Raw genomic sequence first — 57,671 nt, 5'->3', positions numbered from 1 at the left:
TTTTGAGTTGTTCGCTGAGATGGCCGCCGACGGCAGCTCGCCCGTTTACGGTAACTTCTTCGCCGAAGCAAATGAGGCATTCGCGGGCGGCAAGCTCGGCATGATGATCACCTCGGCCTCCGGGTACCCAGCCCTCGCTGCTCAGGGCAACACCAGCATTCGCATGGCTCCTGTGCCCGCAATGCCGGGTGGCGAGCAGATTGCTGCCTCTTCCACAAACGGATTCGTGATCACCACCAAAGATGCAGACCGTCAGGCAGCAGTCTGCGACGCCCTGCTCAGCGTGCTGACCCCAGAGGCCGTCACCGAAACTGTTTCAGCCACAGCGACCATCCCACTGCGCGAGAGCGTTGTTGAAGACGACGCCTTCCTTGCGCCGGTCTACGAGAAGAACCCTGACTGGATCAAGGTACGCGAGCAGCAGACTTTCCCGTGGGCTTCGCTGCCGGGTGGCGCAAACGCTGAATACACCGGCGCCTTCCTCGACGCGCAGACTCTGGTGCTGCGTGGCGAAGGCAAGCCTGCAGAGGTGACCGCCGAACTGCAGAAGACCACCACCGCACTTCTGAACGCGAACTGAGGCAAGTGATGAGTACCGCAGTGGAGACTCGAGAAATAGTAAAAACCTTCCGCGAGCGTGGCAGCGCAGACGTGAACGTCTTGCGGGGCGTATCTATGCACGCCAAGGCAGGCAGCATCACTTCGATACTTGGTGAATCTGGGTGCGGTAAAACGACTCTGCTTCGTATTATTGCTGGCCTAGAGACAGCAACCTCTGGTGCGGTTTTTGCGGGGGATCGGGACATCACTGCGGTACACCCATCGCGACGCCAGCTTGCCATGGTCTTTCAAAACTATGGCCTGTACCCGGCAAAGACTGTTGCCGGAAACATTGAGTTCCCGCTCAAAATGTCTGGCGTGCCTCGCGCTGAGCGCCGTGCGAGAGCGCTCGCCGCAGCCGAGGTGCTGCATATCGAGCATCTGCTGGATCGCCTGCCCGCACAGCTCTCTGGTGGTCAAAGGCAGCGGGTCGGTATATGCCGTGCAATCGCCAGGGAGCCTGAGATTATTTTGATGGACGAGCCGCTTTCGAGTCTCGACGCCCAGTTGCGAATTGAGATGCGCAGCGAACTTGTTGCGCTGCAGCGACGTATTGGCTCGACCATGATTACCGTGACACACGATCAGACTGAGGCGATGACTATGTCTGACTCGATTGTGGTGATGCGCGGTGGCCAGGTCGAGCAGGTGGGTTCCCCGTCTGAGGTGTTTGAGCGCCCGCAGACGGCCTATGTTGCTTCGTTCTTGGGCAATATGAACTTGGCCGCAGACGCAGCGAATTCTGGTGTCGAGGCTGCTTCGATGTTCTCGCATCACGCGCACACGACTCTCGGTGTGCGCCCAGAGCAATTCATGCTTGCCGAATATGCCGCTCCCGAAGCGGGTGACCTGCGGGTGTCGGGGCGCGTTGTGCGAGACGAACTGCTTGGCACTGACCGCGTGTTGCATGTCGAAGCGGGAGCGGCGGTTTGGCGGGCTCGGATTCCGGCCGCAGCTTCATTCGGTGAGCGCTGCACACTTGTGGCTCGTCGTGCTCATGTGCACGAGTTTGCAAGCGAAGGAGGCGTTCGCATTGATCGCTAAGCAACTTCGTGCAGCACACGATGTGCGACAGCTCGGATCTTTTCACTACCTTGCTACGGACCTTGACGGCACGCTACTTGACCCGAGTGGAGCGGTGACTGCGGCCACTGTGGCTGCGCTTGGTCGGGCAAAAGGGGCCGGCATGCGAACTGCCATTGCAACAGCGAGACCCTTGCGTTTGGTAACGCCTCTTTTGAGTGACGAGCTGCGTGAGGTGCTTGACGCTCTTATTGTGACAAATGGAGCTGCAATCTACGACGCTGCCGGCGGTGAGCTGCTTCATGAGGATGCGTTGTCGGTAGCTCACGCGGCCACGGTCATGGCGAGTGTGCGTGAACTTTGGCCCGAAGCGGTTTTTGGTTGGGAGACTGGCCGGGATTTCTGGAGTGAGGCTGCGTTTCTTGACCGGGTTCGGGCTGGCGGCATTTTGCGTGATCCAGACCCGCAACGGTTGGCTGTGCTGCCGGGGGCCCCGGTGCATCAACTGGTTTTTGTTGTCCCAGGCATCGAACCAGCCAGCTGTGTTGAAAGAGCTGCCGAGGCGCTTGGCGCGGTCGTCTCTGTCACCGAGTCGCACGGCGGTGTTGTTGAGCTTTCGGCGCCACGGATTACCAAGGGTGACGCAGTGAGTAACTGGATCTTGGCTCGAAACAGCGCGCACTCTATTTCTGATGCGATCACGTTTGGTGACGGCCACAATGACCTCAGCATGCTGCTTTCGGCGGGTGCAGGGGTCGCGATGGGAAACGCGGCGAGCGATATTCAAGAGCGTGCCCGTTTTGTCACGAGTAGCAATCGAGACGACGGCGTTGCCGCGTTTGTTGAGTCATACCTGGAATTCATTGCAGCGGAGGGAGTTCGGTGAGCACCGTAATCTTGCACGTAACGGACACTCATCTCGGTGCTTCCGGGGGGCCGGACCGTGAGGTCCAGGGCGAGCGCGCCTGGCAGATGTTTTTGGATCATGTCGCCGCCACCGATCCCGACCTGGTTGTGGTCACCGGCGACATTGTTGTTGACGACCCTGATGACACGGCTGATCAGAAGCGCGCGTTCGAGTTGCTTGCTGGCCTGCCGGTGCCCTTTCGCGTGGTGCCGGGCAACCATGACGTAGGGGATCATGCTGTGCGGGCAGGGCTGCCAGCGGACTGGCACGGAAAAGTTGTGACTTCGGAGCGGGTGCGCGATTGGAACCGGCGCTGGGGAGCAGACTACTGGCTGTTTGATCTTGGCTATGTCACTTGTATCGGGTTGAACTCACAGCTCATCGGCTCTGGCCTGCCAGAGGAGCAGTCACAGTTGCTTTGGTTGGAAAGCGTCATGAGCGCCCAACCTGAACGGCTGCGGCCGCTGCTGGTGTTCACGCATGAAGCACTCATTCCGGGGGAGGGGGTGGACCCTGATTCTTGGATAGCCGCACCGACTCTGGCAGCCGAGCGAGTGCGTGCGATCCTCGCAAAAGCAGGCAACTTCACCGTGTTTTCTGGGCATACCCACCGTTTTCTCGATGTTGCTGACCAGCAGTTTCGCCAGGTCACGGCGCCAAGTCTCTCTGGCCCCATTCCGCTGCGTGGCGACATGACTCAGGCTCGCGGTGATCGGCGGCCCGGCTGGGTCGAGATTGCGATTGACCTGAGAGAGGTGTCGGTGCAGCAAAAACTATTGAGCACGCAGGATCTTGCAGGCGTCAGCGCCAACTCAACTACTACCGCAGGAGGAACTCGATGACTTCGATCGTGCTGGACGAACATGTGCACCCTGATATTCGCTGGGCAGCAGCTCATATGCCTCTGCTTCGGGCGGCTTTCGCGGAACCCGAGGTGCGGGCAGCGTTTCGTGGACTCAGGGTGAGTGTTTGTCTGCACATTGAACCAAAAACCGGTGTGCTTTGCGCTCTGCTTGCCGAAGCTGGCGCGCTTGTCACCCTCACCGGCAGTCCCGGCACCACTCGTGTCGATATTTCTGAGGCGCTCCGTGATCTTGGCGTTCGGGTGTTCGCTGAGCAAAGCGATGTGGTGCCGCAGGTTGATGAGGTGTTGGCGAATCGACCGCATCTCACGCTCGATAACGGCGCTGACCTCACGACGGCGATCCTCGCTGAGCTTTCTGAGCACCCGGAGTATCTGGGCGGCACTGAAGAAACCACGACTGGGGGCATTCTGTTGCGACAGCAGGGCGGTGCTGAGAAGCATCCGATTATCGTGATCAACGATTCGCCCCTAAAGTTGCTGGTCGAGAATCGTTTCGGCGTGGGTCAATCGATCGTTCAGGGCGTGATGAATGCTACTAATCTGATGATTCCTGGAGCGCCAGCGGTGGTGCTTGGTTATGGACCGTGTGGGCGCGGGGTTGCGAATACTCTTCGTGAGCTTGGTGCGCGTGTAACGGTTGTTGACCTTGACCCGTATCGCAGGCTCGAAGCCGTTATGGAGGGGCATCAAGTCGCCGAACTTGATGACGCGTTGCTCGGTTCCCGAATGCTGTTTCTTGCTACCGGTCAGCCTGATGTGGTGCACGCAGCCCAGCTTGAGCAGATGGCAGATCAGGCTGTTGTCGCTGGTGTTGGTCATTTCTCGTGGGAGCTCAATATGGGTGACTATGGTGAATTATTGCCGGGCGCGGGTGGCCAGCAGACTCGTTTTCACGATCGGTACCGTTTGCCTTCGGGCAAGATTGTGGTTGTTTTGGCGGGTTCTCGAATGATCAATCTTGTTGCTGCTGGCGGTAATCCGATCGAGGCGATGGATCTTGGCCTTACTCTGCAGGCGCGGTCGCTTGCGTCGATTGCGCGTGGTGCAGTGACCGAGCCGGGGGTGCAGCCGGTGCCGCAGGAACTCGATCGTAGAATTGCTGGCGACTTTGCCGATGCGATTTCAGGAAAACTAGGAGTATGACAGTGAGCGATACGCTTTGGCAGTCAACGCTGTGCGAGGTCCAGGGTCTGCTGCCGTTGAATGAGCGTGATGCGCAGTCGAGGTCTGATGCAGTGCGTGCCATTGAAACTGACGCCGAATCTTCGTTGCGCAAAGATGCGACGTCAACACATTTCACCGCGAGCGCGTTTGTTTTCGATCAGAAGCTTGAGTGGGTGGCTCTGTGTTATCACCGCAAGGGTCAGTTCTGGGTGCAGCCGGGCGGTCATCTTGAGCCTGGTGACGATTCGATCGAAGGGGCTGCGATGCGAGAGTTGCGCGAAGAGACCGGTGTGCTGGTGGGGGACGTGCGGATCGTGGGCACGCTGGATCTTGATAGTCACGCTCTCGGCGATGGTTTTGACAGGTGTGCCAGGCACCTTGATTTTGGGGTTGCCGCACTTTTGCGGGCAGTTGATTTGCCTGAGCTTTCGTTGAGTGATGAGTCTGAGGAATTGATTTGGGCACAGGTCGCTGAGCTGCCCGAGAATTGCGCCCCGGGGCTGGCTGAGCGTATTTGGATTATGTGTGAGCGTGTGTCGGCGGCCTAGTTTGCTGCTGCGTTGAGGTCGTTGGCGGCTGTTGCTTTGGTGTCGACAGTCGGCAACGGTTATCCATTAGATATATCTAAATTCCCAAGCTTGAAACTCCCATAGGCTAAGCGTGACTCTCGTCAATGACGACAGAAAGGCGCTAAAACATGGGGCAGAATCCCGTCGCAATCGTTACCGGAGCGACCGGCGGCATTGGCTACGCAATTGCGTCGCTGCTGCATCGGCAAGGGTACGACCTGGTGCTGCACGGTTATGGGTCGTTGGATCGCGGTGCCGAACTCGAAAAAGAGTTTGCGGGCAGCCTGTACATTGACGGCGACCTTTCTGCGCCGCAGCTCGCAGCCGCACTCGTCGCCGAGACTGAAAGCCGGTTTGGCCGTATCGACTTGCTGGTGAACAACGCGGGCATTGGCATTCCTCACCCGCACGCCGATATCGCCGGCGTCACCCCGGACTTCTTCCACAGCATGCTCAATACCAACCTGGTTGCCCCGTGGTTACTCATCCAGGCGGCTGCACCGCAACTGAAAGCCGCCAGCGGCTCGATTATCAACATGAGTTCAATGGCTGCCTCGACGGTGAGTGGGAGTTCAATTCCCTACGCGGTGAGCAAGGCAGGTCTCGAGCACCTGACCAAGCTGCTCGCAGTCGCGATGGGCCCCGAAGTTCGAGTGAACGCAATCGCCCCCGGGCTAGTTGACACACCGCGTACATCAGAGTGGACCGAGATTCGGGCCGCTGTTGAACAGAGTGCACCGCTGCGCCGTTCGGCCACACCTGAAGACATCGCGTTGGCCTGCGCGGCACTGATTGCGACGCCATATGTCACGGGTGCAGTGCTGCCCGTTGACGGTGGCCAGCGCCTAGTCTGAGCGATCCAACGCAGAGAAATCGTAGACACCTAGAGACGAGACTTTTATGACGAGTACACCCACCGGCACGCAGCGAATAGGCTTCATTGGCCTGGGAGCGATGGGTGCCCCAATGGCCAGGCGGCTTATCGCTTCAGGCTACGAAGTAACCGTCTGGAATCGCAGCCCGCAACCCGCAGCGGAACTCGCCGCGGCGGGGGCAAATGTCGCGGCAACTCCGGCAGAGCTGGCCCGTGAGTGCGAGATTATCTGCAGTTGCCTCTACGACTTTGCCGCCATTGAAGAGGTCTACTTTGGCGATCGGGGTGTGTTTGACGGCATCAAGCCCGACTCGGTGCTGATTGAGCACGCAACTTTTGACCCCGAAGCGGCGAAACAGCTCGCCGCCCGTGCCACTGAACACGGGGTGACCTTGCTCGATGCGCCTGTGAGCGGCGGTGCTGAGGCTGCCACGCTTGGCACGCTTGTCGTGATGATCGGCGGTAACCGGGCGGTGGAATCGCGAGTGCTGCCGGTGCTGCAAAGCGTCGCTACGGCGATTGAGTGGGTTGGGCCCAGCGGCGCGGGTCTGACGCTCAAACTGCTGAACCAGATGATGGTGACGATTCACTCTGCCGCTGCTGGCGAACTCGCCGCGCTGCTGGGCACCCTCGGCTATGACCCCCTCGCCGCTGCCCGCGCGCTCGGTCACGGATGGGCGGGCAGCGCGATGCTTGCTCGCAATCTGCCGATCTCGTTCGAAGCGGATCTGAGTGAGCCTTCTCAAGCACCAATTGGTGGGCTTGGTGAGGCGCAGCGTCTGCTGAACGGCATGTTGTTTGAGGCGAGCATTGATGCGCCAGTCTTTCGTGCGGCGGTCGCGCAATTCGAAGCTGCGACCGCTTCAGGTATGGGGCGCAGCGACCTCGCCGCTCTGACGCTATTGAACCGTCAGGGTCAGAGCGACTGATCGAAGTTCGTATTGCGCGGGATCAGTACCCGGCCGCTGCGTCGACCTGGCCCGTTAGCGCGAGGCCGGAGCCGAAGCGGCTGAGATTCTCGGCGACCCGGGCCGCGAAGAGCGGCTGAATCATCTCTAGGGTGTCTGCTGCGTGCGGGGTGATGAGGGCGCGCGGTTCCGTCCAGAGGGGATGCCCGTCGGGCAGTGGCTCGGGTTCGGTGACGTCGAGGGCAGCGCCAGCGATCTTGTTTGCGGCCAAGTGTTCGGTGAGCGCAGTGGTATCAATGAGCCCGCCGCGTGCGATGTTCACGATGATTGCATGTTCGCCGAGCAGGGCGAGTTCGGTGGCTGAAATCATATTGCGGGTTGCTGGCGTGAGGGCGGCTGCCAGCACGAGCACGTCAGTCTTTGGCAGTGCCTCGTGAAGCTGCGCGGTGCTGATGGTGCGATCGGCGCCTGCGGCGTCAGCCTCGGTGCGCCGCACTACGGTGACGTCTGTGCGGAAGCACTTCATCAATCGCACGATCTCAAGGGCGACGCCGCCCGAACCGACCACGGTGATGCGCAATCCGTGTAGCGAGGTGCCGCTGGCGGGCGCCCAGGAGCGTGCGACAACTCGTTTTGGCAGTTCGCGCAGCAGCGCGAGGGTGAGTGCTAGGGCGTGCTCGGCCACTGGTTCGCCGTAGGCTCCCTTTGCGCTGGTCCACTGTAGGTCTGGGCGGGCCTTAAGCGCATCGTTGAACGCTTCGATTCCGGCGCTTGGTAGTTGTACCCAGCGCAATGTTGAAGAGTTTGTGGCGAGTTCGGTGAGTTCGGCCGAGGTGCCGCCGAAGGTGACAATCGCTGCCTCTGCGCTCAGGTGATCCTCGACAATGTCTACTTCTGCCGCGGCCAGCGCTGCAGTCAATTGCGGGTAGGGGGTACCGACAATGGCGACTTGTAGACGGTTCACACTGCACTCCTCATTAAGCGATTAGGTCTCAGATAACTATATGAACAATCTTGGTATCGGTAAGATATATCAACAACATGAACGCAGAGATTGTGTCAGGATTGCCGAAGAGCGTAACGGGGCGCTCGTTTTTGTTTTGAAAGGCAATCCATGTCGCAGAGGGGCATCGCAGGGAGCGGTGGAGACCTATTTCATGACTCCGGTCAAGACGGGTTGATGCACCGCGCATTTCTGCGAGGCGCAGGGTTCTCAGCAGAAGACGTGCGCAATCGGCCAGTGATTGGCATCGCGAACAGTGCGTCGGAGCTCAACCCATGCAACCTCGGCCTGAACCGGCTCGCCGCAGAGGTGAAGAGGGGCATTCGCGAAGCTGGGGGGCTTCCGATTGAGTTCCCAACCATCTCGATTTCTGAGCCATTCACTCGGCCGACCAGCATGTTTTTGCGCAACCTCATGTCGATGGATGTCGAAGAAATGATCACGGCCGCCCCGATCGATGGGGTGGTCTTGCTTGGTGGCTGCGACAAGACCATTCCCGCTCAGCTGATGGGCGCATTGAGCGCCAACAAGCCGGCGACGCTTCTCGCTGCCGGGCCGCGACCAACTTCGTGCCATCGAGGTATCTCGCCGCTCACAGTCGATGACGCGTGGCCGTTCTGCGACCGCCGCAGGGTCGGTGAGGTTGACGATGCTGAGTGGCAGGAATTTGAAGGCAACCTCAACACCGATGTTGGCACCTGCAATGTGATGGGCACCGCAAGCTCAATGGCGGCTATTGCTGCTGTACTCGGTTTCGCATTGCCAGATCACGTGTTTGCTGATTCCGTAAGTCTCGCCCGGCGAGACCTCGGATTCCGAACCGGCCTTGCGGCAGTCGCAGCAGTACAGCGAGACCAAAAGCCAAAAGACCTGGTGAATCTCGCCTCGCTCGAAAACGCCTTCCGCGCCATCACCGCCCTTGGCGGCTCAACCAACGCCATCATTCACCTTGAAGCCATCGCAGGTCGCGCCGGCGTTGAAATCGGCATGGAGCGTTTCGAACAGTGGTCGCGCAGCACGCCGTACCTCACGAACGTGCGCCCTGGCGGAGAAATGACGCTGAACGACCTCGAAGACGCTGGCAGTCTGCCAGCTTTGCTCACACAGATCAGCGACCTCTTGCACGCGGATCAGCGCACAGTGCACGGTGAACGCTGGGCAGATCTGCTCGCAGCCACCGAAGCGCCAGCGCACAACGCTATTCGGCTTCGTGAAACCCCGATTAGTGCGCAGGGCCCGCTCGTCGTACTGCGCGGAAATCTCGCACCCAATGGCGCGATCTTGAAAACCGCAGGCATTGAAAGCGATGGGCCACTGCAACACCGCGGTCGCGCTGTTGTGTTTGACGGGCTCGAGGATCTGAACAACCGCATCGACGACCCCAACTTGGTGGTCGATGCGAGCAGCGTACTGGTGCTGCGTGGCCTCGGGCCCATTGGTGCCCCGGGTATGCCAGAGGTCGGCCATATTCCGATCCCAGCAAAGCTTATGCAGCAGGGCGTCACCGAAATGGTGCGAATCTCTGACGCACGCATGAGTGGAACTTCAACCGGCGCGGTCGTGCTGCACGTCTCACCAGAAGCCGCAGCGGGAGGGCCGCTCGCCTATCTGCGCGACGGCGACGAAGTGCTGCTAGACACCGTCACTGGTCGCCTCGACCACCTCGTTGATGAAGCCGAATACCTTGCGCGTGAGCCGTTTGCGGGGCCCGAGCGCCCGAACCGTGGCTTCGCCCAACTGCACTTCGACCACGTGCTGCAGGCCGACGAGGGGTGTGACTTCGACTTCCTCCGAAAGATCGCCAGCAGCAACAGCACAAACAACCGTTTCACCACCGAAGAACAAGGGGGTTCTCACGATGACCGCAACTAACACCGAGATCGCGCTCTCAGCCCGAACTATCAAGAAGAGTTATGGCGACAAAGAGATTTTGCACGGCATCAGTATTGACGTCGCAAAGGGTGAACACATTGCCATCATCGGGCCAAGTGGTTCGGGCAAGAGCACGTTTATTCGTTGCCTGAACTTACTTGAGGTGCCAAACCACGGTGAAATCGAGCTCGCTGGCGAGCGAGTTTTTGACTCTGCAAGCAAAACCCCGGTCGCTTCCGTTCGTGCACTGCGCAAGCGGGTCGGCATGGTGTTTCAGTCGTTCAACCTTTTTGCAACACATACTGCCCTCGAAAATGTCAGCCTTGCTCCGCGTCGCGTGCTCGGTCTCTCGAAAGAAGAAGCTGAGGCTCGGGCAGAGAAGCTGCTTGATCGTGTCGGCCTCAAAGCTCACATGCACAAGCATCCAAGCCAACTTTCAGGCGGCCAGCAGCAGCGAGTCGCGATCGCTCGTGCGCTCGCACTCGACCCAGACGTCATGCTCTTTGACGAGCCAACAAGCGCGATCGACCCTGAGATGCGTGTTGAGGTGCTCAAAGTGATGAAAGAGCTTGCCGAAGGTGGCATGACCATGCTCACCGTGACGCACGAGATTCAGTTTGCGCGCGAAGCGGCAGATCGCCTGATGTTCATTGCCGATGGCGAGCTTGTGGCCATGGGTGAGCCTGCGCAGTTGTTGGATGATCCAGCGCATGAACGTATTCGTCGATTCGTAAGCGCGATCAACGGAGAAATCTGATGCTCGAAATTCGCTACCTACTCGAAGGGTTATCCATCACCCTTCAGATCTGGGCCGGAGCGCTCGTGCTCTCGGTCTTGCTGGCAATTCCTGTGGCAATGCTGCGTCGTTCGACAAACGGTTTCGCGCGTTTTGTTGGCGCGGTTTGGGCTTGGATCGCCCGCGGTATTCCGCCGATTGCCTGGTTGATCATCATTTACTTTGGTCTCTCGCTCGGAATCATTTCTGAGGTGCCAGTGCTTGCCGCGATTGTCGGCCTTGGCTTTGTGAATTCTGCCTACATTGGTGACAGTATTCGCTCGGGTCTCGATGCTGTGCCGAAGGGTCAGTGGGAGGGCGCCGCTGCGGTGGGCCTCAGCAAGCTCGACACGCTTCGTTTTGTGGTGCTGCCGCAGGCGATCCCGGTAACCCTCGCCTCTACGGCTGCGTACTCGATCACGCTGCTGAAGAACACCGCAATCGCTTCGATTATTGGCGCAAACGAAATGATGTTCTACGCCTACAACGCGGTGCAGGTTGGCGCCGAGCCGATTCCTGCGTTCCTCACTATTGGCTTGGTGTATCTGCTGATTTCAGTGCCGATCGGGTTCCTCGCCCGATGGCTTGACGCGAGAGCTACCGCGCATCGCAGGGTTGGAGTGGCGTGATGAGTGAATTTATGAGTCTTGCTGTTCAACTGCTGCCCGGGCTGTGGCTGAGCATTCAAATGGCATTCATCAGCTTGCTGGTGGGCATTCCGCTTGGATTCTTTGCCGGTCTTGCGCTGAATGGCCGATCAAAGGTGGTGCGTGGAATTGTTGTCGCACTCGTTGAAATCTTCCGCGGCTTCCCGGCGCTGCTCACCCTGTATTTGGTGTACTTCGGTATGACCAATGTGGTCACACTCGATCGTTTCACGTCGATTGTGATTGCCTTTGGTCTCACCACCGCTGCCTACACCGCAGAGATCTTCCGCGCAGCAATCGCAAATGTGCCTCGTGGTCAGTTGGAAGCCGCCGAAGCCCTGGCATTCAGCAAGAGCGACATTACGCTGCGGATCGTGCTCCCGCATGTGCTGAACATTGTGGTGCCGCCCGTGATCGGTATCGCGATCATTACATTCCAGGGCACAGCTCTCGCTTACGCAATTGGCGGCAAAGAACTGCTCGGAATGGCGTACTCGATCGGCATGACCAACTTCAAAGTGCTGCAACCACTCCTCGTCGCCGCTCTGCTCTACCTGCTGTTTACCTCACTGCTGGCATGGATGGAAGTGCTCGCAGATCGCCGAGCTGCCCGCATCACCGGCCGCGCACCGCAGGCGAAAAAGCGTCAACGAAATCTGCGCAAGGGCGACGACAGCAAAGACGCAGCTCCAAGCACCCGTGTCATCAACACGGCTCTACGTTCCGAACACACCAAATAACTCTTCGAAGGAGAAGACCATGATGAAAAACACTAAACGCGGCATTGGTGCCGCAATGCTCGCTGGCGGCTGTGTCGCCCTGCTCACCCTCACTGCCTGCTCAAGCACCCAAGCGGGCGAAGCGCAGGGTTCAACCGTGGCTGAAGATTGTGTTCCGGTGCACGAGTTTCCGACGCTGAAGGAGGGGGTGCTGAATGTGGCAGCGATGAACGCTGCTCCAAAGTTCCATGCACTCTCAGATAACGGCCCTTTCGAGGGTATTGATGCGGCACTGCTCAGTGAATTCGCGGCAGAGAACTGCCTTGAGGTGAAGTTCAAGCCAATGACCGGCGCGGCCGCACAGCTCGATCTGAGTGAGGGCAAGTCAGACATTTTTGGCGGCCTAATCTTGAAGACTCCGGCCCGTGCCGAGATTTTTGGCCAGGCTGAAGGCTACATTCTGTACGAAACTCTGGGACTCACATCGGCCAAGGGTGACGCTTACGCGACAATCGACTCGCTGCAGGGCAAGAAGATCGGCACGCTCTCGGGGTCCTACTATGTTGAGCCGTTGAAGGCTGCCTACGGTGCTGACGCTATCGAGGAGTACCAGAGTGACGCGAATGCTTTCGAAGATCTGAAGGCTGGCCGAATCGATGCGGTTGCCTGGCAGAGCATTCAGGGATTTAACTTCACTGACCGTGATGACGATTACGTGACCGTTATCGTTGGCGACGAAAAGAAGTACCCTGAGCTGACCGTGCTGCTTGAGAACAACTGGCCACACACAAAGGGCGTGCCAGAGCTGACAGCTGCTATCGACGACTACTACAAGCGAGCGAAGGCAGACGGTACGGTAGAACGTGTGCTGAAGGAGAACAACATTAACCCTGAAGCGGCGGATCTCTATATCAACGGCAGATGAGCGGAGCGCAACAGTGACGATGCCCCAGGGTGAGCACAGCGACGGCAGCGCAAGCGGTTTGTCTGTGACTCAAAAAGTTCTCGCAGAGCTTCGCCATGACATCGTCACTGCGCGTCTTGCTCCCGGTCAGATCATTCGTGAAGCAGAGATTGCCGAGCGCATGTTCGTTTCGAAAACTCCGGTTCGAGAGGCACTGCAGTTTTTGCTGGCCGAGGGATTTGTTCAGGTGTTCCCTCGCCGGGGCTACATGGTTACTCCGGTGAGTCTCACCGACATTCGCAACATCATGAACTTGCGTTTGTATATTGAGCCACCTTTAACAGCTGTCGCGGCAAAGCGCCCCAGTGAGCAACTTCTAGAGCGCTTGCGCGAGTGCCTGGCGATTCAGCTTGATGAATCGCTCAGCGACGATCTTCGGCTTGATGCGGCAAGCGATTTTCACCGCAGCATTATGAGTGTCGCCCGCAACGAACGGGCAGAGAAGCTGCTTCGCACGTACTATGACGAGACCACGCGCATCCACTACCTCTTTGAGGAAGCATCGGCCCACGTCACCTCTCAAGAAGAGCTGATTGCGCACCGTCAGATCCTTGATGCGATCGAGCGCGGTGACGCCGAAGCTGCTGAGAATGGCATGCGAGAGCACCTGATTGAGTCGAATACGGCGCTACTGAAATCGTTCCAGTAATTGCGGGGGATCACCCAGCAAATTTTGCTCTGATCTGGAGTGTTTATCCGATCCCTGAGGCGATCCTCCACCTCCTGATCTGGGATTTAGCCAAGCCTAAGCTTGCTTGAATTCTCAGATCAGAAGCGTATCGTTGGTCACAGACGGGGCGAACCACCCAGTCATTATGGCTTGAATCGCTTGCCATGACGCTTCGTCGAAAGGGGAGAAAATAGTGACTACACAAGAGTTCCAGATTCCCGCAGCGAAAGATGGTCTCGACCGCGCAGGCGGCGTTGAGCAGCACCTCAGCCCGGTGCTTCACAACCTGATCGCACTCTCGGTGAACGCGAAGCAGGCGCACTGGCATGTGCGTGGCGCAAACTTTATCGGCGTTCACGAGTTTCTTGACCAGGTCGTAACGAACGCGCAAGATGCAGCCGACACCGTTGCAGAGCGCGTGGTTGCCCTCGGTCTTCCAGTTGATGGCCGTATCGGCACGGTTGCGCGTCGCACCGGCACACCTGAGATGAGCCCCGGTTTCCAGCAGTCGGCGAAGACGGTTGCTGAGGTTGTCGCACAGATCGACGCCACGGTTGCGTCGGTGAACGCTGCGGTTGAGGCGCTTGACGACATCGATCCAGTGAGCCAGGACATCGCAATCGCGATTGCCCAGCAGCTTGATAAGGACCGCTGGTTCCTTTACTCGCACTACGCCGAGTAAAAGTTTGCCGCGTTTAAGCGGTTAGCGCACCAGATGAAGGGGCGGTGGATCACCGGGCGGGGTGATCCACCGCCCCTTTTGTGTCTCTCGCTGTGGTGACCAGCGCTCGGTACGCTTGGCGTTATGAGCAATGCCGCCCCCATAATCGTGATCGCACCTGACTCTTTGAAGGGCAGTTGCTCTTCTCCTGAGGCAGCGGCTGCGATTGCGCGCGGTGTGCGCCAAGTGTTTGGCGATTCCGTTGAGGTGCGTGAGGTGCCAATGGCCGACGGCGGTGAAGGCACACTTGATGCGCTCGTTGCGGCCTGGCGGGGCAACATCGCTCGGGTGCCGACTACCGATGCGCTTGGGCAGGCGATTGAGGGGAGAGTTGGTCTCGGCGATGCGCCCAATGGGGCGCTTCTGGCGATTATCGAAACCGCTGATGCAAACGGCCTCCCCGCGGTTTCTGATCGGCCGTTGCGGCCGCTTGACGCTGACACTGCTGGTGTGGGCACACTCCTGCGGGCAGCCCTTGACGCGGGGGCGAGCGAACTTCTGCTCTGTCTTGGCGGTTCGGCCACAAGTGATGGCGGTGCGGGAATGTTACGTGAGCTGGGCGCTCAGTTGCTCACCGATCGAGGTGAAAGCATTGCGCCTGGTGCTCGCGGCCTGCTCGAATTGCACCGCATTGATCTATGGAACCTTGACGAACGCGCGAAATCAGCCAGTTGGCGTATCGCGTGCGATGTAGATAACCCGCTCACTGGTTCGCGAGGGGCCGCTGCAGTGTTTGCTCCGCAGAAGGGAGCGAATAAGGCAGAAGTTGAACTCATCGATCGGGCGCTTAACCGCTTGGCCGACGTGCTCGCTGAGACGATTGGCCTCGACTGTGCGGCGCTCAAGCAGCAGGCAGGTATTGGCGCAGCGGGCGGTCTTGCGCTCGGGTTGAGCGCACTTTTTGGCGCCGAGCTTGTGCCAGGGTCGCAGCTGGTGAGCGCCGCTGTGGGCCTGCCCGCAGCTCTTGAGGGTGCGACACTCGTGTTCACGGGTGAAGGACGATTTGATAGCCAGTCGCTTGATGGCAAAGTGGTCTCGCAAGTCCTCAGCGATGCCGCGAGCGAATCAACCGTGATCGTGCTCGCTGGATCGGTCGACCTTACTCCGGCTCAAACTCGTGAGGCGGGTGTTTCCGCTGCATTCTCAATAGCCAGAGGCCCAGCGGCACTGGCCGATATGCAATTGAATGCAGAGACCTTGCTTGAAGCGACCGCAGCGCAAGTGTGCGGCGCGATCCTCGCTGCTAAAAATCTCAGCAGGGTCTAGGCGGGACTCAACGCTATGCTTGAGGCATGGCTGATTCTTCATTTGACGTGGTGAGCAAACTCGACTCGATGGAGATCGAGAATGCGGTCAACCAGGCTCGCAAAGAGATTGAACAGCGCTACGACTTCAAAGGCGTAGGCGCTGACGTAACACTCAACGACAAGGCGCTGCTGCTCAAGGCAAATTCCGAAGAGCGCGTAAATGCTGTGCTCGACGTGGTGCAGTCGAAGTTCATCAAGCGCGGCATGTCGCTGAAGGCGCTCGACAGCGGTGAACCTTACCCAAGCGGCAAGGAATACCGCATCGAGACCAAGCTCAAGGAAGGCATCGACCAGCCGACCGCGAAGAAGCTGAACAAGCTGATCCGCGATGAGGCGCCTAAGAGCGTGAAGAGTCAGATTCAGGGCGACGAACTGCGCGTCAGTTCAAAGAGTCGTGACGATCTGCAGGAGACCATCGCGCTGCTTAAGGGTGCCGATGTTGATGTGGCCTTGCAGTTCATTAACTTCCGTTAAAGCTTCGGCTACAAGCGTTCGCTAGTTTTTTCGCGCTGGATCACCCTGCTGCTGCGGTGTGATCCGCGCGAGAGTACGCTGTGCCCATGAGCACACGCGCAGACACGATTGAGTTTCTGGTCGATCAACTCACGGCCTTGCCCGGCATTCGCACGCGCAAAATGTTCGGCGAATACTGCCTGTACTACGACGAGAAGCCCGTTGCTTTTGTCTGCGACGATGAGTTGTTCATCAAACCAACTGATGCTGGTCGTGCTTATATTGGCGAGCCAGAGGAAGCGCCGGCCTACCCCGGGTCAAAGATGTACTTCCGTGTCAGCGGTGACCGCTGGGAAGATCGAGAGTGGCTCGCGGGTCTTGTCGATGTCACGGCGGCAGCGCTGCCGATGCCTAAACCCAAAAAACCCAAAGCTAAGTGACTCGGTCGTGTGCGGCACTGAGCTTTGGCGAGAGCGTGCCGGCTGATCCAGCGCTGCGCCGATAGGCGCCCGAAAAGTGGTGCATACTCGCCTGACGACACGGCGACAGGCATAGTTCACTCAACGCAGCTAGACTTGAACGTTGTATGCGCTTCGGCCGATTTGGCCGCGCGTAACCAAGATCCCCGCTTGCACCTTGGAGTGATTTTCACATGGCTGAACAAACCCGTCTCGATAAAGTAATCGCGCTTGCACGTCACCGCGGCTTCGTCTTCCAAGCGGGTGAGATTTACGGTGGTTCGCGCTCTGCGTGGGACTACGGCCCGCTCGGTACCGCGCTCAAAGAGAACATCAAGCGCCAGTGGTGGAAAGCCATGGTGCAGCGTCGTGAGGACGTTGTTGGTATCGACTCGAGCGTGATTCTGCCTAAGCAGGTTTGGGAAGCTTCGGGCCACGTTGAGGTCTTCAGCGATCCGCTCGTTGAGTGCCTGCAGTGCCACAAGCGCTACCGCGAAGATCACCTGATCGAAGAATTTGAAGAGAAGAAGGGCCGCGCTCCTGCAGATGGTCTTTCTGAAATCGTTTGCAAGAACTGTGGCACTCGTGGCCAGTTCACTGAGCCTCGTGCGTTCTCGGGTCTGTTGAAGACGTACCTTGGCCCAGTAGACGACGAAGCAGGTCTGCACTACCTGCGCCCTGAGACCGCGCAGGGTATCTTCGTGAATTTTGCGAACGTGCTTCAGTCGGCGCGCATGAAGCCTCCCTTTGGTATCGCTCAGATCGGTAAGAGCTTCCGCAACGAGATCACCCCGGGCAACTTCATCTTCCGCACCCGTGAGTTCGAGCAGATGGAGATGGAATTCTTCGTTGTGCCAGGCACTGACGAAGAGTGGCAGGAATACTGGATGAACGAGCGTATGTCTTGGTACGTCGGTCTCGGTATTGATCCAGAGAACCTCCGCTTCTACGACCACCCGCAAGAAAAGCTTTCGCACTACTCGAAGCGCACCGCTGATATCGAGTACCGCTTCGGCTTCGTGAGTGGCGAGTGGGGTGAGCTTGAGGGCATCGCGAACCGTACTGACTTCGACCTCAGCACGCATACGAAGCACTCTGGCAAGGATCTCTCGTTCTACGATCAGGCAAACGACGAGCGTTTTGTGCCTTACGTGATTGAGCCAGCTGCGGGTCTTACTCGCTCGCTGATGGCGTTCCTCGTTGACGCTTACCGCGAGGAAGAAGTGCCAAACGCAAAGGGCGGCACCGACACTCGTACCGTGCTCGGTCTTGACCCGCGCCTCGCACCAATCAAGGCAGCGGTGCTACCGCTGAGCCGCAACGAGCGCCTTTCGCCGCTGGCTCGCGAGATTGCTGCAGAGCTTCGTGAAGACTGGAACATTGATTTCGACGATGCCGGCGCGATTGGTCGTCGTTACCGCCGCCAGGACGAAATCGGCACCCCGTTCTGTGTCACCGTCGACTTCGATTCGCTCGACGACGACGCAGTCACAGTTCGTGACCGTGACTCGATGGAGCAGCAGCGTGTGCCTCGCGCGGAGCTGCACAGCTACCTTTCTTCGCGTCTACGCGGCGCATAACTAGGTGGTTCACAGAAACGGCGGTGCTTCGGTGCCGCCGTTTCTGTTGTAAAGCCCGCAAATTTTCAGGCTGCTCTAGGCCGTTTTGGGAGAATAGACACATGAGCTTCAGTCCAGATCAACCTCAGGGATCTGCGCCGCAGAATCCACCGGCAGGCGAGCAGCCGAATCCCGAGTCTGCGGTACCTCCGGTAGCGCCGCAGCAGCCGGTGACGCCGCAACCGCCGGTAGTGCCGCAGCAGCTGGCCCCGCAGCAGCCGCTCGCTCCGCAGCCTGCCTGGGCGCTTCCGCGTGTTATCCCGCAGTGGGTTGAGACTGAACCGCTTGAGTATCACCAGCTTTTGCGAGGCACTCCGAGATTCCGATGGTGGAAGCCTGTTGCTGGCCTTGCCATTGGTGTGGCTTACTACATCACGCTTTCGGTGGCTTTTTCGCTGATCATTTTCATGGTCGCCGCATTGAACACGAGCGAACCTCTCAGCCAAGACATGCTGCTTGATCTTGCGTTGCCAGATACCCAGAACCCGCTCTCAATGCTGATGGGCCTTGGCTCGCTTGCGCTCATGATTCCCGCGGCATTGTTGGCCATGCTGAGTGTCGGGTTTAAACCGGCTGGTCGTCTTTGGTCGGTTGCGTTGCGTATTCGGTGGCGCTGGATCGGACGCACGATCTTGCCTGCCTTCGTCGCCCTTTTTGTGATCAATAGTGTCGGCATTGCTCTTTCGCTGGCCTTTGACGGTGGTGCGAGCGAGTCGGTAGAGCAGGCTTTGCCAGCAGACTTCGACATGAATGCGGCGATCTGGTCGGTGATCCTTATTCTTCTGCTCGTACCGCTGCAGGCGACGTCGGAGGAACTCATCTTCCGCGGTGCATTTATGCAGGCAATCGGATCATGGCGTAACAAGACCTGGTTTGTGGTGTTGCTTGCTGTTGGTATTCCGCTCGGGGCATTGATGATGTTCGCGATGGGTGGTACCGAGGGTCTGCTTGAGCAGGGTAGCAAGGCGCTCACTGTGATGGTTGTTGTGGGCGTGGTCGCCTATTTGCTGCGTAAGTTCACCGGCAGCCCATTCGTCGTGATTGCGGTGCCGAGCGTCCTTTTTGCAATGGCGCACATCTACGAAATTTGGGGCATGCTCTCCGTCACCGCAATGGCGCTGACTGCGGCTTGGCTTACCTGGCGCACGGGTGGCCTTGAGGCAGCCATCACGATTCACGTCGTGAACAATCTTTTCGGCTTTATGTTCATGGTTTTTGCTTTCGGTGGCGAAACTGGGCAGACGGCAGAGGGTGGCAGTCCGTTCGGTGTGATTGCCGCGATTTGCGGCCAGGTGCTTTACGCCTGGTGGGTCGATCGTGATTTCCGCAAGAATGACGGGCGCCGTACCCGTATCGATTACGTCGAGGTGCTTGTGCCGGTACAGCAGGTTGCTTCGCAGCCGGTGCAGCAGGATCAGTTCGCTCCGCAGAACCAGCATCAGGAAGGTGGGCCGCAGGCATGATCGACGCCGTAGTTACCGGCACCAGTCTGCCGGCATTGCAAACTGCCCTCGATCTGGCCGAGGTCGGGGTGAGTGTGGCTGTGCTCTGCGCCAACGAACAGGCTCCGGCTCAGCCGTGGGCTGATCGTGATGCTGAAGGCGCGATTGCTGCGTTTATGCGTCGGATCGCCGAGCCTATTGATCAGGCAGCGGGCCAGCGCAACAATGCTGCGATGCCACGCAGCATTGCACCCCAGACAATTGCGGTGCGTTCTGATGGGAAGTGGCAACCAACCTCATCTCCCGCGGTGTTTGGCGTTCCGGCGGTGCCTCTTTCTTCTGAGAGCATCGGCATTCTCGGTACGGGCGGCGCGATTCGCGCCTACCTCGATCGAATTCGCCCATTGCTTACGGTAGGCAAGACTCGCTTCTACGGCACTCTGGTGAGAACCCGCGTCGGCGCAAAGGCGTTGGATCGCCTAGCCGAACCTCAGCTTCGCGAGCGTTTTGGCGTCGGCGCAGACGATGTTGAGGTGATGGTTGTGGCTCCGGGTCTAAATGAGGCACTGAGTCGCCATGGCGCACTTACCTCTGCCGTTCTCGCATACGCAGAACGGAATGTTGCACGTGAAACTCAGGTAGCACCTGCCGGAAGCGCTCAAGAGTTCTTTGATGCAGCCCTGTTGCGATTGCGCAACTACGGTGTGCAGATGCTTGAGGGTGAACTTGCCACGGCCGAGGCGCGTGACACGGACTGGGTGATCACGACGAGTCTTGGTGAGACTATTGAAGCTCGCGCTTTGGTCGCTGACTTTGCCGAGAATCCGCTTGCGCCAGCGCCGCTTGAACCCCTCGTGGGCGCGGTGGCTCCAAGCGAAGCTCGACTATATGCGGAAATCGACATGAAGGCGGAGTCGCTGCCTGAAGAGGGCATGGTTGGCATCGCGAGTTTGGGTAGCTGGTCTCTGCGGTCGGTTGCGAATCCGGGCGGCGAAGCTCCACGTAACTCTGTGAATGGCAGCGCCGCGTCGCTTTTGAGTTCGAGTGTGAATGACGTGACTGTCCTTGCTGACGAACTGAAGGAACTGCTCCGACACGGAAAACCGCCGGTTGCCAACGTCGTTGACCCAGATGGCTTGCTTGGGGGAGCTGTGCTGGTGTCAGCTGGCCTGTCGGCCGCGCCATACCGCAGCACCGATTCTCATGATGAGGCGCGTGCTGTGCTGGCTGATTTGATTGAGACGCAACCAACTTTGCTTCCAGTCGGCCGAGCAATACACGGCGACGATCAGGCGAGTGCCATGCAGGCTGCGCATGAGGCTGCGGTGCACTTGCGCAGGCGTTTGCTGGGCCTCGAAGAATAACAATTTTCGACATATTTCAAAAATGGAATATGAGTCACGCCTGATCGACTGTAGGCTGGTGTCATAACTGCCAAGAAACCCGCAGGGGTCTGGAGGAATTCATGAAGGGCAAGATCGCTTTCGTTCTCGGAGCGGCGGTTGGCTATGTGCTCGGAACTCGTGCTGGTCGCGAGCGTTACGAGCAGATCAAGGCTGGCGCGCAGAAGGTCTGGGAGACCGAGCCCGTGCAAAAGGGCGTCGGAGTCGTTCGTGATGCACTTGATGAGCGAGCCGACGACGTAAAGGCGTTTGTGCGCCGAGCTTCATCCGAGGCCTTTGCTGCTTTCGCAAGACAGACAGCGCCAAAGCCTCAGCCGCCGCGAACGCAGGCTGTTCCAGCGTCAGAAAAAGAACCTGCTGCTGATTCAGTAAAATCTGAATCGCCCGAAACTCAGGCGAAAGTTGCGGTCAGCGACAACGCAGACGGGGTCGAGAAGTCCAGCAAGGCCGATGCAAAAGCTGCCGTGAATTCGGCTGCGAAGCGTAGCTCAGCAAAAAAGGCCGCGGCGAGTAAGAGCGGCAGCCAAAACAAAGCTAAGAAGGCTGAATCATGAGCCGAAAGAGCGATGAAGCGGGCACTTTCGAGCTGCTAGCTCGACTGCCGTATCAATTTGTCAGACTGGCAAAAGCTGAGTACGAAAACGCAAAGCGCGAGATTACCGAGAAGCTTAAGCGTGGCGGCATTGGTTTGCTGGCCATTGTCATCGCACTCTTTTTCATCTTTTTCGCGATTGGATGCTTTGTTGCTGCTGCCGTCGCGGGCATTGCAGTCGTTTGGCCTGTTTGGCTGGCGGCTCTTGTTGTCGCTGTGGGGCTGTTGCTGCTCGCAGCGGGCGCGATCTTCGGCGGTGTGTACCTGATCAAGCGTGGTGTGCCGGTTCCTGAAGACACGATTGATCGTGTTGAGGGTGATCTGCAAGCGATGAGCGAGGTTCGTTTCAATTCCTCAGCACACGCAACCCCCCAGGGCGAGAAGGGAACGCTGTAATGAGCCAGAACGCTCCTCTGAATGATCGCGAACTTGGTTTTGTTGAGGCAAGCCAGGCACGCGAAGAGCTCTATGACACCCTCGGACAGCTGCGCGAACGTCTCGACTACGCGCAGCGAATTGATGACGGGGTTTCGCGCGCCAAGCACCGCATCGCAGCTGAGAAGCGCGAGAACCCGCTCCGGTTTGCGGCATTCGCCGTCGGCACTGCTGCGGTCTGCGGAGTTGTTGTCTGGGCAGTTAGCTCGAAGATTATTCGGTCCTTTCGCTAGTTAAAACTGCCGAATTCCGGGTCACGATTTTGTTGCGTTTCCCATTCAAAGCGACTCTGTTTTGCTTTGTCTAACCCTCCGGGGTAAGAATAGGGTCATTGGAAGATCCTCTTTTCCTATTCAGTCGATGTGTCGCAGGTGACTCTGACCAAGACTGATTTTGTGTGTCCAAAGAAGCAAGTGGGGTGTATGTCGGCCGAACAGAAGCCACTCAGCGGACTGCGTGTGCTCGTGCCCCGTGGAGGCACCTGGGGTGAGCTCGTAGCTCAAGCCCTGCGCGAGCAGGGCGCGAACACTGTGACAGCTCCCTTGGTCGACTTTGCCCACACCAGCGAAGAGGATCGGCTCGTCGAGGCACTACGCCGCCTTGAAGAGGGCTACTACGACTGGATCACGGCCACCAGCGCCACGGTTGTAGATGTGCTCGCTCATCACGAGGCGAAGATTCCAGAAAAGACTCGCGTCGCCGTGGTCGGCGAGGCCACCGCACAGGCTTTTATTGAAGCCGGCTACCAGGTGAGCCGCACGCCCGAGCGCGAAAACAACACGACCGAGGGTTTGCTGCAGGTCTGGCCCGAGATCGACGAGGGCAAAGTCCTCAAGGTGCTCACGCTTCGTTCAGACGTAGCGAAGCCAGTGCTCACCTCGGGCCTGATCGATCGTGGACACGATGTAACCCAGGTTGTCGCGTTCCGCACGATTGGCGTTCCCGTTTCGGCACATATTCGTGAAGATGTCGAATCTGGCCGCATTAACGCACTTTTGGTTGCCTCTGCTCGAATCGGCCGTGAGGTTGCAACTCAGTTTCCGGTGCTGCCGCCAGACACCATCGTCGCCTGTGTTGGCCTGCATACACACGAAGAGGCAGTCGCTGCCGGTCTCAAGCACAGCCCTAGCGGTGCACAGCTTGAACAAAAGCGGGCGTTGATCGAAACCGTTGAGTCTTCGATTGACCAGAGCGACATGCTCGACTGATTCGCCTTTCTGCTGAATAACAATTCGGTGTGTTCCCCGAGAGTATTCCCCGAATGTCAGTGGCACAGGGCAGACTAGAGTCATGGCGCGTATTGAGGTGTTTTCGGACCGGGTGGTGATTAAGCTCAGCGCTGCCGAGCGCGCGCTGGCTGTACGGCGACGAGATATTGTGCTCAGTCGCGATCGAATTACCTCAGCTCTCATCACCGACGACCCTTGGGTCTGGTTGCGTGGTGTCCGTTCACCGGGCGCTCACCTTCCGACTAAGCTCGCGATCGGTACTTGGCGAGGCTTTGGCGGCCACGATTTTGTGCTTGCGCGCTCCGGCCGGCCCGCCATCGTGATCGACTTTGATGTGCCCGCAGAGTCTGACGCGGGTTGGATCGGCGAGTACGACGATTTCGCGCGCGTGATCGTCTCAACCGATCACGCCGCAGAACTGATTAGTGCGCTTCGCCTTGAAGGTGATGACTGCGCGGTGTTCGAAACCGAGAACTAGCCGTCGTGCCATGGTTTCGGCGCGACGACTCGCGTGCGCAGACAGACACGGCGCAAGCAGATACAGGGCAGGCGTCAGACGCGGCAAACACTGAGCGCGAAGTCGCCGACACTCATCCGCCTTCGCAGGCACACACCCACTCACACAGTTTGCGCGATGTTGATGTTCGCACCTCGCGCGCGATTCGTCTGATCGCCTACGCAGTGCTGGTGGTTGTGGCAGCAGCGACCGCGATTGGGCTTGCTGCCCTCTGGCCTGACTACAACAAGGTTTCAGAGATCGCCGAACGGGCAACCTACCAGGTGGGTGACGTGAGCTTCGTTGAGGGCCGAGTGCTCTCGGTCAACGAGTGTGCGGCCAACGAGTTCACTGCGCCACCGCCCGAGCTACCTGGCAAGGGCATTGTGCAGCCGGCTTGCCAATCGCTGAGCGTGGGGCTGCTCAGCGGCCCAGACAGCGGGCAAATGGTAGACATTGACGTGCGAGGCAGCATGGCGGCGTCGGGTCTTCGCGAGAACGACACCGTGCAGCTCTCGTCAACGCCAAACTTTGGGGCGGAACCTGGCGAAACTGTTTCGAGCTACCAACTTGAGCGTGCCTACGAGGTCAGCAACATCAAACGCACTTTGCCGCTTTTGGTTCTCGGGCTTCTGTTCGCTGCGGTAGTGGTTGCCGTCGGTCGCTTGCGCGGGCTTTTTGCGCTTTGTGCGCTTGTGGTTGCTGCGGGCGTGGTGCTCGCGTTTGTGCTTCCTGGCATTGTCGCGGGTGGGCCCGGTTTGCTTATAGGCATGGTGGCAGCGAGTGCCATTATGTTCGTCACGCTCTTTTTTGTGCATGGCGTAAATATGCGAACGGCATCGGCGCTATTTGGCACACTCGCTGGAATTTTCATTATTTCTGCGGTGTCGTGGATCGCGGTGCAGACGACGAGGTTGAGTGGTCTCGGTGATGAGACCTCCGGCCTGCTTTCAACCATGGTTTCAGAGATTGACTTCAGGGGCTTGGTGACCTGTTCGATCCTGATTGCTGGGCTTGGTGTGCTGAACGATGTCACCATTACTCAGGCTTCGTCGGTGTGGGAGCTGCGTGCGGCAGCGCCCCAGATGTCGCGTCGCGAAATTTATGCGTCGGCTATGCGTATTGGTCGCGATCACATTGCGTCGACCGTGTACACCGTGTTTTTCGCGTATGTGGGGGCCGCACTGGGCACGCTCATTCTGCTGTATCTCTATAACCGGCCGGCTCTTCTGCTGCTCAGCCAAGAAGACATCGCTCTCGAAATCGTTCGAACGGCGGCGGGAAGTATCGGCCTGATTCTTGCTGTGCCGATTACCACTGCGGTTGCAGCGCTGTTTGTGCCGCCTGCTGTCGAGAACGCTAGTTTTCGGCGTGATTCGGATGGCAGAGCGACGGCGCCAGAGATCAAGCCTTTTTAGCGGCTTCGCTTTCGGCTGCGGCTGCACTTTGGGTTGCATCTGCGGCTGCACCTTCGGCTTCGCCGACTGCGCGCAAGCCCGCAACGAGTGCGGCCAGACCGAATTCGAACACTGACCGAGCCATGGTGAGTCCGGCATCATGAGCGTTGGATCGCGCTGTCGCCTCGGCGTTGAAGAGCGCGGGGGCGAGATCTGGAACGGCTGCCGGGCTGAGGTTGTCTTCTGGCGTGAGTGCGTCGAGGGCTGAGCCGATAATGAATGATTCGATCGCGACGAGGGCCGGCACGATGCGGTGCTCTGGGTAGTTGTCGCGACGAAATGAATTTGCGATCATTTCGTACTCGCGCATCGATTGTGGTTCGCTGTCTACGGGAATGGTGGCGAGTGTGGCGATAATGCCTGGGTGGTGGCCGACTGCTTCTAGGTAGTCCCGAGCCCACGGCAATACCGCTTCGTGCCAGGGCATTCGTTCGAAAACTGTTGGGTCGACTCGATGACCGATTGCTCCACGCATGCCCGAGATGATGTCGGCCTTGCTCGCAAAGTAGTTATAGATTGCTGGCGGTTGCACGCCGAGGCCGCGTGCGATGGCGGCAACGCTGAAGTCGCCGCCTCGTCGGTCGGCGAGTTCGAAGGCTTCGTCAAGGATCCGCTCGCGGGTGAGCACGGTGGTGCTTGGCCGACCGGCTTTTCTGCGTGCCGGGGCGGAGTCGCTAGTAGCGTCGTTGCTCATGCAGCCCCTTTCGACTGTGCCACGCGTTTTTACGTGGTGAATGGCTCCGCCAATGTTACAGCGAAATCGGAGTGCACTTGCGAATTTTATTTAATGCACGTAAATTACTGCCTGAGTGATCACGCAGATAGGGCTGCACCAAAAGTCACCATTGAACACCCCCTCCGGCAACGGCGGCAAGATCAATATCGGCAAAGGCTGCAACTCTGTGCATGCGCTCGCATACCAACAGAGCTGTAGGAGGCTGCCATGGCGAAAGCAGACGTAATCATCGAGGGCGCGCTGGTGCGCTCCCTGCTGCCAGAAGACGAACTTGGCATTCGCCCAGCCTCCATCGCCATCGCAGATGGTCGCATCCTTGGCGTCGGCGAAAAGTCAGAGATCGACGAGGCCTTCAAAAGCGCATCGACCCGTATCGACGACGCCACCGGGCAAACCATCACCCCCGGACTGATCGACGCGCACCTGCACCCAATTCAGGGCGTTGAGATTGTGCAGGGTATCGACCTCAGCGAAGCGACCGGCCTGCGCGACATGCTCGATCGACTGCGCGCAGAAGCGGCACGAGTGAAGCGCGAAACCACCGACGGCTGGGTGCGCGCCTGGAACCTCGACTACGCAACGCTCGAGGGTCAACCCATCGCGGCAAGCACGATCGACGAAGCCCTCGGTGGCGTGCCAGCAATGATCTATTTCATGGACGTGCACACGGCTCTCGTAAACACCGAAGCGCTGCGACGAGCAAACATCACCGGCCCTCGCGAATTTGAAGACACTTCAGAAATCGTGGTTGACCAGCACGGCAAACCAACCGGCGAACTGCGCGAAGAAAGCGCCTGGGCAGTTGTCCTGAAGCACATTCCGCTGCCAAGCCAAGAAGAAACCCTCGACATTGCGCGTGACATTTTCACCCGGATGCGTCGCTCCGGTCTTACCGGTGGCACCATTATGGACGGCAACATCGGCACCCTCGACCTGCTCGAAGCGCTTGACTCGAGCCAGGGTGGCCTGCCAGTTCGAATTGTGAGCGCAGTCGACGTAAAGCCTTCTGCTGATGCAGCAGAACGCGAGCGTATCCTTGGTCAGTTGCACCGCGGTGGAAACCGCTGGCGCGGCGGCAGCATCAAGCTCTATGCCGATGGTGTGATCGACACAGGCACAGGCTGGCTCTACGAGGCAGACACCCACGGCGATGGTCTGAACCCATTTTGGGTCGACCAAGACGCACTGCACGCGACGGTGCGCGAATTCACCGAAGCGGGCTTCCAGATCGCGACGCACGCCATCGGTGACCGAGCCATCGGCGAGACCATCAGCGCCTACGAGGCCGTAGGCCTGCGCGCCAAGGGCCGACCGATCCACCGCATTGAACATCTCGAATGCCTCGACCCGCGAGACATTGCCCGACTCGGTGCGACCGGCATCACCGCCTCAATGCAGATGCAGCACATGCAGTGGCGAATCGCTGACGGCAGCGATGCCTGGTCAGAGCGTCTCGGGCCAAAGCGGGCAGCGCAGGCCTGGAGCGCACGCTCGGTCCTCGACGCGGGTGCACCGCTCGCGCTCGGCTCGGACTGGCCGATCGCCGATCTAGATGCGCGCCAGGGCATGGCCTGGGCTGTGCTGCGTCGCACACCGGGCGAGAGCGATGGATTTGTGTACGAGCCGCACGAACGGCTCACCGCAGCAGAAGCTTTGCACGGGTACACCCGCGCAGGCGCGATCGCGCAGGGTGATGACGATCTGGGCGTAATCCGTCCGGGCGCACGCGCTGATCTCGCGATCTGGGCAGATGACCCGGCGCGGGTATCCGGCGATGATCTCGCCGAGCTGCCGGTTGTCGCGACTTACCTCGACGGCGAACGTCTCGATAACTGAGCCGCTCAACACAACTTGCGTTGGATCGCCCGCCCAGGGGCGCGACACCCTGCTGGCGCGGCGATCCAGCGCGACAAACGAAAAACACTCACCTTGAAAGGCAACGTTTTTGATTGAAAACACCTGGCTGGCACTGTTGCCAGTCATTACAGTGCTGGTCGTCTCAGTGACGACCAAACGAGCCCTCCTCGGCCTGCTTGCCGGCACCGTGGTCGGTTCGATCCTGGTTGGCGGCTGGGGCTTCTTCGACACGATGGTCACCACGGTTGGCACTTCGCTGTCGAATGAGACCGTGCACTGGCTGGTCATGGTCGTGGTGCTCTTTGGCATTCTGATCGCCTACTTCAACATTTCGGGTGCAGTGAGTGATTTTGCGCGCTGGACCGAACGCTTTGTGAACACGCGCCGCAAGTCGCTTGTGATGACTTGGCTGTTGACGATCGCGCTCTTCATCGACGACTACCTGAACTCGCTGACGGTGGGCACCTCGATGAAGGCCGTCACCGATCGCTATAAGGTGCCACGCACCATGGTCGGCACGATTGTGAAGATGACCGCTGCTCCGATCGCAGTGATCATTCCATTCTCGACTTGGGCGATTTTCTTCTCGGCGTTGCTTGAGCAAGACGGTGTCACTGTAAACGGCTCGGGCTTCGGTGCCTACCTCAGTGGCCTGCCATATGTCTTCTTCGGCTGGTTCGCCCTGATTATCGGCCTGTTGCTCGCCCTCGGTGTGTTGCCCCTTGTTGGGCCACTCAAGAAGGCACAGCAGCGCGCAAATGAGACTGGCGATACGCTGCCCGATGACCTCACTGAAGAAGAGCGCGAGTTTGAACTCGCCGCATCGAAGGTGCCAGACGATGGTCGTAAGCCGCTGCCATTTAACTTCCTGATTCCGATCATCACTCTGATCACCGTCACGATTCTCACCGAGGTCGATATCGTGAAGGGCTCTGCTGCAGCGGTTGTGGTCGCGATTATTCTGTTCCTGGTGCAGAAGCGCATGACGTTCAAGCAGGTTGCTGAGGGCGCATTCGAGGGCATTATGAGCATGGGCTACGTGTTTGTGCTGTTTGTGCTTGCCTTCATGGTGCAGCAGATCAACATCGATCTGAAGCTGGCTGACTGGGTGATCGGTGTGACTGAACCGGTCATGAGCGGTGCGCTGCTGCCTGCGATCGTCTTCTTGGTCTGTGGTGTTTATGCTTACGCCACCGGTGCATTCTGGGATCTGGCCGCTGTGATCACTCCGGTTGTGCTGCCGCTGGCTATTGCTATGGGTGTAGATCCAGTGCTCGCCGGCACCGCAGTGTTCTCGGGTGCAGCTCTTGGTTCGACTACCTGCCTCTACGGCGACGGAATTATTCTCGCGTCGAAGTCGGTTGGTGTTCGACCGCTCTCGTTGATGACGTCGATTCTGCCGTACGCGGGTGCAGCCGCTGTGCTCAGCTTTATCGCGTACTTGATTGCTGGTTTCGCGATGTTCAACTAGCTGGTAGCAGCAGGCGAAATGCCTCATTAAAAGCGGTTCGCGCCTGTTTCTTGGCGCGGGCCGCTTTTTGTTGCGTTGGATCGCCCGGCGCCGCCGGCCCAATTGTGTCTGCGTGCAGCACGAAGCTTTGCGATCCAGCGTGAAGGAGCGAAACTAACCGAGCAAAAATGCGATGGCAGCGATCACCGGAAGCGATGCGAAGGTCGTCAAAAACACGGTGTCGCGTACCTGAATTTCGGCACGTCGATAGGTGGCGGCGTAGTTGAACACGTTCTGCGCGGTGGGCAGGGCCGCGACCATGGTGGCGACGAACGTCTCGTGTGGGCCGATGCGGAACGCTACGCAGATGAGCCAGGCTAGAAGCGGCATAACGAGCACTTTCAGGCCGGAGGCGACCATTACTGCCGGGCGTTCTTTGCCCGGTTGCAGTGCGCGCTGACCTCGAAGTGAGATGCCGAAGCTCAGCAGCACCATCGGAATTGCCGCTGCGCCGAGCATGCTGATTGGTTCGAGCACAATTTCTGGCACCTGAACGTTGCCGAGTGCGAAGGCAAAACCGAGCACAGATGCGATGATCACGGGGTTTCTAGCCGCACGCATTAGTGCAACCGCTCCACCGCGGCGACCGCCTCTGGTCGATTCGAGCATGGTGAGCAGTGCGGGTGCGAAGAAGATCAACTGAATCAGCATGACCGGCGCTACATAGGCGGCGTCACCGAGAATGTAGACGGCGACTGGTAGGCCAAGATTGTTCGCGTTGACATAACCCGATGTGGTGGCGCCAAGTGAGGTCGAGGCCAGGTCGCTTTTGAAGAATAGGCGTGAGGCGAGCACATAGAGTGCGCCCGTGAGTATGGCTGCTGCCGTGGTGATGAGGATCACGGGGGAGAGCAGCACCGCCGGGTCGCTTTTGTGCAGCACATTAAAAAGTAGCGCTGGTGTTGCGACGTAGAAGGCGACGTTGTTGAGTACGCGACGCTGATCGCCCTTCACGACACCAAAGACTGCGGTGAGGTATCCGGCGAAGATGATAGCGAGAATCAGCGTGAATCCTTGCAGCACACCGAACATCCCCGCGCTCTCCCTTCGCTACTACGAGTGTATTGCTAGCTTTGGTGGCGTAGTGCCGCTGCTGCTTCCTCTTGCACGATCTGGGAGAGCTGGTCGATGAGGGGTGAGGGTAGGTTCCAGCGTTGCCAGTAGAGCGGCAATTCGATGGCCGAGTTTGGTTGAAGTTCAACCAGTCTGCCGTCTTGTAGGGCTTCTTGGCATTGCAGGGCGGGCACCATGCCCCAGCCCATGCCGAGTTCGATTGCGTGTGCGAACTCGTGCGATGAGGGAACCATGTGTCGTGGCGGCGCGATTTTTACGCGTGTGATGCTGCGAATAAATCGTTGCTGAAAGATGTCGTGGCGGTCGAATTCAATAATTGGGGCGGCGCCGAGACTTTCGGCGTTCAGTCCCGCTGCGAAGTGGGCCTCGACAAATGTTGGTGAGGCGACCGCGTGGTAGCGGTCAGTGCCGAGCGGGGTGCTGGTGCACCCGGGTATGGCTTCTTTGGTGGCGGTGAGCGCCGCGACTACTGCACCGCTGCGTAGGCTTTCGGTGCTTACTGTCTCGTCGGCGCGCACGATTTCGAAGAAGGCGCCGGTTTCTCGTGCGGCTCGTGCGATGGCGGGCACGAACCAGGTGGCGAGTGAGTCGGCGTTCACCACGATGGGAAGCACGGTTGTGCCGTCGGTGTCGAGTCCGAGCTCGCGGGCGGTGTCTCCCATGATTCGGTTCAGTTGTCGTGCCGCGCGCAGGATCGCCTCGCCGGCTGGGGTGAGTTCGATGGGTCGGCTGCGTCGCAGGAGTACCGAGCCGATGCGCTGCTCCATGCTTTTTACTCGCTGGCTCACTGCCGAGGGTGTGATGTGCAGGCGGCGTGCGGCGCCTTCAAAGCTGCCTTCGTCGATGATTGCGGCGAAGGTGGTGAGATGTTCGACGGGCAGATCCATGACCCAATAGTAAGCACTGCTTAACTTGCATCAGAATGTTTAGGCAAAGTTAGTTCGTATTTGAGCCAGAACTGCCGCTACGGTCGTCATTATGCTCACTCCAATGCTCGTCGGTTTTGGTACCGGACTCTCGCTGATCGTTGCAATCGGCGCGCAAAACGCCTTCGTGCTGCGCCAGGGAATCTTGCGCCAACACGTGCTGCCGGTAGTGCTGATCTGTGGACTCACAGATGCCTTGCTTGAGACTTTGGGAGTCGCCGGTATCGGTTTCATTGTTGAGCGGGCGCCGGTGGTGCTCGAAGTGATCCGCTGGGTGGGCGTCGCGTTTTTGATCTGGTACGCCTGGGGTGCGGCACGACGGGCGATGAAACCTGAGGCGATGACAGTTGATGCGAGCGGAGCTGGAGGGGCCGGTCAGCCTGCTGCTGGTTCGCTGAAGAAGACGGTGCTTGCCTGCCTCGCAATCACCTACCTCAACCCGCACGTGTACCTCGACACGATGGTCTTGATGGGTTCGGTGGGCAATGCGCAGGGCGACCCAGCCAGGTGGTGGTTTGCGCTCGGCGGTGCGCTCGCCAGCATTATCTGGTTCTTTGTGCTCGGGTACGGAGCGAGACTGCTCACCCGATTTTTTGCGACGCCGCGCTCATGGCAGATTCTCGACTGGATCATTGTCGTGGTGATGCTCGTGATCGCCGCGCGACTCGCCTTCGACACGGCCCTCTAGTTCCAAGGCCCGAGCATCCCATCGAGATCGCCCCATACTTACCGAGACCGCCCCATTTTTGCCGTAAACACCGGGCGATCTTGGTAAAACCAGGCGATCTCGATGGTGACAAATGCGCAGCGTTGGATCGCCCAGTCGCCAACGCGGGGCTTTCAACGCAAGCGAACGCTAGACCCCGGCTTCGCGGTACTTATCCGAGAGCTCTTGGTACTCAAATGCGTTGCGTTTCACCCGCGCCGCGAGCTCGTCATTCATTGGGCCCCGATCCTTCGCTGGAACCCCGGCGGCCAGGTGCCCGGCCTCGATGAGCTGCCCCTCAAGCACAAGCGCGCCAGCGGCAACGAAGCCACCCTCGCCGACGACCGAGCGATTGAGCAGCTTCGCCCCCATGCCGATCAGTGAACCGGCTCCGACGGTGGTGCCGTGCAACAGTGCGAGGTGCCCGACGCCAACGTTCTCACCGATGATCGTTGGAATCCCCGTGTCTGTGTGCACGACCACGTTGTCTTGCAGATTGCTGCCCGCGCCGAGCTCGATGCGGTCACTATCGGCGCGCATCACCACTCCAAACCAGACGCTTGCCCCAGCGCCAATGTGCACATCGCCGATGAGCGTCGCGTTTGGCGCGAGCCAGGCGGTGGGGTGAACCTGCGGTGTCTTGCCGTTGAAAGGGATGAGTACAGCCATGTTTCATACTGTAGCCACAGACATGATTCGACGACACTGTTAGAGTGGTTCTTTGGACAACAGTTGTCGGCGCATTCGCCGATCGGCAACAAATCATCACAAACCCCCGGCCTAAGCGAGGTGAGAGCACATGCCAAGTGACAGTTGCAGTCACCATTTGAGCGTTGCACCCACCTTCTCGCCACCCCGGCGCTAGGTATGTGCGCGCTCCCCATTCTTCAGGAGCGTCGCTATGACCACCCAGCCAATCCAGACCATTGATGAGCTGACCACTACGCTGCAGCAGCAGCTCATGCGCGAAGACCTCACCGCGCTCGCCGCAACGGTAGCTCCGTTGCCCGCGGCAGAACTCTTCGACATCCTCGAGCGCATGACGAGTCGCCAGCGCGCTGTCATTTTCCGCCTTCTGCCGAAAGATTCGGCGGTTGCGGTTTTCGATCTGCTTGATCCGAGCCTGCAGAGCGACCTACTTGAGGGCATGCACGATGCCGAGGTAGCGCGGCTCTTCGAAGAGCTCGACCCAGACGATCGCGCCTGGCTGCTTGAAGAGGTTCCGGCTGCGCTTGCGACCCGCTTGCTACGTGATCTGCCAGAAGATGAGCGGGCGCTCACCGCGACTCTGCTCGGTTACAAGCAGGGCAGCGTTGGCCGTCGTATGACTCCCGAGTATGTCTCGGTGCGCGAGCACGCCACTGTCGGTGTTGCGATGCAGCGGGTGCGCGAGCGTCTGGACGATGCTGAAACGGTTTACACGATCCCAGTGCTCGACAACGCGCGGCGTGTGGTTGGCGTGGTCAGCCTACGTGATCTGATTCGCGCTGAGGACTCGGTTGAGATCGCAGACATCATGCAGAAGGCGCATACAGCGCCGGCGAGCGATAGCGATGAGTCGGTTGCGCGCCGCTGCGCCGAGCTCGCGCTGCTTGCCATGCCGATTGTTGATAGCGAGGGCCGACTTGTTGGCATGCTCACGATCGACGATGCCGTGCGTATTCTCGAGTTCGAAGAGAGCGAAGATGCTGCTCGTCAGGGTGGCACGGAGCCGCTGCGTCGGCCTTACTTCTCGACTCCGGTGCGAACCCTTGTTCGCTCGCGTGTGGTTTGGCTGTTGGTGCTTGCCATTGGTGCGACGCTTACTGTGCAGGTGCTTTCGGTGTTCGAGGCGACGCTTGAGCAGGTTACTGTGCTCGCGCTTTTTGTGCCTCTGCTCATTGGCACCGGTGGTAACACTGGCAACCAGGCAGCGACTACGATCACTCGTGCGCTGGCGCTGGGTGATGTGCGCCCGAAAGATATTTTCCGGGTACTCACTCGTGAGCTGCGCACGGGTGCCATGCTCGGTTTGCTGCTCGGTACCCTTGGCTTCGCTATCGCGACCATCGTGTACTCGATGGATATTGGTCTGGTCATTGGCCTCACGCTGCTTGCGGTTTGTACAGTTGCTGCCGCGGTCGGTGGCTGCATGCCATTGCTGGCACGCGCGGTGAAGGTAGATCCGGCCGTGTTCTCGAACCCGTTCATTTCGACTTTTGTCGACGCGACTGGTCTGATCATCTACTTCATGATCGCTCGCACGATCCTCGGGTTGTAGTTTTCTGCCTTGCCTAGCTTTTGCTGTTCGTTGGGCCGGCGGGCAAAGTCGCCACTTTGAAGGTACAGATTTCGACGAAATCTGTAGACGTTCTCGCGTGGGATCGCTCGTTCTTGTCGAGTTCGATGCTTTTGAGGCAGTGACCCTCTCGGGGTGTGTCTCAGTAAATGTCCGAGGTCACTTGTAGGGTCGAAGTCGTAGTCGAAACCCGTGTTTTCGGGGGAGTTGAGGAACAAGATGCAAACGCTGCTGATCGTGCTTGTGGTGCTAAACCTGGTGCTGAGTGTTGGCCTGCTCATTTTTGCACTGATGCAGTGGCGTCACTCTGCTGCTTCCTCGGCGAACGCGAACTTGGCTGGTGCGCCTGGCGCTGTGGGTTCAGCCGAACTGCGCCAAGAGTTGCAGAGTCAGGTCGGTGTTTTGCGGCAAGATCTGCAGGCCCAGCGCGGCGAATTGAGCCAGACGCTGCGTGCGTCTAGTGAGGCTCAGGCAGTAGAACTTGGCCGAGAGCGTGAGGCTCGAGCGACGTCAAACCGCGAGTTGAACGAGGTGCTTGGTAAGTCACTCACCGATCTGCGTACTTCGGTTGAGCAGCGCTTTGATGTGCTGCGCACTGAGAACGAGACCAAGCTTGAGCAGATGCGGTTCGCGGTCGACGAAAAGCTCCAGGGCACCCTCAAGTCGTCGCTTGAAGAGAATGCTCGCCGTATTCAGACGCTTACCGAAACGAACTCGACCAAGCAGATTGAGCTGCAGCGCACTCTGACTACTGAGCTTGAAAAGCTTCGTCAGGGCAATGAAGCGAAGCTTGAGAAGATGCGCGAGACGGTAGATGAAAAGCTGCAGGGCACTCTTGAGAAGCGACTGGGTGAGTCATTTGCGTTGGTGAGTGAGCGTCTTGAGCAGGTGCAGAAGGGGCTCGGCGAAATGCAGACGCTTGCTTCAGACGTCGGCGGTTTGAAGCGAGTGCTCACTAATGTGAAGAGCCGAGGCGGTTGGGGCGAGGTTCAGCTTGCTCGCCAGCTTGAAGATGTGCTCACTCCTGAGCAATACGCCGAGAACGTGGCGACGGTGCCCGGCTCTAACGAGCGGGTTGAGTTTGCGGTGCGCTTGCCTGGTCGTGATGGTGACCAGCCGGTTTGGCTGCCTATCGACTCGAAGTTTCCGCAGGAAGACTACGATCGTCTGCTCACTGCGCAAGAGACGGGCGACGTTGCTGCTATCGAAACGGCTGGTCGCGAGATTGAACGAGCTGTGTTGACGCAGGCCAAAATCATTGCCTCGAAATATGTCGAGCCACCGCACACTACCGACTTCGCCATCATGTACCTGCCAACCGAGGGTCTCTTCGCCGAGGTGATGCGTCGTCCAGGTTTTGTCGCGCGTTTGCAGAACGAGCATCGCATTGCGGTGGTTGGCCCCACCACGCTTACCGCGTTGTTGAATAGCTTGCAGATGGGCTTCCGCACTCTCGCTATTGAGCAGCGCAGTAGTGAAGTGTGGAAGGTACTCAGCGCAGCCAAGACCGAGTTCCAAAAGTACGGTCAGGTCTGGGAGAAGCTCGGTAAGCAATTGCAGACCGCGCAGAACACTGTGAGTGAGGCGGGCCGCCGCACCCGAGCAGTAGAGCGTAAGCTTCGCGACGTTGAGACTCTTGAACTCGGCGCAGCCGGTGCTGAAGAAGATCTTTTTGAAGACCTGATTCCTGAGCTTGAAATGTTTGGTGATACCGAGCTTGAGAAAACCGGTGAGCCAGAAAGCGAGTAGCGGCTGGGGCTGAGAGACTAAAACATGGCTCTCGAACATCCAGGCACGCTCAGCGGCAAACTTGTCACCCTTGAACCGCTCTCGCACGAGCATCGGGAAGGTCTCGTTAGGGCAGTGAACGACGGCGAGATTTGGCGCCTTTGGTATACCAAAACGCCAACGCCCGACAAGATGGAGACTGAGATTGAGCGTCGTCTCGATCTGCAGCGCAAGGGCACGATGCTGCCATTCACAACCCGTCGCAATGACACCGGTGAAATCATCGGCATGACAACGTTCATGAACATTGACGCTGTAACGCCGCGTGTCGAGATCGGTTCGACTTGGAACGCGCTCAGCGCTCAGGGCAGCGGCACAAACCCGGAGTCGAAGCTACTGCTCTTGAGGCACGCCTTCGACGTGTGGGATTGTTCGGCGGTTGAGCTGCGCACCGACTTCCACAACCATCATTCACGCGCTGCAATCGCGCGCCTCGGGGCGAAACAAGACGGTGTGCTGCGCGCGCACCTGCGCCCAGATGCTGGCTACACCCGGGACACTGTCGTGTTCTCGATCATTGCTCCCGAGTGGCCAGGCGTGCGCCTCGGCCTTGAGCACAGAATGTTCCGGCACCTCGGCGAAAAATACGAGATTCCACCCCTCGGCTAGCCCTCGCCTCGCCGAGTACCCTCCCGGAGCCAAGCCTGCCGTCGGACGCCTGCCGCTCCCCGCTGCCCGTGCCGGTCCCGAGCCCTGCTGCCCGTGCCTCGCCCCCGCGCCCTGCTGCCCGCGCCCGCGCCCCGGCCCCGGTCCCGCGCCTGGTGAAATCGCTGAGTGGATACGTTGTCGCTGAGTGGATACGTGGGGCGGCGCGGTTTGGGCGGCCATTTGCGTGCAACGTATCCACTCGGTGATCATGCTCGACTCGAGCGCGCTGCACGCATCGCCCGCACACCACCGGCACTACGCCGTCCACCCCGCACACCGCACCCGCACACCGCGCCCGTACGCCACCGGCACTACGCCGTCCACCCCGTCCACCCCGTACACCGCACCCGCACACCGCGCCCGTACGCCACCGGCATCACCACCCCGCCCACCCCAAAAAATCTCAAGAACCCCGCCGAAATTCCAAAACGTAGAAATATTCGTTTTTTTCACCCCTAAAACAGAGGTTCAGGGTGCTTGAATGTGCCGCAGAGTGGAACTAGTTCAACTCGCCCCACAGCTTCGTGGGCGATCGGCCCCCACTCAAAGGACTCACAATGACGGCGTTCCAGGAAGACATTCAGGCAGTGCAGGCGCTCAAGGAGCAGCACGGCACGAGCTGGGATGCGATCAACCCAGAGTACGTGGCACGTATGCGTGCTCAGAACCGCTTCAAGACCGGCATCGAGATTGCGCAGTACACCGCTGACATCATGCGCCGCGATATGGGCGAGTACGACGCAGATTCGTCGGTTTACACTCAGTCGCTCGGCGTGTGGCACGGCTTCATCGGCCAGCAGAAGCTGATCTCGATCAAGAAGCACCTGAAGAGCACCAACAAGCGCTACCTCTACCTCTCGGGCTGGATGGTTGCTGCGCTTCGTTCAGAGTTCGGTCCACTGCCAGATCAGTCGATGCACGAGAAGACCTCGGTTCCGGCGTTGATCGAAGAGCTGTACACCTTCCTCCGTCAGGCAGATGCCCGCGAACTCGACCTGCTCTTCTCGCAGCTCGACGATGCTCGCGCGGCAGGTGATGAGACTGCGGCTGAGTTCATTCAGACTCAGATCGATAACTTCGAGACCCACGTTGTACCAATCATTGCCGACATCGATGCTGGTTTCGGTAACCCAGAGGCTACTTACCTGCTCGCGAAGAAGATGATCGAGGCTGGCGCTTGCGCGATCCAGATCGAGAACCAGGTTTCTGACGAGAAGCAGTGCGGCCACCAGGATGGCAAGGTTACCGTTCCGCACGAAGATTTCATCGCGAAGATCAACGCAGTGCGTTACGCGTTCCTCGAGCTCGGCATCGACAACGGTGTGATCGTGGCGCGTACCGACTCGCTTGGCGCTGGTCTTACTCAGAAGCTCGCTGTTACGAACACTCCTGGCGATCTCGGCGACCAGTACAACTCGTTCCTCGACGTTGAAGAGATTTCTGAGGCAGAGCTCGGCAACGGCGATGTCATTATCAAGCGTGACGGCAAGCTGCTGCGCCCGAAGCGTCTCGCCAGCAACCTGTACCAGTTCCGTGCTGGCACCGGCGAAGATCGTTGTGTTCTTGACTGCATCACCTCGCTTGAAAACGGTGCAGATCTGCTCTGGATCGAGACTGAGAAGCCGCACGTTGAGCAGATTGCCGGCATGGTTGATCGTATCCGCGAGGTTGTTCCGAACGCGAAGCTCGTTTACAACAACAGCCCTTCGTTCAACTGGACTCTGAACTTCCGCCAGCAGGCTTACGATCTGTTTGCGGCTGAGGGCAAGGATGTTTCGGCTTACGATCGTGACAAGCTGATGAGCGTCGATTACGACGGCACCGAGCTCGCAACAAAGGCTGACGAGATGATCCGCACCTTCCAGAAGGATGGATCGGCTCGCGCGGGTATCTTCCACCACCTGATCACCCTGCCGACGTACCACACTGCCGCACTGTCGACTGACAACCTGGCAAAGGGCTACTTCGGTGACGAGGGCATGCTCACCTACGTTCGCGACGTGCAGCGTGAAGAGATCCGCCAGGGCATCGCAACTGTGAAGCACCAGAACATGGCGGGTAGCGACCTTGGTGACAACCACAAGGAGTACTTTGCCGGTGATGCAGCTCTCAAGGCTGGCGGCAAAGACAACACCATGAATCAGTTCGCTTAATCTCGTTGGATCGCCCCGCCATCGACGTTGTCGAAGCGAGCGGGGCTATCTAGCCCCAGACCACCCCGCCCATCGCCTACTCCGCGATGGGCGGGGTTCTCCCTTTTTTGGCGTTGATGACACGGGATGGTGTGCCCTTCGGTTCTTGCGCATGAGGGCCTTGCCGAAATTTGAGTAGCTTTGCGCCCTCTTTGGTGGTTGTTTGTATACCAAACCAGTTTGAAGCTGGTGGTGGTCCATTGACTTAACGAAAGGGAGACCATCACTCATGTCTGTTGACAAGAAGCGCGGCGGTGCCGCCGCACGCGGCGCTGTAGCCGCAACTGTTGCCACTGCCGTTCTGCTTGGCGGTTTCGGTGGTTTCTCGCTTTGGCAAGACACAGCTACTGGTGGAATCAACGATTCCATCACTACTGGTCAGCTGCGTATTAACGATGTCGAGGCGGGCGACTGGTACTTTGCGGCAAACGATACTGATATGGAAGTCCTGGGCTGGCCGTTCGATGAAGAGCGTCCTATCGATATCAACACTTGGTTGGTATCGCCCGGTGACGAACTGATCTACAACACCTTCGCGAATGTTCTCGTGACCGGTGACGACATGCTGGGTGAGTTCAGCATTGATCAGAGCTCGTACACGATCAACGACCCTGATTGGGATGGCTTCATCACGGTGAGCGTGAACAACGCAAACCAGACGATCTTCCCAGATGTGAACGTACAGCGTGTTCCAGTGAAGATCACCGTGAAGTTCAGCGATCAGATCACTGGGCTGCTTGGCCAGGACGCAGCAAACGTCATTGATTTGAGCGCGCTTACTGTTCAGCTGGATCAGGTTCAGGCGCCTACCCCAGCACCAGTGACTCCATAGGTTTGGGCTAGTGAGGTTTCGGTGGGCCCCGTTTTGTCGACGGGCCCACCGAAACTTTCTGCATGGGCGCCCGACGGTGTAGGTGAAGCGCGCCATGAACGCAGGTTTGGCTCTTGCCGTATTGCCCGGTGAAGTGCTGGTTTTGGTGGCCTGCCCAAAAGCTCGGCAAAGCCGAGCAGTCCCGAGTGAACGGCTTTTTGCGAGTCCGTGAGACCAAGCGTACGTCTGAGTAGCGACCCTCAAACTTGAGTAGTTTTTCGCCCCTTTTAGTGGTTGTTTGTATACCAAACCAGATTGAAGCTAGTGGTGGTCCATTGACTCAACGAAAGGGAGACCATCACTCATGTCTATTAACAAGAAGCGCGGCGGCGCCGCCGCACGCGGCGCTGTAGCCGCAACCGTTGCCACTGCCGTTCTGCTTGGCGGTTTCGGTGGTTTCTCGCTCTGGCAAGACACAGCTACTGGTGGAATCAACGATTCCATCACTACCGGTCAGCTCCGCATCCAGGATGTCGAAGCTGGCGACTGGTACTTCGCTAATAACGATACCGATATGACCGGCACCGGCATTACCGGTATCGAAACGCCAATCGCCGATATCGCCAACTGGTTGGTATCGCCCGGTGACGAACTGATCTACAACACCTTCGCGAATGTTCTCGTGACCGGTGACGACATGCTGGGTGAGTTCAGCATTGATCAGAGCTCGTACACGATCAACGACCCTGATTGGGATGGCTTCATCACGGTGAGCGTGAACAACGCAAACCAGACGATCTTCCCAGATGTGAACCCACAGCGTGTTCCAGTGAAGATCACCGTGAAGTTCAGCGATCAGATCACTGGGCTGCTCGGCCAGGACGCAGCAAACGTGATTGATCTGAGCGCGCTTACTGTTCAGCTGGATCAGGTTCAGGCACCTACCCCAGCACCAGTGACTCCATAACTAAAGCATCCCAAATGGCCCCGGTTAGAAGATCAAACTCTAACCGGGGTCTACCCCCTCCGAGCAGGAAGTATGGTTATGTCTTCGGCCCCAAGGCACGCGCATGGTGCACCCTCGAAGCGGTTTAGGCTCAGCCTGGATCGCTCGGCGGTGCACTCGTTTGCCTTTCTCGGCGCCCGAAATCCTCGTTCGGCTCGCCACTCGCACGAATCTGCTGTGCTGGCCTCAAGGCAACGGCGCTCACCAATGCGTGCGGTGTTTGTCATGTTTCTTGCAGTTTCGGTTCTCGCCGCAACTGCGATTCTGCCGAAGGGCATGGGAGCCTATTCTCTTTGGGGCGACACCACTGCCGCGGCAGTGTCTGGGAACATTTCAACCGGCCAAGTAGAGATCTTGTCGACCGGATCACCGGTATACCTGCTCGATCAATCCGCCTTTGACCCGAATCATGACGTGTTGCGCCCTGGAGAGACCTTCACCGTGTCATTTGATACAAGAGTGAAAGTCACCGGTTCAAACATGGAGCCAAAGCTCGAACTGAGCGGCTGGACTCTGCCAGAATCGGTGCGAGATTCGCTTGATGTGTCGGTGAGCACGAGCGAACTCGTCGTCTCACCTGATGAACAGACAGTCACCATCACACTCAGCCTCACCTCGACGAGTGAGGCCATGTTTAATGGTGAGCTGATTAACCTCTCGGCTGCTCAATTAGTGCTCAGCACTGGCACTGTTTGGCAAGACACGCTTTACCCGCTCGATGTGCCGCTGCAAGATATTCACCTGGGTATTCCGCAGATGGTGTTGAACTACGACACTTCGCTGCCTGGTGCGACGAATAATGTGTTGGTGCCACTTGGCGGGTTGTCGCTTGGTGCGGTCACGATCGACTGGGGTGATGGTTCTCCTGTGCAGACTGTCGTGTCTGCGAACCCGACGCATGTTTATGCGGTTGCTGGCCCGTACACGGTAACAATTACGGGCGGGTTCACCCGTTTTGGTTTGGACAATGAGCCCGACACCTCGCGCGCTGGTCTTGTTTCAGTGTCTCGTTGGGATGCAAATGGTGTGACCAATGCTGCATGGGCGTTTTCTGCGGCATATAACCTGGCGAGTGTTGCGAGGCCTCCGGCCTCGATTACCAATATGCAGTACATGTTCGTTGAAGCGTACGGATTTAACGGTGACGTCTCCGACTGGAATGTGACGAACGTCACAGACATGCAGGGCATGTTTGCCTACGCAACGGCGTTTAACCAGCCGATTGGCGGTTGGAATGTTGCGAATGTAGCTGACATGTCTTCAATGTTTACGGCTGCGTCTGGGTTTAACCAAGATATTTCCGCTTGGAATGTGGCAAACGTCACAAATATGTCGTTCATGTTCTCGAACACGGTGCTGTTCAATCAGGATATTGGTGCGTGGAATGTTGCCAATGTCACCAATATGAACTACATGTTCTTTGCGGCGACAGGGTTTGCGCAAGATCTTTCACTCTGGGACGTTGCCGCCAACCTCCCAACGATGCCGCTGTCCTGGAACCAAGGTGCCCCTGGCCTGGCGCTTGCGTTCAGCTATCGTTGGCCGTTGCCGTGGCAACCAATGCCGCAGATGGTGTTGAACTACAACACTTCGCTGCCTGGTGCGACGAATAATGTGGCTGTGCCGGTTGGAGGGCTGACGCTTGGAACGGTCACGATCGACTGGGGTGATGGTTCTCCCGTGCAGACCGTCGTGTCTGCGAACCCGACGCATAACTATGCGGTTGCTGGCCCATATACGGTGACAATTAAGGGCAAGTTCACGCGATTTGGTAATCCAGCGTATGACGGTTCGCATGCGGGTCTCGTTTCGGTGTCTCGCTGGGACGCGAATGGTGTGACCGACGCGACAGCGGCGTTTCATTCTGCGTACAACTTGCAGTTTGTTGCAACTCCTCCGGCAACGATTACCAGGATGATGTCCATGTTTGAGGGAGCGACCATCTTCAATGGTGATCTCTCCGCTTGGAATGTGGCGAACGTGACATCCATGGACGCCATGTTTTTTGACGCATCGGCGTTTAACCAGGATATTGGTGGCTGGGATGTGTCGAATGTCACTTCTATGAATGGGATGTTTCAGTCTGCATCGGCGTTTAACCAGGACATTAGTGGCTGGGATGTGGCGAATGTCGCTTTTATGAACATGATGTTTGTGTCTGCATCGGCGTTTGCGCAGGATCTGTCGGGCTGGGATGTGGGTGCACTGCTCCCCACGATGCCGTTTTATTGGAATTTCAACGCCCCAGGCTTGTCGTCGACGTTTAACTATCGTTGGCCGTTGCCGTGGCAGCCGTTGCCGCAGATGGTGTTGAACTATGACACTTCGCTACCTGGTGCGACGAATAATGTGTTGGTGCCGGTTGGCGGGTTGTCGCTCGGAACGGTCACGATCGACTGGGGTGATGGTTCACCGGTGCAGACCGTCGTGTCTGCAAACCCGACGCATAACTATGCGGTTGCCGGCACGTACACGGTGAAGATTAGGGGTGAGTTCACCTCATACGGAAATACCGTGGCGAATACTTCAAACGCTGGGTTGATTTCGGTCTCTCAATGGGATGCGAACGGTGTGACCGACGCTACATCGGCGTTTGATTCTGCGTCCAACCTGCAGTCTGTTGCGGCACCCCCCGCAACGATTACCAACATGAAGTTCATGTTCAGTTATGCGGCCGCGTTCAACCAAGACATCAGTTCATGGGATGTCTCTAACGTGACCGATATGAGCGGCATGTTTAATTATGCGGCCGCGTTCAACCAGCCCATTGGCGCCTGGAACGTTGGCAACGTGACGCACATGGACCAAATGTTCGAAAGAGCCTCGACGTTTAATCAGTCTCTAGGTAATTGGAATGTTGCCAACGTCAGCACAATGTCTGGCATGTTCCGGAGTTCTCAGGCCTTCAATAATGACGGCAGCGATTCGATCAAGAACTGGGTAACTACTTCTTTGGTCAACACGGCAAGTATGTTCGAAGCCGCGTATCTCTTCGATCAGCCCATCGGCTCATGGAATATGTCGGGTGTTACGACAACATCCAAGATGTTTTACGCGGCGTACCAATTTAATCAGTCGCTGGATAGCTGGAACATGACAAACGTGACGGACATTTCATACATGTTCCGCGGTGCTTCTGCTTTTGACCAGCCACTGAACAACTGGAACGTTAGCAGTGTTGCCAACATGAATTTTACCTTCGGCCAGGGTGTATTCAATCAAGACCTTTACAACTGGGATGTCTCGAACGTCACCAACATGGATTTTATGTTCAGCGGTAATTCAGTGTTTGACCGCGATCTTTCAGCCTGGAACGTAGCAAAGATTTCCACGATTCCTGTTACCTGGAACTTTAATACACCGGGTCTCGCGCCGGAGTTTAAGTACCGCTGGCCACTGGCCTGGCAATAAAGAAGATGGCCATTTCACTGCAAGCGCTGGGTGTGCCGGGGCTGAGCGTGAATGCTCAGCCCCGGCACACTTCGGCTGCTCGCCATCCGGCGGGCGAAGCCGAACCGAGCAAAACGCAACAGGCGATCAACCTGCTGTTGCGGGTGTTTTCATATTCGCTCTTGCTTGTGGCTGTCGCCTTTACCGGTTCAACCATCGTCGTACCGAAACTCGGTGGCGCGGTGCCGGTCACAATTCTCTCTGACTCAATGGCGCCGAGCATGCCGCTCGGCAGCCTCTCGATTATCAAACCGACAAGCCCGCTCGATATGGCCGAGATTCAGACCAGATCGCCAGGAAAGATTCGTGAGGCCTCCGACTATTCGAATCTTTCTATCGGCGATGTGGTCGCGTATCAACCAGACCCGCGCAACGCGACGCTTGTTATTCACCGAATCGTGAGCGTCAGCGCGCACGCCGACGGCAGTTTTAGCTTCACCACCAAGGGCGACAACAACCGGGTACCCGACAGAGACGCCGTCGCTGACTTTCAGATTAGGGGAGTGGTTTGGTACCACCTGCCACCGCCGCTCGGCACAATTAACACCTTTCTGAACCATGACCCCACCAACCACTTCATTGCGGTGATCATCGTGGCAGGCGCAGGCTACATCTGGGCGCTCACCCTCTTCTGGCGAGCTTTCCGCCGCCACAAACCAGGCGAGATAGAGCCGCCCGCGCAAACGAAACAACAGAAACGTCAAGGCCCCCAAGGGCCAGGCGACACCTCAGCGGTAACACACACGCAAGACCCCCAGAAACTCATAGCGCCCGCCTGGCTGCTGCACGCAGTCGAAAGCTCAGAACTCGAGAGCGCTGCACAACTTGAATCTGAACGCGAGCTCATAGGGAGCCAATCATGACCCTTCAAACCACCCCCGTAGAGACGCTTGTGCCCCCACGCAGCAAGTTTTCTTTCTTCAATGTCATACTGCGTCTGATTTCCTACACTCTGCTCGGTGCTGCGCTCGCCTTCGCCTGTGTCGCAATCATCATTCCAAAGGTCGCCGGTGCGATTCCGGTAACAATTCTTTCGGATTCGATGGCTCCGACAATGCCAGTGGGCAGCCTCGCCATCATTCGGCCAAACAGCGCGCTGGATCAAGCAGCGCTCACCACGCGCTCGCCCGAAGAGATTCGAAACGCCTCAGACTATTCGACGCTGAGCAACGGCGACATAGTCGCGTACCAACCAGACCCCAAGAACCCGACGCTCATCATTCACCGTATCGTCAGAATGACCGCACACGGTGACGGCAGCATGGAATACATCACGAAAGGCGACAACAACAACACGGAAGACCGTGACCCGGTATTCGACTTTCAGATCAGAGGAACCGTCTGGTACCACCTGCCGCCACCCATCGGCACAATCAATACCTGGCTGAACCACGACACAACAAACCACATGATTGCGATCATCATTATTGCCGCGGTTGGCTACTTCTGGGCACTCATGCAGTTCATCGTACCGGCGCGCGCTCGCCGCCGAGCCTTACGTGACGTTAGAGCCAGCATCGCCGACGCGCCTACCGCAACGCCAGAGACGAACACCGCCGAAGAATAGCCGCGCCGAAATGTCAGTCAAAGCCGAGCCAGATTCACAAGCTGGAGTCAACTCAGAACTGAAACCTGAACTCAAACCAGAAACCCCGCCGAACTCATGGTTCAACACCGTTCTGCAGGGGCTTTCCTACGGATTGCTCGGTATTGCGCTCGCCGCTTCAAGCATTGTTGTGGTGATCCCAAAGTTTGCAGGCGCCGTTCCGGTCACAATTCTGTCCGACTCAATGGCACCGAGTATGCCGGTTGGCAGCCTCGCGATTATTAAGCCGAACAGCCCACTCAGCCGCGACGAACTCACCGTACTTACGCCCGAAGAGATTCGTGCCCGATCAGACTTCAGCAGCCTGCAACTTGGAGCAGTGGTCGCCTACCAGCCAGACCGCAACGACCCGACGATCATCATCCACCGCATCGTGAGCATGACCGCACACGCCGACGGCGTCATGGCCTACACCACCAAGGGCGATAACAACCGGGTGCCCGATCGAGACAAGGTTTCCGACTATCAAATTCGCGGTACCGTCTGGTACCACCTGCCACCACCCATCGGCACATTTAATACCTGGCTGAATCATGATGAGGGCAACCGCTCGGTCGCGATCATTGGCATTGCGGTAGTCGGCTATGCGTGGGCGCTGTTTCTATTTGGCCGGGCGATATGGCGGCATCGTGCAAACCCCAAAGGCCTCTCGGCAAAGGCAGAAGCTAAGGTTGGGGCGCAGCAAAGTGCCACAACTCGTGAATCTGATGTGGCGGCTGCGCCCAGTCAGCGCCTTCCCAAACGACGCGAACTCAGATCAAAAAAATAGCCGTGAACCTGACACTATTTGCAAGACAGCTCGTAAACATGTCGCGCCTGGCAAGAAGCTCTCGCCGCACGTTAAGCTGACCTCGTGAAGCAGACCAGCCCAGACAACGCCGTTGCAGGCGCAAGCGATCTTCCAGCCGTCAACAGCACGCTCGCAGCGCATCCGCGAGGCTTCGCCTCAGACAACTATTCGGGTGCACACCCCGAGGTGATTGCTGCAATCACTGCGGCAAATGTTGGGCATGCCTCTGCATACGGCACAGATGCCTGGACTGAGCGATTCAGCGAGATCGTGCGGGGTCACTTCGGTGTGAACGCCGAGGCCTACCCAGTCTTTAACGGTACCGGCGCAAACGTGCTCTCGCTTCAGGCGGCCCTGCCCCGCTGGGGTGCTGTCGTGACCGTGCGCAGCGCACACATCAACGTAGACGAGGGCGGTGCGCCAGAGAAAGTCGCGGGGATCAAGATTCTTGGGGTGCCTTCTCCCGACGGCAAACTGACGCCAGAGCTCGTAGACCGTGAAGCCTGGGGCTGGGGCGACGAACATCGTGCACAGCCACTCGCCATCTCAATCTCGCAGAGCACCGAATTCGGCACCTGCTACACCCCGACAGAAGTGCGTGCGCTTGCCGACCACGCTCACGAGCGCGGCATGGTGCTGCACATGGACGGCTCCCGCCTCAGCAATGCAGCTGCTCGCCTTGGCACAAGCCTTGCCGAGCTCACCGTCGACGCTGGCGTAGACGTGCTCAGCCTTGGCGGCACCAAAAACGGCCTGCTCGGTGCAGAAGCCGTGATCGCGCTGAACCCGCAGGCCGTGCCGGGGCTCGCATACCTGCGCAAGCTGAACATGCAGCTCGGCTCGAAGATGCGTTTCGTCTCTGCACAACTCGCCGCCCTCTACGAGGGTGATCTTTGGCTGCGCTCTGCAGGCCACTCAAACGCGATGGCAGATCGGCTCCGTGCCGGGCTCGAAAAACTGATTGCCGAAGATTCCAACACTGAAATTGTGTTGCCCTACGCGACCCAGTCAAACGTTGTCTTCGCCGAACTGCCAGCAGACATCAAGGCTCGCGCCCACGACGCATTCCACTTCTACGACTGGCCAGGCGATCCGCGCCTGGTGCGCCTGATGTGTTCGTTCGACACCACTGAAGCTGATGTTGACGCCCTCCTGTCGGTTATCTCAGGGGCTGAGTGATCCAGCGCGCCCTAATCGAAGCGTGAGATCGCCTGGTTTTGTCGAGATCGCCTCTTTTGCGCGCGAAAAACCAGGCGATCTCGATAAAACCAGGTGTTTTCGATGAGCCAGAACTGGCGCCACACCTAAGTACTTGTCGGATCGAACGGGCATTTCGCTCTGCTTTCGTCGAGCTCAACATTTTTGTGCGTTGACAGACAAATAGGCTGGCGTGAGTTGCAACTTTTAGCTCTGCGACGCCAGACACACAACGACGTGGTGAGAAAGGCTCAGGTGTATTCAATGGATACTGCACTCAGCGAAAGGCTACACAGCGATTTGCTGGTGGGTCGCATCGGTGCAGACGAGCCAGGCGCCGTAATCGCGGTGTATCGAGACGGCGAAATGATCGCAAGCGCATGCCGCGGTGTAACCAACATTGCAGCGCCAGAACAGCTGAGCGAAGAGACCCTGCTGAACATCGCCTCGGTGAGTAAACAGATCGCCGCCACCACAATTCTGCTGGCAGCCAAGAACGGCTCGGTTGACCTCGACGAAGACATCCGCCGCTGGCTGCCCGAACTCCAGCTGCCCGGAATCACACTGCGCAACTGCCTGAACCACACCGCCGGACTACCCGACTACTTTGCCGTTGCCTTTGTTGCAGGCATCTCGGTCGTCGAAAGCGTTGAGCTTGAAAAGTTCACCGCGTGGCTCGGTACCGTCACAAAACCAGACTTCCTGCCCGGCACAAGCCAGGCATACTCGAACACCGGCTATGTCGCAGCGGCCCTCGCAACCGAGCGCGCCACAGGAGTTGAGTTTCCTACCCTGATCGAAGCGACAGTCTTGCGGCCACTCGGCATGACCCGAAGTTTTGCCGCGAGCAAAGTCGGCGAAACCCGGCCGAACATGGCCCTCAGCTTCAAACCGGCAACGGGCGGCACATTCGAAGAGGTGCCGATGGGCGTCGGTACCGAACCAACGGTGCGCAGCGTGTTTGGCGACGGCGAGATTGTCAGCTGCCTCGCCGATTTCGGTCAGTGGCACGGTTTCTTGCGCGACGGTCGAGTACTTGGCCGAGACATTCGCAATCAACTGATTCAGCGCGCAGTGCTCGACGACGGACGAATCTCAAGTTACGCACTCGGAATCGATAACGAACGTCGAGGCGACACCGTCGTGCAAAGCCACAGCGGTGGCATGTGGGGCTACACCGCGTTCTCACTCGTCGACCAAACCAGCGGGTTGAGCGTCGCATGCTTCTCAAACCGCGGGGACTTCATGTCGCCAGAATACGCGTGGCGCGCCTACCAGCTGGCGACCACAAGCGGAGGAATCTCGGGCCGCTGGTTCTCAGAACAGAGTTTTCACGGAGTACAACTAGACACCCTCGTCGACGGCAACGTGCAAATCAAACTACACTCAAGCGCGCCGGGCACCACGCTGCGCCGCCTCACCAAGACCTCCTGGAGTCGCGACGGTGGATTCGCCGCGGTCGAGCTGATCGACGGTCGCCTCTACATCGCGCCGATGTTTGAACTGAAAATGCCCTACTCCCGAGTCGAGGTCGCCGGACCACTACCAGACGGCACGCTAGGCAACTACAGCGAACCAACCTGGCAGCGAGAGCTCAAGATTGAACAGCGCGACACCGGGCTCACGCTGGTGCTGGCTGACGGAAACGAACTCGCCATTACGCCCTGGGGGCAGACCGAAGAAGTCTGGCTCGGCGAAACCGCGTTCGGACTTCTCGTTGTGGATCGCGAGCCCGGCGGCGGAGTGCGCTACACCCGAGGCTCATTTGCCGCAGAACTGACGCGAGCCAAGAGCTAGGCGATCCACCGCCACCGAAAAGTACCGAAAGTACCAAAACACATCGCAACCGCCGAAAACGAGCGAAACAACACAAACTAGCGCTCGTTCTCGACGAGATCGGTACCCCTCAGCGACCGCCGACAGCAAAGAATTTCGCCCAAGCAATGAAGAAAAGGCCAGAATCGCACATGGACACCACGCTCAGCGCACAACTGCACAACGAGTTGCTTGCCCCGAAGATCAGCGCAAGCCAACCGGGCGCAGTGATCGCTGTGTACCGTGATGGCGAGATGATCGCGAGCGCGTGTGCCGGAGTCGACGACATCACCAAGACGACACCTGAGCCGCTCACCGAGACCACTCTCATGTACATCGCCTCGGTGAGCAAGCAGATCTCGGCAACTACCGTATTGATGGCAGCAAAACACGGCGAGCTCGACCTTGATGAAGACATTCGCCGCTGGGTGCCAGAGCTGAAACTTGAGGGCGTCACCGTCCGCAATTGCCTGAACCACACCGCCGGCGTGCCCGACTACTATGCGGCAGCTATGGTCGCCGGTGTCGCGCTCATCGAGATTAATTCCCTCGATACGTTTCTTTCGTGGATCAGTACCGTCACCAAGGGCAGCTACGTGCCAGGAACCAATCAGGGCTACTCGAACACCGGCTTTGCGCTCGCCGCGCTCGCCGCAGAGCGCGCAAGCGGAATTGAGTTTCCGTCGCTTGTAGAAGAATCGGTGTTTCGACCGCTCGGCATGAACGACAGCTTCATTATTCGCACACTCGGCCAATTCGAGCAGGGCATGGCGATGAGCTTCACCGCCCAGCCAGACGGAAGCTTTGTGCGCGTGAGCATGGGCGTTGGTGAAGTTGAACCCGTGCGCAACGTGAGCGGCGGCGGCCAAGTGATCAGCACCCTGAACGACTTCGGCAAATGGCATGCGTTCCTGCGAGACGGGCGCGTGCTCGGCAAAGACGTGCGCGAAGAATTGTTCGAACGCGTAGTGCTCGCCGACGGTCAGGTTTCAAGCTACGGCCTCGGAATCGAGCACGAGCAGCGCGGCGAGACGATCGCGCAGTGCCACAGCGGTGGCATGTGGGGCTACACCGCCTACTCGCTCGTCGACCAGGTAACCGGGCTGAGTGTTGCCTGCTTCTCAAATCGAAGCGACTATTCGGCGCCAGACAACGCCTGGCGAGCATTCCAACTGGCAAGTTCGCTGGCTGGCATCGCCGGGTTCTGGTACTCAGATGAAGGCCACAACATCGTTCAGCTTGAGGTGCTTGCTGACGGAAATCTCAATGCAAAACTTCGCCTGGCAGGCCCAGGATTCGTGATGCAACGCAACGGCGAACGCCGCTGGACACGAGAAGACGATTTCAGCCTGATCGAAATGATCGACGGGCGACTGCACATCGCGACCGCGTTCGGGGTCAACGTGCCGTACTCAAAACTTGCTGCAGCCGGGCCACCCCCGAGCGCAGCGGTCGGGCTCTACCGTGAGCCCGGATGGAACCGGGAAGTACAAATCACCCAGCTTGAAGAGCAGCTGACCGTGATCTTGCCCGGTGATCAAAAGCTCCCGGTTCTCCCAGTTGGGCAGACCGAAGAGCTCTGGCTTGGTGAATTGCCGGCAGGGTGGCTTGTCGTCGATCGCGCCGAGCCAAACCGGGTACGTCTCGCCGTTGGCGTATTCGAGGCTGAATTGCAGCGCAGTACCGACTGAGTTTTTGTTTTTCAGCGGTGGATCGTCAACTCAATTTGGCAGACCCATCTCTTAACGACGCAAAGGAACCCAATGAAAAAGTACACGATTGCCTCGCTTGCGGCCGTCGGCGCCCTGGCGCTGACTGCTTGCAGCGGGGGAGCAAACAGTGCCGGCAACGTAGCCGGCGAACCTGTTATTGATGGCACTTTGAACTACGCGATCAATGATGATCCAGGGAGTCTGTTTCGCTTATTGAATTCAAGTGGCACGCTCCCATACATCACCTCGTGGGTCTACGAGACTCTCGTCTTTTACAATCAAGACGGAAAGCCGCAGGGCCGCCTCGCGACCTCGTGGGAAGAAACCCCAACTTCGCTGCACTTTGAGATTCGCGATGATGCGATTTGCTCGGACGGCACCCCACTCACAGCAGAGACAGTGGCGAACAACTTCCGCTGGATCACCGACCCGGCAAACGGTTCGGCACTCGCCGGGCTCACCGTGCCAACCGACACGGTAGTAGAAAACGACGACACGTCTGTGACGCTGACTACCAGCACCCCCAACTCATTCCTGATGGGATCGATTGGGGCGAACCCGATCTACTGCCAGGCTGCGCTTGACGACCCTGAAAGCGTGAAGCTCGGGACCAATGGCACAGGGATGTACAAGCTGGTTGAATCGGTGCCAGGTGATCACTACACACTCGAACGTCGAGATGAGTACAACTGGGCACCAGAGGGCGCGCCAAATGGTGATACCCCCGGAGTGCCAAAGAACGTGGTGATTAGCGTCATCACCAACCCCAGCACGAGAGCAAACATGCTGCTCTCTGGTGACTTGAACATAGCGAGTGTCTCCGCTTCGGATGCTGCGCGGGTTGCCTCAACAATGTCGCCCGCGTACGCAATCAATCTGGTTACGGGCGGCTTTGTGTACAGCCAAGCAGAGGGCATGCCAACCGCAGATGAAAATGTTCGTATTGCACTCACCAAGGCACTCGACCTTGATGCGCTCATGGCAGTGAACACTGAAGGCAAGGGAAAGCGTGCCCCGCGTCTCGCGGTGGTTTCACCAGACATCTGCCAGTACGACGCGGCCACCCCAAATCTGCCAAGCCATGATGTGGCAGCCGCTGAGAAGATGCTTGATGAAGCTGGCTGGGTGAAAGGCGCAGACGGGATGCGCGCGAAAGATGGCGAGCCGCTTGAGTTGAATTTTGCTTGGCAAACTCGCTGGCCGGAAAACGCTGCGACCGCAGAGATGATCGGTGAACAGTGGAAGGCCGTCGGGGTGAAGGTAAACCAAGAGGGAAGCGACTACTCTGCGTTCGCTGAGAAGACTTCCGTGCCAGGCGCGGCAAGCAAGTACGACGTGATGTGGATCGCGCCAAACTATGCAGTGCCCGATGTGCTCTCGAACTTCTTCAGCGGTCCGGCAGCGCCGGCTGGCAAAAACCTTGGCGAGGTGAAGAACCCGGAGTTCACTCGCCTGGCTGAAGAGGCCTCATCATTCTCTGGCTCGGATGCTTGCCCAAGTTGGCAGGCGGCCGAGAACGAAATGTATCGAGCAGCCGACTATGTACCTTTCGCAATGCGCGAGGACGTCGTGTACGGCAATGGCATCGCGAGAATGTTTGACGACGCCACGCTCGATCAGTACTTCCCGAGCGTGATTTTGGTCAAGTAGGTCTGACGGATCCGCACATCCCGCTAGACGCGATGTGCGGATCCGACTCGTCGGTAGTCCCGATCCGCTGCAGACGTTGCCCACCGTCTTCCTGCGATTCCTTTCATGCGCGCAGGAAGACGACTCACTTTTTGATTTTTTAGGGCTCAACGACCGGGCTTTCAACAGACGACAAATAATAGAAAAGGGGAACACAATGAAAAAGCAGACGATCGCCGCTTTCTTGGCTATTGGTGCGCTGGCGTTGAGCGGGTGCAGCGCGGGTGGCGGCAGTGGTGGTGGCAGTGGCGAACCGGTAATTGACGGCACACTGAACTATGCGATCAACGAAGATCCAGGCAACCTTTTTCAGCCGCTGAATTCGAGCGCAACACTGAGCTACGTGTTCCCCTGGGCCTATGAAGCACCTGTCTACTATGACAAAGAAGGCAAGGTGCACGGATGGCTCGCAACCTCGTGGGAAGAAACCCCAACCTCGGTGAAATTCGAGATTCGTGAAGATGCGGTGTGCTCAGATGGCACCCCACTCACTGCCGAAACCGTGGCAAACAATTATCGCTGGATCATCGACCCCGCAAACGGTTCGGCGCTCGCTGGCCTCATCATTCCCACCGATGCTTCGGTCGAGAACGAGGGCAACACCGTGACCCTCACCACCGGTACACCGAACTCGTTCCTGCTGCCCGTGCTTGGTGTGAACCCCATCTACTGCCAGGGCGCTCTCGACAACCCCGACAGCGTGAAAATCGGAACCAACGGCAGCGGAATGTACAAGCTGACCGAAGCGGCTCCGGGCGACCACTACACCTTCGAGCGCCGTGACGACTACACCTGGGCAGCCGAGGGTGCGCCAACCGCAGACACGCCTGGCGTGCCAAAGCAGGTTGTGATTCGGGTGATTCCGAACAACAGTACGCGCGCAAATCTGCTGCTTGCAGGTGACCTCAACATTGCCGCGATCCCAGGCGCAGACGGCGAACGTGTCGCTTCGAGTCTTGAGCCAATCGTTTCAACAAACCTGCTCAGTGGTGGCTTCGTCTACAGTCAAGCGCCAGGCGCACCAACCGAGGACGAAAACGTGCGTGTCGCTTTAACGAAAGCACTTGACCTTGACGCACTGATGGCTGTGAATACCGAGGGCAAGGGTGAACGCGCTACCCGTATCGCCGTGGTCTCGCCAGAGATTTGCCAGTACGACGCGGCGACTCCGAACCTGCCAAGCCACGATGTTGAGGCAGCAGAAAAGATGCTTGACGAAGCCGGTTGGGTGAAGAACTCAAAGGGGATTCGAGAGAAAAACGGCAAGCCGCTCGAGATTGATTTCGCATGGCAGACCCGCTGGGCCGAGAACGCCGCAACCGCTGAGATGATCGGTGAGCAGTGGAGCGCGATTGGTGTCAAGGTGAACCAGCACGGCAGCGACTACAGCGCATTCAGCGAAAAGATCTTTGCTGGTGGAGCCGCAAAGGAGTTCGAAGCGATGTGGCTCGCACCAAACCACATTGTGCCGAACACTCTGGCCGCCTTCGTGAGTGGCCCAGCTCCGGTCCAGGGCAACAACTTCGGTGAACTGAAGAACACCGAGTTTGATCGCCTCGTTGCAGAAGCTTCTGGTTTCTCGGGAGCAGCAGCTTGCCCAAGCTGGGAGCAGGCAGAGGCAGCAATGTACAGCGCAGCCGACTATGTGCCGTTTGCTATGCGGCCTGATGTGGCCTACGGCAATGGTGTGAAAGCGCTGGTGCCGGTGGTTGGTCTCGACATGTTCGTGACCGGCGTCATTTTGGTCGACTAGTTCGCGGGATCCGCAGCAGCCGCTTCGCGCCGCAGGGTGGCGGCGGGGCGGCTGCTGCGGGGCCTGGAGAACTGCTCGACGGGCGCTCGACAAGCGCTCGACGGGTTAGAGCGCGATGCTCTCTCCGCGTAGCGCGGTCTGCATAAAGCGTGTCACATTCGGGTCGACGATTACGTCTCGCGGCTGTAGCGGGCGAGCCAGGTACAGGCCCTCCATCGAACGGACGCGGCTGAGCGCCACATAGCTTTGGCCGGCGGTAAATGCGCGTGGGCCGAGATCGACGATCGCCTGATCATAGGTGTGCCCCTGCGATTTGTGCACAGTAACCGCCCACGCGAGTCGCAGTGGGAACTGCTCAAACTCGGCAACAACCTCTTTTTCGAGCTTCTTTGTCTCGGCGTCGTAGCGATAGCGGTAACGCTCCCAAGTGGTTGGCTCGACCTCGAACTCTTCCTGATCCACCTCGACCCAAACGGTGCCTTCAACGCGCGAGACCACACCGATAGTGCCGTTCACCCAGCGCCCGTCTGGGTCGTTGCGCAAGAACATCACCTGCGCGCCCTTTTTGAGTTCGAGTACCTCATCGGCGGGGTACGTGTTCTCTCGAAATTCGCCGTTCACCTCTGCAACAGCGCGAAGCGGATCTCCGGAAAGCTTGGCAAGACGTGTGGCATTGATCCTGGTTACCGTCGCGTTTGTTGTCGCGAGCGTAAGCGCGTCTTCTGGCGCGGGTCGAGCGCCCGCGGCGTTCAACTCCTGTGCCATATCGGCCGTGACTTCGCCATAGCGAACCGCGCCAAGGATCTGTTTGAACCGATCGTCGCGCTGGCGGTGCACCTCGATCAGCTCAATGCTGGTGAGAGGCGCATCAAGCCACACCTTGGCGTCGAAGAACCAAAGCGAACGATAGTTGTCTGCGAAGTAGGCTCGCTCGTGCGGGTCGCGCGGCGGCACGGGTGGCAGCTGGTAAGGGTCGCCGAACATGATGATCTGCACGCCGCCGAAGGCATCGTGTTTGCGCCCACGAGCCTGGCGCAATGAACGGTCGATCGCGTCCATCAGATCGGCAGAGACCATCGAGACTTCGTCGAGCACGAGGGTGTCGATTGCGGCGAGCATCTTTTTAAGCTCTGCTGGTTGGTCGAGGTCGTGATCAGCGATCACGCCGGTTGGCAAGCGCAGCAACGAGTGGATCGTCTGGCCACCGACGTTCAATGCGGCCACGCCGGTTGGCGCGCACACCGCGATGATCTTGCTCGTGTGAAACGAGAGGTGGTTCAGAATCGTGCTCTTGCCGGTGCCGGCGCGACCCGTCACAAAGACGTGTTCGCGAGTGTGCTCGATCCGCTCATATACCGCCAACTGCTCGGGAGACAGGGCGACTTTTGGCATGCTCTCAATCGTAGCCGCCCGCACCGGTTTGCAATGCCGTTATGCACAACCGAGTTGCGCCCGGTTTTGGGCAGCGAAGTTAGGCGCTTGGCGATCCAGCGCGCGAACGACCCGCGTTTGCTGGAACAAGTACAAGCATCAGCACCAAGCCAGCCACGAGCACGATTGTGATGCCGAGCACGCCAAAGTGAGTTGCACCGAACCAGCCAATGAATGCGGCCCAGAGCCACGGTGACAGGAAGCTCATGACGCGACCAGTTGTTGCGTAGAGGCCAAAGATTTCACCCTGCATGCCCGGGGGAGTGACATGCGTGAGGAGCGAGCGACTTGAAGCTTGCGCAGGGCCGACACCGGCCGAGAGTGCGATGCCACCGATCCAGAAGATGATCTTGCCTTGTTCCCTGAAGAAGAAGACAAAGAGGGCGCTGATAATCAAGATCACCAGCGACCAGACGATGATGGCTCGTGGCCCGAAACGGTCGTCGAGGCGGCCAGCCAGAATCGTAGAAACGCCAGCAACCAGGTTGAGTGCGATGCCAAAAATCATGACCTCGGTCGATGTGAAGCCGAATGAGACCGCCGCAAGAATGCCTCCGAAGGCGAAGACTCCGGCAAGTCCGTCGCGATACACGGCGCTCGAAATCAGGAACCAGAAGGTGGTGCGCTGCTCGCGGAAGAGTTTCGCTAGGTCTTTCACGAGCACGGCGTAACTGCGGAAGAACCCGACCTTTGGGCGGTCGGTGCGGGCCGCGGCCTCTGGCACACGAAGCACGAATGGCAGTGAGAAGACGACGGTCCAGATTGCGGCGCCGACTGCGATCAGGCGGTAGGCGAGGCCGTCTGAAACATCCATGCCGAACCAGTTGAGCTGTGTCACCACCACAACAATCACCAGCGCGACGATGCCGCCGATGTAGCCGAGGCCCCAACCGAGTCCGCTCACGCGGCCGACGGTCTTTTTGGTTGAAACTTCGTGCAGCATTGCGTTGTAGCTCACGCCAGCAATTTCGCTGACTACGGAGCCGAGGGCTACCGCGATTGCGCCGAACCAGAAGTACTGCGGGTCTGAGTGCACAAAAAACAGCGCAAATTGCAGTAGCGCCAGGGCCGCGGTGCCACCGACGACCCAGCGTTTTTTGTTGCCGCGGGCGTCGGCCTGCTGGCCGAGCACTGGCGCGAGCACCAAGACCAAGATGCCGGCTACGAAGGTGATCCAGCCGTAGTTCGCTGAGAGGTCTGACAAGCCTTGGCAGTACGCGGTTGCGGCGTCTTCGCTTCGCGAGCAAATGATTGAGCCGTCAGCGTTCTGGGCGGCGATGTCATCTGGCAAGAAACTGTCTGAGACGAGGTAGAGCGAGACCCAGACGAAGGTCAGAATGACTGAGTTGAAGGGTTGAGTCGCCCAGTCCCAGAGGGCCCATGCCCGCACGATTTTGCCTGGCACTGTTTTCTCTGCCGGCGCCTCTGCCGGTATCTGCGCTGCTGTGTCGCTCATGGGGGTCACTGTATCTGATTCAAGTAACGCTGAATAGATGCTGAGAGTTGAGTCGAGTTCACTCAAGT

The 57,671-nt window shown here is 58.5% G+C and carries 52 protein-coding genes (1 of these 52 running past the window's edge); 45 read left to right on the top strand and 7 right to left on the bottom strand.

The window, feature by feature from the left end:
* The 8 genes from QBL02_RS04785 to QBL02_RS04750 all read left to right on the top strand — a co-directional run.
* Window positions 1-580 carry the final stretch of an extracellular solute-binding protein gene (locus QBL02_RS04785; RefSeq protein WP_282725211.1) on the top strand. Its footprint begins 719 nt before the window's first position, so only the last 580 of its 1,299 coding nucleotides appear in the window; the start codon falls outside the window, past its left edge; it ends in the stop codon at window positions 578-580.
* Between the two features lie 8 nt (window positions 581-588).
* Window positions 589-1,644 carry an ABC transporter ATP-binding protein gene (locus QBL02_RS04780; RefSeq protein ID WP_282725210.1) on the top strand — a complete coding sequence of 352 codons (1,056 nt, stop codon included), beginning with the start codon at window positions 589-591 and terminating at the stop codon, window positions 1,642-1,644.
* Entirely contained in the window at window positions 1,634-2,509 is an 876-nt protein-coding gene (locus QBL02_RS04775; RefSeq protein WP_282725209.1) for an HAD hydrolase family protein, read from the top strand. Before QBL02_RS04780 ends, QBL02_RS04775 begins: the two co-directional genes overlap by 11 nt.
* A complete protein-coding gene (locus QBL02_RS04770; protein ID WP_282725208.1) occupies window positions 2,506-3,372 on the top strand; it encodes a metallophosphoesterase in 867 nt (288 codons plus the stop codon). The genes QBL02_RS04775 and QBL02_RS04770 overlap by 4 nt, the downstream gene beginning before the upstream one ends.
* The gene (locus QBL02_RS04765; protein ID WP_282725207.1) at window positions 3,369-4,538 is read left to right on the top strand and encodes an adenosylhomocysteinase; all 1,170 of its coding nucleotides are present in this window, start codon (window positions 3,369-3,371) and stop codon (window positions 4,536-4,538) included. Before QBL02_RS04770 ends, QBL02_RS04765 begins: the two co-directional genes overlap by 4 nt.
* Before the next feature lie 2 nt (window positions 4,539-4,540).
* Window positions 4,541-5,107: an NUDIX domain-containing protein gene (locus tag QBL02_RS04760; RefSeq protein WP_282725206.1), complete on the top strand. Its 567-nt coding sequence runs from the start codon at window positions 4,541-4,543 to the stop codon at window positions 5,105-5,107.
* Between the two features lie 149 nt (window positions 5,108-5,256).
* On the top strand, window positions 5,257-5,982 hold the full coding sequence (locus QBL02_RS04755; RefSeq protein WP_282725205.1) for an SDR family oxidoreductase: 726 nt from the start codon (window positions 5,257-5,259) through the stop codon (window positions 5,980-5,982).
* Window positions 5,983-6,028: 46 nt separating this feature from the next.
* On the top strand, window positions 6,029-6,931 hold the full coding sequence (locus tag QBL02_RS04750; RefSeq protein WP_282725204.1) for an NAD(P)-dependent oxidoreductase: 903 nt from the start codon (window positions 6,029-6,031) through the stop codon (window positions 6,929-6,931).
* A 22-nt stretch (window positions 6,932-6,953) separates the two neighbouring features.
* On the opposite strand, the gene QBL02_RS04745 is transcribed toward QBL02_RS04750, so the two are convergent.
* Window positions 6,954-7,874, bottom strand: coding sequence for an NAD(P)-dependent oxidoreductase (locus QBL02_RS04745; protein ID WP_282725203.1), 921 nt, complete (start codon window positions 7,872-7,874; stop codon window positions 6,954-6,956).
* A 150-nt stretch (window positions 7,875-8,024) separates the two neighbouring features.
* On the opposite strand from QBL02_RS04745, the gene QBL02_RS04740 reads away from it, so the two are divergent.
* The 19 genes from QBL02_RS04740 to QBL02_RS04650 all read left to right on the top strand — a co-directional run bounded on the left by QBL02_RS04740 (window position 8,025) and on the right by QBL02_RS04650 (window position 25,133).
* A complete protein-coding gene (locus QBL02_RS04740) occupies window positions 8,025-9,785 on the top strand; it encodes a dihydroxy-acid dehydratase (RefSeq protein ID WP_282725202.1) in 1,761 nt (586 codons plus the stop codon).
* A complete protein-coding gene (locus QBL02_RS04735; protein ID WP_282725201.1) occupies window positions 9,772-10,542 on the top strand; it encodes an amino acid ABC transporter ATP-binding protein in 771 nt (256 codons plus the stop codon). Before QBL02_RS04740 ends, QBL02_RS04735 begins: the two co-directional genes overlap by 14 nt.
* Complete coding sequence (locus tag QBL02_RS04730; protein WP_282725200.1) at window positions 10,542-11,189, top strand: amino acid ABC transporter permease; 648 nt, start codon at window positions 10,542-10,544, stop codon at window positions 11,187-11,189. The genes QBL02_RS04735 and QBL02_RS04730 overlap by 1 nt, the downstream gene beginning before the upstream one ends.
* A complete protein-coding gene (locus QBL02_RS04725) occupies window positions 11,189-11,947 on the top strand; it encodes an amino acid ABC transporter permease (RefSeq protein ID WP_282725199.1) in 759 nt (252 codons plus the stop codon). Before QBL02_RS04730 ends, QBL02_RS04725 begins: the two co-directional genes overlap by 1 nt.
* Window positions 11,948-11,966: 19 nt before the next feature.
* Complete coding sequence (locus QBL02_RS04720) at window positions 11,967-12,851, top strand: transporter substrate-binding domain-containing protein (RefSeq protein ID WP_282725198.1); 885 nt, start codon at window positions 11,967-11,969, stop codon at window positions 12,849-12,851.
* 19 nt (window positions 12,852-12,870) lie between these two features.
* Window positions 12,871-13,539: a GntR family transcriptional regulator gene (locus QBL02_RS04715; RefSeq protein WP_282725285.1), complete on the top strand. Its 669-nt coding sequence runs from the start codon at window positions 12,871-12,873 to the stop codon at window positions 13,537-13,539.
* 214 nt (window positions 13,540-13,753) lie between these two features.
* Entirely contained in the window at window positions 13,754-14,242 is a 489-nt protein-coding gene (locus QBL02_RS04710) for a DNA starvation/stationary phase protection protein (RefSeq protein WP_282725197.1), read from the top strand.
* 123 nt (window positions 14,243-14,365) lie between these two features.
* Entirely contained in the window at window positions 14,366-15,547 is a 1,182-nt protein-coding gene (locus tag QBL02_RS04705; protein ID WP_282725196.1) for a glycerate kinase, read from the top strand.
* Window positions 15,548-15,573: 26 nt separating this feature from the next.
* Entirely contained in the window at window positions 15,574-16,062 is a 489-nt protein-coding gene (locus tag QBL02_RS04700; protein WP_282725195.1) for a YajQ family cyclic di-GMP-binding protein, read from the top strand.
* A gap of 86 nt (window positions 16,063-16,148) precedes the next feature.
* Window positions 16,149-16,481 (top strand): TfoX/Sxy family protein, encoded by a 333-nt coding sequence (locus QBL02_RS04695; RefSeq protein WP_282725194.1) that lies wholly within the window; start codon window positions 16,149-16,151, stop codon window positions 16,479-16,481.
* 212 nt (window positions 16,482-16,693) lie between these two features.
* Complete coding sequence (locus QBL02_RS04690; protein WP_282725193.1) at window positions 16,694-18,079, top strand: glycine--tRNA ligase; 1,386 nt, start codon at window positions 16,694-16,696, stop codon at window positions 18,077-18,079.
* A 101-nt stretch (window positions 18,080-18,180) separates the two neighbouring features.
* Window positions 18,181-19,581: a CPBP family intramembrane glutamic endopeptidase gene (locus QBL02_RS04685; RefSeq protein ID WP_282725192.1), complete on the top strand. Its 1,401-nt coding sequence runs from the start codon at window positions 18,181-18,183 to the stop codon at window positions 19,579-19,581.
* Entirely contained in the window at window positions 19,578-20,924 is a 1,347-nt protein-coding gene (locus QBL02_RS04680; protein WP_282725191.1) for a hypothetical protein, read from the top strand. The genes QBL02_RS04685 and QBL02_RS04680 overlap by 4 nt, the downstream gene beginning before the upstream one ends.
* 101 nt (window positions 20,925-21,025) lie before the next feature.
* Window positions 21,026-21,517 (top strand): YtxH domain-containing protein, encoded by a 492-nt coding sequence (locus QBL02_RS04675; RefSeq protein WP_282725190.1) that lies wholly within the window; start codon window positions 21,026-21,028, stop codon window positions 21,515-21,517.
* Window positions 21,514-21,951 (top strand): phage holin family protein, encoded by a 438-nt coding sequence (locus tag QBL02_RS04670; RefSeq protein ID WP_282725189.1) that lies wholly within the window; start codon window positions 21,514-21,516, stop codon window positions 21,949-21,951. Before QBL02_RS04675 ends, QBL02_RS04670 begins: the two co-directional genes overlap by 4 nt.
* On the top strand, window positions 21,951-22,223 hold the full coding sequence (locus QBL02_RS04665) for a DUF3618 domain-containing protein (protein WP_282725188.1): 273 nt from the start codon (window positions 21,951-21,953) through the stop codon (window positions 22,221-22,223). Before QBL02_RS04670 ends, QBL02_RS04665 begins: the two co-directional genes overlap by 1 nt.
* A 189-nt stretch (window positions 22,224-22,412) precedes the next feature.
* Window positions 22,413-23,198: a uroporphyrinogen-III synthase gene (locus tag QBL02_RS04660; protein WP_282725187.1), complete on the top strand. Its 786-nt coding sequence runs from the start codon at window positions 22,413-22,415 to the stop codon at window positions 23,196-23,198.
* A gap of 82 nt (window positions 23,199-23,280) precedes the next feature.
* Complete coding sequence (locus QBL02_RS04655; RefSeq protein ID WP_282725186.1) at window positions 23,281-23,697, top strand: hypothetical protein; 417 nt, start codon at window positions 23,281-23,283, stop codon at window positions 23,695-23,697.
* A 5-nt stretch (window positions 23,698-23,702) separates the two neighbouring features.
* Window positions 23,703-25,133 (top strand): YibE/F family protein, encoded by a 1,431-nt coding sequence (locus QBL02_RS04650; protein ID WP_282725185.1) that lies wholly within the window; start codon window positions 23,703-23,705, stop codon window positions 25,131-25,133.
* On the opposite strand, the gene QBL02_RS04645 is transcribed toward QBL02_RS04650, so the two are convergent.
* Window positions 25,120-25,866: a TetR/AcrR family transcriptional regulator gene (locus QBL02_RS04645; protein WP_282725184.1), complete on the bottom strand. Its 747-nt coding sequence runs from the start codon at window positions 25,864-25,866 to the stop codon at window positions 25,120-25,122. The two genes, QBL02_RS04650 and QBL02_RS04645, sit on opposite strands and share 14 nt — an antisense overlap.
* A 249-nt stretch (window positions 25,867-26,115) precedes the next feature.
* Here QBL02_RS04645 and QBL02_RS04640 point away from each other — a divergent pair, with 249 nt between their 5' ends.
* On the top strand, window positions 26,116-27,744 hold the full coding sequence (locus QBL02_RS04640; RefSeq protein WP_282725183.1) for an amidohydrolase: 1,629 nt from the start codon (window positions 26,116-26,118) through the stop codon (window positions 27,742-27,744).
* 109 nt (window positions 27,745-27,853) lie between these two features.
* Window positions 27,854-29,236 (top strand): Na+/H+ antiporter NhaC family protein, encoded by a 1,383-nt coding sequence (locus tag QBL02_RS04635; RefSeq protein WP_282725182.1) that lies wholly within the window; start codon window positions 27,854-27,856, stop codon window positions 29,234-29,236.
* 153 nt (window positions 29,237-29,389) lie between these two features.
* Here QBL02_RS04635 and QBL02_RS04630 read toward each other — a convergent pair whose 3' ends face one another.
* Window positions 29,390-30,307, bottom strand: a complete 918-nt coding sequence (locus tag QBL02_RS04630; protein ID WP_282725181.1) for an AEC family transporter — start codon at window positions 30,305-30,307, stop codon at window positions 29,390-29,392.
* A 35-nt stretch (window positions 30,308-30,342) separates the two neighbouring features.
* A complete protein-coding gene (locus tag QBL02_RS04625) occupies window positions 30,343-31,236 on the bottom strand; it encodes a LysR family transcriptional regulator ArgP (RefSeq protein ID WP_282725180.1) in 894 nt (297 codons plus the stop codon).
* Between the two features lie 91 nt (window positions 31,237-31,327).
* On the opposite strand from QBL02_RS04625, the gene QBL02_RS04620 reads away from it, so the two are divergent.
* Window positions 31,328-31,963, top strand: a complete 636-nt coding sequence (locus QBL02_RS04620) for a LysE/ArgO family amino acid transporter (RefSeq protein ID WP_282725179.1) — start codon at window positions 31,328-31,330, stop codon at window positions 31,961-31,963.
* Window positions 31,964-32,131: 168 nt separating this feature from the next.
* Here QBL02_RS04620 and QBL02_RS04615 read toward each other — a convergent pair whose 3' ends face one another.
* Window positions 32,132-32,650: a gamma carbonic anhydrase family protein gene (locus QBL02_RS04615; protein WP_282725178.1), complete on the bottom strand. Its 519-nt coding sequence runs from the start codon at window positions 32,648-32,650 to the stop codon at window positions 32,132-32,134.
* A gap of 232 nt (window positions 32,651-32,882) precedes the next feature.
* On the opposite strand from QBL02_RS04615, the gene mgtE reads away from it, so the two are divergent.
* From mgtE to QBL02_RS04540, 15 genes are all read left to right on the top strand, one after another.
* The gene (mgtE, locus tag QBL02_RS04610) at window positions 32,883-34,241 is read left to right on the top strand and encodes a magnesium transporter (protein ID WP_282725177.1); all 1,359 of its coding nucleotides are present in this window, start codon (window positions 32,883-32,885) and stop codon (window positions 34,239-34,241) included.
* 237 nt (window positions 34,242-34,478) lie between these two features.
* On the top strand, window positions 34,479-36,008 hold the full coding sequence (gene rmuC, locus QBL02_RS04605) for a DNA recombination protein RmuC (RefSeq protein ID WP_282725176.1): 1,530 nt from the start codon (window positions 34,479-34,481) through the stop codon (window positions 36,006-36,008).
* Between the two features lie 24 nt (window positions 36,009-36,032).
* Window positions 36,033-36,656: a GNAT family protein gene (locus QBL02_RS04600; protein ID WP_282725175.1), complete on the top strand. Its 624-nt coding sequence runs from the start codon at window positions 36,033-36,035 to the stop codon at window positions 36,654-36,656.
* Window positions 36,657-37,252: 596 nt separating this feature from the next.
* Entirely contained in the window at window positions 37,253-38,848 is a 1,596-nt protein-coding gene (locus QBL02_RS04595) for an isocitrate lyase (RefSeq protein WP_282725174.1), read from the top strand.
* Window positions 38,849-39,116: 268 nt separating this feature from the next.
* Window positions 39,117-39,719, top strand: coding sequence for an alternate-type signal peptide domain-containing protein (locus QBL02_RS04590; protein WP_282725173.1), 603 nt, complete (start codon window positions 39,117-39,119; stop codon window positions 39,717-39,719).
* A 343-nt stretch (window positions 39,720-40,062) separates the two neighbouring features.
* A complete protein-coding gene (locus QBL02_RS04585; protein ID WP_282725172.1) occupies window positions 40,063-40,665 on the top strand; it encodes an alternate-type signal peptide domain-containing protein in 603 nt (200 codons plus the stop codon).
* Window positions 40,666-40,743: 78 nt separating this feature from the next.
* Complete coding sequence (locus QBL02_RS04580) at window positions 40,744-44,115, top strand: BspA family leucine-rich repeat surface protein (RefSeq protein WP_282725171.1); 3,372 nt, start codon at window positions 40,744-40,746, stop codon at window positions 44,113-44,115.
* A gap of 5 nt (window positions 44,116-44,120) precedes the next feature.
* Complete coding sequence (locus tag QBL02_RS04575) at window positions 44,121-45,017, top strand: hypothetical protein (RefSeq protein WP_282725170.1); 897 nt, start codon at window positions 44,121-44,123, stop codon at window positions 45,015-45,017.
* The gene (locus QBL02_RS04570; protein ID WP_282725169.1) at window positions 45,014-45,721 is read left to right on the top strand and encodes a signal peptidase I; all 708 of its coding nucleotides are present in this window, start codon (window positions 45,014-45,016) and stop codon (window positions 45,719-45,721) included. Before QBL02_RS04575 ends, QBL02_RS04570 begins: the two co-directional genes overlap by 4 nt.
* Window positions 45,722-45,731: 10 nt before the next feature.
* Window positions 45,732-46,529: a hypothetical protein gene (locus tag QBL02_RS04565; protein WP_282725168.1), complete on the top strand. Its 798-nt coding sequence runs from the start codon at window positions 45,732-45,734 to the stop codon at window positions 46,527-46,529.
* 84 nt (window positions 46,530-46,613) lie between these two features.
* Window positions 46,614-47,729 (top strand): low specificity L-threonine aldolase, encoded by a 1,116-nt coding sequence (locus tag QBL02_RS04560; protein WP_282725167.1) that lies wholly within the window; start codon window positions 46,614-46,616, stop codon window positions 47,727-47,729.
* Between the two features lie 282 nt (window positions 47,730-48,011).
* Window positions 48,012-49,544 carry a serine hydrolase domain-containing protein gene (locus QBL02_RS04555; RefSeq protein ID WP_282725166.1) on the top strand — a complete coding sequence of 511 codons (1,533 nt, stop codon included), beginning with the start codon at window positions 48,012-48,014 and terminating at the stop codon, window positions 49,542-49,544.
* A gap of 146 nt (window positions 49,545-49,690) precedes the next feature.
* On the top strand, window positions 49,691-51,253 hold the full coding sequence (locus QBL02_RS04550) for a serine hydrolase domain-containing protein (RefSeq protein ID WP_282725165.1): 1,563 nt from the start codon (window positions 49,691-49,693) through the stop codon (window positions 51,251-51,253).
* A gap of 72 nt (window positions 51,254-51,325) precedes the next feature.
* Entirely contained in the window at window positions 51,326-52,924 is a 1,599-nt protein-coding gene (locus tag QBL02_RS04545) for an ABC transporter substrate-binding protein (RefSeq protein WP_282725164.1), read from the top strand.
* A gap of 196 nt (window positions 52,925-53,120) precedes the next feature.
* The gene (locus QBL02_RS04540; RefSeq protein ID WP_282725163.1) at window positions 53,121-54,716 is read left to right on the top strand and encodes an ABC transporter substrate-binding protein; all 1,596 of its coding nucleotides are present in this window, start codon (window positions 53,121-53,123) and stop codon (window positions 54,714-54,716) included.
* 105 nt (window positions 54,717-54,821) lie between these two features.
* Here QBL02_RS04540 and QBL02_RS04535 read toward each other — a convergent pair whose 3' ends face one another.
* Window positions 54,822-56,108, bottom strand: coding sequence for an AAA family ATPase (locus tag QBL02_RS04535; RefSeq protein WP_282725161.1), 1,287 nt, complete (start codon window positions 56,106-56,108; stop codon window positions 54,822-54,824).
* 79 nt (window positions 56,109-56,187) lie between these two features.
* Window positions 56,188-57,603, bottom strand: coding sequence for an MFS transporter (locus QBL02_RS04530; RefSeq protein ID WP_282725160.1), 1,416 nt, complete (start codon window positions 57,601-57,603; stop codon window positions 56,188-56,190).
* Between the last annotated feature and the right edge of the window lie 68 nt (window positions 57,604-57,671).

This window comes from Leucobacter sp. UT-8R-CII-1-4 (assembly GCF_030010235.1).
In the GTDB taxonomy this organism is placed as follows: Bacteria; Actinomycetota; Actinomycetes; order Actinomycetales; family Microbacteriaceae; genus Leucobacter.
This window is presented reverse-complemented; position numbering and strand designations above follow the sequence as displayed.

What these genes read in the sequence shown, in the direction of transcription:
- QBL02_RS04780 (WP_282725210.1), top strand. Translation starts at nt 589, where the DNA reads ATGAGTACCGCAGTGGAGACTCGAGAAATAGTAAAAACCTTCCGCGAG.
- QBL02_RS04765 (WP_282725207.1), top strand. Translation starts at nt 3,369, where the DNA reads ATGACTTCGATCGTGCTGGACGAACATGTGCACCCTGATATTCGCTGG.
- QBL02_RS04755 (WP_282725205.1), top strand. Translation starts at nt 5,257, where the DNA reads ATGGGGCAGAATCCCGTCGCAATCGTTACCGGAGCGACCGGCGGCATT.
- QBL02_RS04750 (WP_282725204.1), top strand. Translation starts at nt 6,029, where the DNA reads ATGACGAGTACACCCACCGGCACGCAGCGAATAGGCTTCATTGGCCTG.
- QBL02_RS04740 (WP_282725202.1), top strand. Translation starts at nt 8,025, where the DNA reads ATGTCGCAGAGGGGCATCGCAGGGAGCGGTGGAGACCTATTTCATGAC.
- QBL02_RS04735 (WP_282725201.1), top strand. Translation starts at nt 9,772, where the DNA reads ATGACCGCAACTAACACCGAGATCGCGCTCTCAGCCCGAACTATCAAG.
- QBL02_RS04730 (WP_282725200.1), top strand. Translation starts at nt 10,542, where the DNA reads ATGCTCGAAATTCGCTACCTACTCGAAGGGTTATCCATCACCCTTCAG.
- QBL02_RS04725 (WP_282725199.1), top strand. Translation starts at nt 11,189, where the DNA reads ATGAGTGAATTTATGAGTCTTGCTGTTCAACTGCTGCCCGGGCTGTGG.
- QBL02_RS04720 (WP_282725198.1), top strand. Translation starts at nt 11,967, where the DNA reads ATGATGAAAAACACTAAACGCGGCATTGGTGCCGCAATGCTCGCTGGC.
- QBL02_RS04715 (WP_282725285.1), top strand. Translation starts at nt 12,871, where the DNA reads ATGCCCCAGGGTGAGCACAGCGACGGCAGCGCAAGCGGTTTGTCTGTG.
- QBL02_RS04705 (WP_282725196.1), top strand. Translation starts at nt 14,366, where the DNA reads ATGAGCAATGCCGCCCCCATAATCGTGATCGCACCTGACTCTTTGAAG.
- QBL02_RS04700 (WP_282725195.1), top strand. Translation starts at nt 15,574, where the DNA reads ATGGCTGATTCTTCATTTGACGTGGTGAGCAAACTCGACTCGATGGAG.
- QBL02_RS04695 (WP_282725194.1), top strand. Translation starts at nt 16,149, where the DNA reads ATGAGCACACGCGCAGACACGATTGAGTTTCTGGTCGATCAACTCACG.
- QBL02_RS04690 (WP_282725193.1), top strand. Translation starts at nt 16,694, where the DNA reads ATGGCTGAACAAACCCGTCTCGATAAAGTAATCGCGCTTGCACGTCAC.
- QBL02_RS04685 (WP_282725192.1), top strand. Translation starts at nt 18,181, where the DNA reads ATGAGCTTCAGTCCAGATCAACCTCAGGGATCTGCGCCGCAGAATCCA.
- QBL02_RS04680 (WP_282725191.1), top strand. Translation starts at nt 19,578, where the DNA reads ATGATCGACGCCGTAGTTACCGGCACCAGTCTGCCGGCATTGCAAACT.
- QBL02_RS04675 (WP_282725190.1), top strand. Translation starts at nt 21,026, where the DNA reads ATGAAGGGCAAGATCGCTTTCGTTCTCGGAGCGGCGGTTGGCTATGTG.
- QBL02_RS04670 (WP_282725189.1), top strand. Translation starts at nt 21,514, where the DNA reads ATGAGCCGAAAGAGCGATGAAGCGGGCACTTTCGAGCTGCTAGCTCGA.
- QBL02_RS04665 (WP_282725188.1), top strand. Translation starts at nt 21,951, where the DNA reads ATGAGCCAGAACGCTCCTCTGAATGATCGCGAACTTGGTTTTGTTGAG.
- QBL02_RS04660 (WP_282725187.1), top strand. Translation starts at nt 22,413, where the DNA reads ATGTCGGCCGAACAGAAGCCACTCAGCGGACTGCGTGTGCTCGTGCCC.
- QBL02_RS04655 (WP_282725186.1), top strand. Translation starts at nt 23,281, where the DNA reads ATGGCGCGTATTGAGGTGTTTTCGGACCGGGTGGTGATTAAGCTCAGC.
- QBL02_RS04645 (WP_282725184.1), bottom strand. Translation starts at nt 25,866, where the DNA reads ATGAGCAACGACGCTACTAGCGACTCCGCCCCGGCACGCAGAAAAGCC.
- QBL02_RS04640 (WP_282725183.1), top strand. Translation starts at nt 26,116, where the DNA reads ATGGCGAAAGCAGACGTAATCATCGAGGGCGCGCTGGTGCGCTCCCTG.
- QBL02_RS04630 (WP_282725181.1), bottom strand. Translation starts at nt 30,307, where the DNA reads ATGTTCGGTGTGCTGCAAGGATTCACGCTGATTCTCGCTATCATCTTC.
- QBL02_RS04625 (WP_282725180.1), bottom strand. Translation starts at nt 31,236, where the DNA reads ATGGATCTGCCCGTCGAACATCTCACCACCTTCGCCGCAATCATCGAC.
- QBL02_RS04620 (WP_282725179.1), top strand. Translation starts at nt 31,328, where the DNA reads ATGCTCACTCCAATGCTCGTCGGTTTTGGTACCGGACTCTCGCTGATC.
- QBL02_RS04615 (WP_282725178.1), bottom strand. Translation starts at nt 32,650, where the DNA reads ATGGCTGTACTCATCCCTTTCAACGGCAAGACACCGCAGGTTCACCCC.
- mgtE (WP_282725177.1), top strand. Translation starts at nt 32,883, where the DNA reads ATGACCACCCAGCCAATCCAGACCATTGATGAGCTGACCACTACGCTG.
- rmuC (WP_282725176.1), top strand. Translation starts at nt 34,479, where the DNA reads ATGCAAACGCTGCTGATCGTGCTTGTGGTGCTAAACCTGGTGCTGAGT.
- QBL02_RS04600 (WP_282725175.1), top strand. Translation starts at nt 36,033, where the DNA reads ATGGCTCTCGAACATCCAGGCACGCTCAGCGGCAAACTTGTCACCCTT.
- QBL02_RS04595 (WP_282725174.1), top strand. Translation starts at nt 37,253, where the DNA reads ATGACGGCGTTCCAGGAAGACATTCAGGCAGTGCAGGCGCTCAAGGAG.
- QBL02_RS04590 (WP_282725173.1), top strand. Translation starts at nt 39,117, where the DNA reads ATGTCTGTTGACAAGAAGCGCGGCGGTGCCGCCGCACGCGGCGCTGTA.
- QBL02_RS04585 (WP_282725172.1), top strand. Translation starts at nt 40,063, where the DNA reads ATGTCTATTAACAAGAAGCGCGGCGGCGCCGCCGCACGCGGCGCTGTA.
- QBL02_RS04580 (WP_282725171.1), top strand. Translation starts at nt 40,744, where the DNA reads ATGTCTTCGGCCCCAAGGCACGCGCATGGTGCACCCTCGAAGCGGTTT.
- QBL02_RS04575 (WP_282725170.1), top strand. Translation starts at nt 44,121, where the DNA reads ATGGCCATTTCACTGCAAGCGCTGGGTGTGCCGGGGCTGAGCGTGAAT.
- QBL02_RS04570 (WP_282725169.1), top strand. Translation starts at nt 45,014, where the DNA reads ATGACCCTTCAAACCACCCCCGTAGAGACGCTTGTGCCCCCACGCAGC.
- QBL02_RS04565 (WP_282725168.1), top strand. Translation starts at nt 45,732, where the DNA reads ATGTCAGTCAAAGCCGAGCCAGATTCACAAGCTGGAGTCAACTCAGAA.
- QBL02_RS04555 (WP_282725166.1), top strand. Translation starts at nt 48,012, where the DNA reads ATGGATACTGCACTCAGCGAAAGGCTACACAGCGATTTGCTGGTGGGT.
- QBL02_RS04550 (WP_282725165.1), top strand. Translation starts at nt 49,691, where the DNA reads ATGAAGAAAAGGCCAGAATCGCACATGGACACCACGCTCAGCGCACAA.
- QBL02_RS04545 (WP_282725164.1), top strand. Translation starts at nt 51,326, where the DNA reads ATGAAAAAGTACACGATTGCCTCGCTTGCGGCCGTCGGCGCCCTGGCG.
- QBL02_RS04540 (WP_282725163.1), top strand. Translation starts at nt 53,121, where the DNA reads ATGAAAAAGCAGACGATCGCCGCTTTCTTGGCTATTGGTGCGCTGGCG.
- QBL02_RS04535 (WP_282725161.1), bottom strand. Translation starts at nt 56,108, where the DNA reads ATGCCAAAAGTCGCCCTGTCTCCCGAGCAGTTGGCGGTATATGAGCGG.
- QBL02_RS04530 (WP_282725160.1), bottom strand. Translation starts at nt 57,603, where the DNA reads ATGAGCGACACAGCAGCGCAGATACCGGCAGAGGCGCCGGCAGAGAAA.